The organism is Xanthomonas dyei (assembly GCF_002939865.1).
GTDB classification, from domain to species: domain Bacteria; phylum Pseudomonadota; class Gammaproteobacteria; order Xanthomonadales; family Xanthomonadaceae; genus Xanthomonas; species Xanthomonas dyei.
Map to the genome: position 1 here is coordinate 1 of NZ_MDEE01000029.1, position 57,671 is coordinate 57,671.

49 protein-coding genes, 1 other RNA gene and 1 pseudogene (1 of these 51 running past the window's edge) are annotated in these 57,671 nt (G+C 65.2%); 48 read left to right on the plus strand and 3 right to left on the minus strand.

Annotated elements, in window-relative coordinates:
* The first annotated feature begins 591 nt into the window (after nucleotides 1–591).
* The 37 genes from flgG (at nucleotide 592) to fliP (ending at nucleotide 38,435) form a co-directional block, all read left to right on the plus strand.
* Nucleotides 592–1,377 carry a flagellar basal-body rod protein FlgG gene (gene flgG, locus XdyCFBP7245_RS16765; RefSeq protein WP_104616670.1) on the plus strand — a complete coding sequence of 262 codons (786 nt, stop codon included), beginning with the start codon at nucleotides 592–594 and terminating at the stop codon, nucleotides 1,375–1,377.
* Between the two features lie 38 nt (nucleotides 1,378–1,415).
* A complete protein-coding gene (gene flgH, locus XdyCFBP7245_RS16770; protein ID WP_104616671.1) occupies nucleotides 1,416–2,108 on the plus strand; it encodes a flagellar basal body L-ring protein FlgH in 693 nt (230 codons plus the stop codon).
* 10 nt (nucleotides 2,109–2,118) lie between these two features.
* A complete protein-coding gene (locus XdyCFBP7245_RS16775; protein WP_104616672.1) occupies nucleotides 2,119–3,237 on the plus strand; it encodes a flagellar basal body P-ring protein FlgI in 1,119 nt (372 codons plus the stop codon).
* Nucleotide 3,238: 1 nt separating this feature from the next.
* Nucleotides 3,239–4,417: a flagellar assembly peptidoglycan hydrolase FlgJ gene (gene flgJ / locus XdyCFBP7245_RS16780; protein WP_104616673.1), complete on the plus strand. Its 1,179-nt coding sequence runs from the start codon at nucleotides 3,239–3,241 to the stop codon at nucleotides 4,415–4,417.
* Between the two features lie 11 nt (nucleotides 4,418–4,428).
* Nucleotides 4,429–6,303, plus strand: coding sequence for a flagellar hook-associated protein FlgK (flgK, locus tag XdyCFBP7245_RS16785; protein WP_104616674.1), 1,875 nt, complete (start codon nucleotides 4,429–4,431; stop codon nucleotides 6,301–6,303).
* Nucleotides 6,303–7,508: a flagellar hook-associated protein FlgL gene (gene flgL, locus XdyCFBP7245_RS16790; protein WP_104616675.1), complete on the plus strand. Its 1,206-nt coding sequence runs from the start codon at nucleotides 6,303–6,305 to the stop codon at nucleotides 7,506–7,508. Before flgK ends, flgL begins: the two co-directional genes overlap by 1 nt.
* 318 nt (nucleotides 7,509–7,826) lie before the next feature.
* On the plus strand, nucleotides 7,827–9,026 hold the full coding sequence (locus tag XdyCFBP7245_RS16795) for a flagellin (protein WP_104616676.1): 1,200 nt from the start codon (nucleotides 7,827–7,829) through the stop codon (nucleotides 9,024–9,026).
* Nucleotides 9,027–9,261: 235 nt separating this feature from the next.
* Nucleotides 9,262–10,587: a flagellar filament capping protein FliD gene (gene fliD / locus XdyCFBP7245_RS16800; RefSeq protein ID WP_104616677.1), complete on the plus strand. Its 1,326-nt coding sequence runs from the start codon at nucleotides 9,262–9,264 to the stop codon at nucleotides 10,585–10,587.
* A 150-nt stretch (nucleotides 10,588–10,737) separates the two neighbouring features.
* The gene (gene fliS, locus XdyCFBP7245_RS16805) at nucleotides 10,738–11,151 is read left to right on the plus strand and encodes a flagellar export chaperone FliS (RefSeq protein ID WP_104616678.1); all 414 of its coding nucleotides are present in this window, start codon (nucleotides 10,738–10,740) and stop codon (nucleotides 11,149–11,151) included.
* Nucleotides 11,152–11,159: 8 nt separating this feature from the next.
* Nucleotides 11,160–11,453, plus strand: coding sequence for a hypothetical protein (locus XdyCFBP7245_RS16810; RefSeq protein ID WP_104616679.1), 294 nt, complete (start codon nucleotides 11,160–11,162; stop codon nucleotides 11,451–11,453).
* Nucleotides 11,453–12,019, plus strand: a complete 567-nt coding sequence (locus XdyCFBP7245_RS16815; RefSeq protein ID WP_104616680.1) for a PilZ domain-containing protein — start codon at nucleotides 11,453–11,455, stop codon at nucleotides 12,017–12,019. The genes XdyCFBP7245_RS16810 and XdyCFBP7245_RS16815 overlap by 1 nt, the downstream gene beginning before the upstream one ends.
* A 70-nt stretch (nucleotides 12,020–12,089) precedes the next feature.
* Nucleotides 12,090–12,722 (plus strand): response regulator transcription factor, encoded by a 633-nt coding sequence (locus XdyCFBP7245_RS16820; protein WP_003482986.1) that lies wholly within the window; start codon nucleotides 12,090–12,092, stop codon nucleotides 12,720–12,722.
* Between the two features lie 253 nt (nucleotides 12,723–12,975).
* Nucleotides 12,976–14,379 carry an RNA polymerase factor sigma-54 gene (gene rpoN / locus XdyCFBP7245_RS16825; RefSeq protein WP_104616681.1) on the plus strand — a complete coding sequence of 468 codons (1,404 nt, stop codon included), beginning with the start codon at nucleotides 12,976–12,978 and terminating at the stop codon, nucleotides 14,377–14,379.
* A gap of 8 nt (nucleotides 14,380–14,387) precedes the next feature.
* Nucleotides 14,388–14,771 (plus strand): response regulator, encoded by a 384-nt coding sequence (locus XdyCFBP7245_RS16830; protein ID WP_005997154.1) that lies wholly within the window; start codon nucleotides 14,388–14,390, stop codon nucleotides 14,769–14,771.
* Complete coding sequence (locus XdyCFBP7245_RS16835) at nucleotides 14,764–16,248, plus strand: sigma-54 dependent transcriptional regulator (protein WP_055854474.1); 1,485 nt, start codon at nucleotides 14,764–14,766, stop codon at nucleotides 16,246–16,248. The genes XdyCFBP7245_RS16830 and XdyCFBP7245_RS16835 overlap by 8 nt, the downstream gene beginning before the upstream one ends.
* Before the next feature lie 117 nt (nucleotides 16,249–16,365).
* Nucleotides 16,366–17,475, plus strand: a complete 1,110-nt coding sequence (locus XdyCFBP7245_RS16840) for a DegT/DnrJ/EryC1/StrS family aminotransferase (protein WP_104616682.1) — start codon at nucleotides 16,366–16,368, stop codon at nucleotides 17,473–17,475.
* A 64-nt stretch (nucleotides 17,476–17,539) separates the two neighbouring features.
* Nucleotides 17,540–17,764 (plus strand): acyl carrier protein, encoded by a 225-nt coding sequence (locus XdyCFBP7245_RS16845; RefSeq protein WP_104616683.1) that lies wholly within the window; start codon nucleotides 17,540–17,542, stop codon nucleotides 17,762–17,764.
* Nucleotide 17,765: 1 nt separating this feature from the next.
* On the plus strand, nucleotides 17,766–18,806 hold the full coding sequence (locus XdyCFBP7245_RS16850) for a ketoacyl-ACP synthase III (RefSeq protein WP_104616684.1): 1,041 nt from the start codon (nucleotides 17,766–17,768) through the stop codon (nucleotides 18,804–18,806).
* Entirely contained in the window at nucleotides 18,803–19,576 is a 774-nt protein-coding gene (locus XdyCFBP7245_RS16855) for an SDR family NAD(P)-dependent oxidoreductase (protein ID WP_104616685.1), read from the plus strand. Before XdyCFBP7245_RS16850 ends, XdyCFBP7245_RS16855 begins: the two co-directional genes overlap by 4 nt.
* Nucleotides 19,573–20,325, plus strand: coding sequence for an SDR family NAD(P)-dependent oxidoreductase (locus XdyCFBP7245_RS16860; RefSeq protein WP_104616686.1), 753 nt, complete (start codon nucleotides 19,573–19,575; stop codon nucleotides 20,323–20,325). The genes XdyCFBP7245_RS16855 and XdyCFBP7245_RS16860 overlap by 4 nt, the downstream gene beginning before the upstream one ends.
* Entirely contained in the window at nucleotides 20,325–20,975 is a 651-nt protein-coding gene (locus tag XdyCFBP7245_RS16865; RefSeq protein ID WP_104616687.1) for an acetyltransferase, read from the plus strand. Before XdyCFBP7245_RS16860 ends, XdyCFBP7245_RS16865 begins: the two co-directional genes overlap by 1 nt.
* Before the next feature lie 3 nt (nucleotides 20,976–20,978).
* The gene (locus XdyCFBP7245_RS16870; RefSeq protein WP_104616688.1) at nucleotides 20,979–22,124 is read left to right on the plus strand and encodes an aromatic ring-hydroxylating oxygenase subunit alpha; all 1,146 of its coding nucleotides are present in this window, start codon (nucleotides 20,979–20,981) and stop codon (nucleotides 22,122–22,124) included.
* A complete protein-coding gene (locus XdyCFBP7245_RS16875; RefSeq protein WP_104616689.1) occupies nucleotides 22,114–22,737 on the plus strand; it encodes an LbetaH domain-containing protein in 624 nt (207 codons plus the stop codon). The genes XdyCFBP7245_RS16870 and XdyCFBP7245_RS16875 overlap by 11 nt, the downstream gene beginning before the upstream one ends.
* Complete coding sequence (locus XdyCFBP7245_RS16880; RefSeq protein WP_104616690.1) at nucleotides 22,734–24,257, plus strand: FkbM family methyltransferase; 1,524 nt, start codon at nucleotides 22,734–22,736, stop codon at nucleotides 24,255–24,257. Before XdyCFBP7245_RS16875 ends, XdyCFBP7245_RS16880 begins: the two co-directional genes overlap by 4 nt.
* A gap of 165 nt (nucleotides 24,258–24,422) precedes the next feature.
* Nucleotides 24,423–27,920: a glycosyltransferase gene (locus tag XdyCFBP7245_RS16885; RefSeq protein WP_104616707.1), complete on the plus strand. Its 3,498-nt coding sequence runs from the start codon at nucleotides 24,423–24,425 to the stop codon at nucleotides 27,918–27,920.
* Nucleotides 27,921–28,294: 374 nt separating this feature from the next.
* On the plus strand, nucleotides 28,295–28,666 hold the full coding sequence (gene fliE, locus XdyCFBP7245_RS16890; RefSeq protein WP_170068689.1) for a flagellar hook-basal body complex protein FliE: 372 nt from the start codon (nucleotides 28,295–28,297) through the stop codon (nucleotides 28,664–28,666).
* Between the two features lie 13 nt (nucleotides 28,667–28,679).
* Nucleotides 28,680–30,404: a flagellar basal-body MS-ring/collar protein FliF gene (gene fliF, locus XdyCFBP7245_RS16895; protein ID WP_104616691.1), complete on the plus strand. Its 1,725-nt coding sequence runs from the start codon at nucleotides 28,680–28,682 to the stop codon at nucleotides 30,402–30,404.
* A gap of 10 nt (nucleotides 30,405–30,414) precedes the next feature.
* Nucleotides 30,415–31,404, plus strand: a complete 990-nt coding sequence (gene fliG, locus XdyCFBP7245_RS16900; protein ID WP_055854507.1) for a flagellar motor switch protein FliG — start codon at nucleotides 30,415–30,417, stop codon at nucleotides 31,402–31,404.
* Nucleotides 31,401–32,021 carry a FliH/SctL family protein gene (locus XdyCFBP7245_RS16905; RefSeq protein ID WP_055854509.1) on the plus strand — a complete coding sequence of 207 codons (621 nt, stop codon included), beginning with the start codon at nucleotides 31,401–31,403 and terminating at the stop codon, nucleotides 32,019–32,021. Before fliG ends, XdyCFBP7245_RS16905 begins: the two co-directional genes overlap by 4 nt.
* Complete coding sequence (gene fliI, locus XdyCFBP7245_RS16910; protein WP_005997126.1) at nucleotides 32,018–33,394, plus strand: flagellar protein export ATPase FliI; 1,377 nt, start codon at nucleotides 32,018–32,020, stop codon at nucleotides 33,392–33,394. The genes XdyCFBP7245_RS16905 and fliI overlap by 4 nt, the downstream gene beginning before the upstream one ends.
* A 3-nt stretch (nucleotides 33,395–33,397) precedes the next feature.
* Nucleotides 33,398–33,853: a flagellar export protein FliJ gene (gene fliJ / locus XdyCFBP7245_RS16915; RefSeq protein WP_104616692.1), complete on the plus strand. Its 456-nt coding sequence runs from the start codon at nucleotides 33,398–33,400 to the stop codon at nucleotides 33,851–33,853.
* Nucleotides 33,850–35,121, plus strand: coding sequence for a flagellar hook-length control protein FliK (locus XdyCFBP7245_RS16920; RefSeq protein WP_104616693.1), 1,272 nt, complete (start codon nucleotides 33,850–33,852; stop codon nucleotides 35,119–35,121). Before fliJ ends, XdyCFBP7245_RS16920 begins: the two co-directional genes overlap by 4 nt.
* A 165-nt stretch (nucleotides 35,122–35,286) precedes the next feature.
* Nucleotides 35,287–35,829, plus strand: a complete 543-nt coding sequence (locus tag XdyCFBP7245_RS16925; protein ID WP_211287726.1) for a flagellar basal body-associated FliL family protein — start codon at nucleotides 35,287–35,289, stop codon at nucleotides 35,827–35,829.
* A 9-nt stretch (nucleotides 35,830–35,838) separates the two neighbouring features.
* Complete coding sequence (gene fliM / locus XdyCFBP7245_RS16930) at nucleotides 35,839–36,852, plus strand: flagellar motor switch protein FliM (protein WP_005996003.1); 1,014 nt, start codon at nucleotides 35,839–35,841, stop codon at nucleotides 36,850–36,852.
* A complete protein-coding gene (gene fliN / locus XdyCFBP7245_RS16935) occupies nucleotides 36,849–37,187 on the plus strand; it encodes a flagellar motor switch protein FliN (RefSeq protein ID WP_104616694.1) in 339 nt (112 codons plus the stop codon). Before fliM ends, fliN begins: the two co-directional genes overlap by 4 nt.
* Nucleotides 37,184–37,591 (plus strand): flagellar biosynthetic protein FliO, encoded by a 408-nt coding sequence (gene fliO / locus XdyCFBP7245_RS16940; RefSeq protein ID WP_104616695.1) that lies wholly within the window; start codon nucleotides 37,184–37,186, stop codon nucleotides 37,589–37,591. The genes fliN and fliO overlap by 4 nt, the downstream gene beginning before the upstream one ends.
* A gap of 1 nt (nucleotide 37,592) precedes the next feature.
* On the plus strand, nucleotides 37,593–38,435 hold the full coding sequence (gene fliP / locus XdyCFBP7245_RS16945) for a flagellar type III secretion system pore protein FliP (RefSeq protein ID WP_104616696.1): 843 nt from the start codon (nucleotides 37,593–37,595) through the stop codon (nucleotides 38,433–38,435).
* 751 nt (nucleotides 38,436–39,186) lie between these two features.
* On the opposite strand, the gene XdyCFBP7245_RS24205 is transcribed toward fliP, so the two are convergent.
* Nucleotides 39,187–39,345, minus strand: a complete 159-nt coding sequence (locus XdyCFBP7245_RS24205; protein ID WP_170068688.1) for a hypothetical protein — start codon at nucleotides 39,343–39,345, stop codon at nucleotides 39,187–39,189.
* A 67-nt stretch (nucleotides 39,346–39,412) separates the two neighbouring features.
* Between XdyCFBP7245_RS24205 and XdyCFBP7245_RS16950 the strand changes: the two genes are divergently transcribed.
* A complete protein-coding gene (locus XdyCFBP7245_RS16950; protein WP_005996207.1) occupies nucleotides 39,413–39,682 on the plus strand; it encodes a flagellar biosynthetic protein FliQ in 270 nt (89 codons plus the stop codon).
* A gap of 13 nt (nucleotides 39,683–39,695) precedes the next feature.
* Nucleotides 39,696–40,487, plus strand: a complete 792-nt coding sequence (gene fliR / locus XdyCFBP7245_RS16955; protein ID WP_104616697.1) for a flagellar biosynthetic protein FliR — start codon at nucleotides 39,696–39,698, stop codon at nucleotides 40,485–40,487.
* Nucleotides 40,488–40,491: 4 nt separating this feature from the next.
* Here the strand turns inward: fliR and XdyCFBP7245_RS16960 are convergent.
* Nucleotides 40,492–40,567: non-coding RNA, sX9 sRNA (locus XdyCFBP7245_RS16960), on the minus strand.
* A 154-nt stretch (nucleotides 40,568–40,721) separates the two neighbouring features.
* Between XdyCFBP7245_RS16960 and XdyCFBP7245_RS16965 the strand changes: the two genes are divergently transcribed.
* The 3 genes from XdyCFBP7245_RS16965 (at nucleotide 40,722) to XdyCFBP7245_RS16980 (ending at nucleotide 49,309) form a co-directional block, all read left to right on the plus strand.
* Nucleotides 40,722–43,688 carry a ligand-binding sensor domain-containing diguanylate cyclase gene (locus tag XdyCFBP7245_RS16965; RefSeq protein ID WP_244907836.1) on the plus strand — a complete coding sequence of 989 codons (2,967 nt, stop codon included), beginning with the start codon at nucleotides 40,722–40,724 and terminating at the stop codon, nucleotides 43,686–43,688.
* Nucleotides 43,689–44,206: 518 nt separating this feature from the next.
* Nucleotides 44,207–47,128 (plus strand): ligand-binding sensor domain-containing diguanylate cyclase, encoded by a 2,922-nt coding sequence (locus tag XdyCFBP7245_RS16975; RefSeq protein WP_104616698.1) that lies wholly within the window; start codon nucleotides 44,207–44,209, stop codon nucleotides 47,126–47,128.
* Nucleotides 47,129–47,221: 93 nt separating this feature from the next.
* Entirely contained in the window at nucleotides 47,222–49,309 is a 2,088-nt protein-coding gene (locus XdyCFBP7245_RS16980) for a putative bifunctional diguanylate cyclase/phosphodiesterase (RefSeq protein WP_104616699.1), read from the plus strand.
* Nucleotides 49,310–49,508: 199 nt separating this feature from the next.
* On the opposite strand, the pseudogene XdyCFBP7245_RS24540 reads toward XdyCFBP7245_RS16980, so the two are convergent.
* Nucleotides 49,509–49,742: pseudogene (locus tag XdyCFBP7245_RS24540) on the minus strand (hypothetical protein).
* Nucleotides 49,743–50,033: 291 nt separating this feature from the next.
* Between XdyCFBP7245_RS24540 and flhB the strand changes: the two are divergent.
* From flhB to cheY, 6 genes are all read left to right on the plus strand, one after another.
* On the plus strand, nucleotides 50,034–51,164 hold the full coding sequence (flhB, locus tag XdyCFBP7245_RS16985) for a flagellar biosynthesis protein FlhB (protein ID WP_104616700.1): 1,131 nt from the start codon (nucleotides 50,034–50,036) through the stop codon (nucleotides 51,162–51,164).
* Nucleotides 51,161–53,254 carry a flagellar biosynthesis protein FlhA gene (gene flhA, locus XdyCFBP7245_RS16990; protein ID WP_104616701.1) on the plus strand — a complete coding sequence of 698 codons (2,094 nt, stop codon included), beginning with the start codon at nucleotides 51,161–51,163 and terminating at the stop codon, nucleotides 53,252–53,254. Before flhB ends, flhA begins: the two co-directional genes overlap by 4 nt.
* Nucleotides 53,255–54,087: 833 nt before the next feature.
* On the plus strand, nucleotides 54,088–55,767 hold the full coding sequence (gene flhF / locus XdyCFBP7245_RS16995; RefSeq protein WP_104616702.1) for a flagellar biosynthesis GTPase FlhF: 1,680 nt from the start codon (nucleotides 54,088–54,090) through the stop codon (nucleotides 55,765–55,767).
* On the plus strand, nucleotides 55,754–56,638 hold the full coding sequence (locus XdyCFBP7245_RS17000; RefSeq protein ID WP_055854547.1) for a MinD/ParA family protein: 885 nt from the start codon (nucleotides 55,754–55,756) through the stop codon (nucleotides 56,636–56,638). The genes flhF and XdyCFBP7245_RS17000 overlap by 14 nt, the downstream gene beginning before the upstream one ends.
* A complete protein-coding gene (locus XdyCFBP7245_RS17005) occupies nucleotides 56,635–57,402 on the plus strand; it encodes an RNA polymerase sigma factor FliA (protein WP_005996242.1) in 768 nt (255 codons plus the stop codon). The genes XdyCFBP7245_RS17000 and XdyCFBP7245_RS17005 overlap by 4 nt, the downstream gene beginning before the upstream one ends.
* A 35-nt stretch (nucleotides 57,403–57,437) precedes the next feature.
* Nucleotides 57,438–57,671, plus strand: partial view of a chemotaxis response regulator CheY gene (gene cheY / locus XdyCFBP7245_RS17010; RefSeq protein ID WP_014507662.1) — the 5' portion only. Its footprint extends 159 nt past the window's final position; only the first 234 of its 393 coding nucleotides appear in the window; its start codon is at nucleotides 57,438–57,440; its stop codon lies off the right edge, out of view.

The following is a 57,671-nucleotide window of genomic DNA, read 5'->3' on the forward strand; positions in this document are numbered from 1 at the left end:
CAGCGGCCGGCACCTACCGATGAACACGCCCGAAGGAAACTGATCAAAGGTCGCGGATTGAGGTCCTGACCAACACAGTTGCTACATGGACGGATTCACGGCGTGTCCCATGCCTACACGCGTGCAAGCGCCCTCAGCAGACCGCCGCATGCGCGCAAATTGGCAGCGGTGATGGTTGGAGACCTTGTGACCGGATAGCTGTAGTAAGCGGGTTGGTCGATGCGCGGCGCCGTCTCCGGGAGCGGGACACGCCGTGAATCCGTCCGTGGAGGCTCGGTAGCGGCATCCATGCCGCTACACGGTCTCGCCCCCGGAGACGACACCGCGCTTCCACGGTTGGCCGCTGCTGATCGGCAAGCAATAACGGAAGGCATCAACGTTCACTGGCTTGCTGTCTGCACCCCGCTACATCCCTGCGGTTGTCCGGCCCCTCCAGCGCAACGATGCATCGTCTCCTGGCCGCCGCGTCTCGGCCTTGCGCCACGTGATCGACCGCACAGCCGGCAAGATTCCGACGCGGGTTTGGCACGGCACGTGCATGTACCCAGCCGTACCCGGAACACATCCCCGGGTCTAACGAGGAATCGGGTCATGAATCAGGCTTTGTGGGTCGCCAAAACCGGACTGGATGCGCAGCAGACGCGCATGTCGGTCATTTCCAACAACCTGGCCAATACCAATACCACCGGCTTCAAGCGCGACCGTGCCGCGTTCGAAGACCTGCTGTATCAACAGGTGCGTGCGCCAGGCGGTTCTACCTCCGCGCAGACGCAGCTGCCCACCGGCCTGCAGTTGGGTACCGGTGTGCGGGTGGTTTCTACCTTCAAAGGCTTCGACCAGGGCAGCCAGCAGCAGACCGGCCGCGCGCTCGACGTGATGGTCAACGGGCGCGGCTTCTTCGAGGTGCAGATGCCCGACGGCACCTCCGCCTACACCCGCGACGGCACTTTCCAGATCAATGCGCAGGGCGAAGTCGTCACCAACAGCGGCTACCCGCTGCAGCCCGGCATCCAGGTGCCGCAAGGCGCGCAGTCGCTGACCATCGGCAACGACGGCACCATCAGCGTGACCCTGGCCGGCCAGGCCGCGGCGCAGGAAATCGGTTCGTTGACGCTGACCGACTTCATCAACCCCTCGGGTCTGCAAGCCAAGGGCGAGAACCTGTTCGTCGAAACCACCGCCTCCGGCCCCGCGCAGAACGGCACCCCCGGCCTCAATGGCCTGGGCACCACCGTGCAGGGCGCGCTGGAAGGCAGCAACGTCAATACGGTGGAAGAGCTGGTGAGCATGATCGAGACGCAGCGCGCCTACGAAATGAATGCCAAGGCGATTTCCACCACCGACTCGATGCTCGGTTACTTGAACAACAACGTCTGATCGGCTTGCCGGTCGCTGCCCTCTCAGGAACTCACGCCATGTCCCGCCTGCCCTCTCTCTCCTCCCTGTGCTTCGCCATTGCCTGCAGCGCGCTGCTGGGTGGCTGCGTGGCAGCCGGCGACGTGCGGCCGTTCGCCGAGCTGGCGCCGATCGTGCCGGTGGTCGCGCCGGTGGCGCAGCCCACCGCCGGTGCGATCTACGCTGCCGGCCCGGGCCTGAACCTCTACGGCGACCGTCGCGCACGCGACGTTGGCGATCTGCTGACGGTGAATTTGGTGGAAAGCACCACCGCCTCGTCTACCGCCAACACCAGCATCAGCAAGAAGGACGCGACCACCATGGCCGCACCGACATTGCTGGGTGCACCGCTCACCGTCGGTGGCTTGAACGTGCTGCAGAACTCGCTGAGCGGCGATCGCAGCTTCGATGGCAAGGGCAATACCGCGCAGAGCAACCGCATGCAGGGCAGCGTGACCGTCACCGTGATGCAGCGCCTGCCCAACGGCAATCTGGTGATCCAGGGGCAGAAGAATCTGCGCCTGACCCAGGGCGACGAACTGGTGCAGGTGCAAGGCATCGTGCGCGCCGCCGACATCGCCCCGGACAACACCGTGCCCTCGAGCAAGGTGGCCGATGCCCGCATCGCTTACGGCGGCCGCGGCGCGATCGCGCAGTCCAACGCGATGGGCTGGCTGAGCCGCTTCTTCAATTCCCGTCTGTCGCCCTACTGAGCCTGCGACCATGAATCTGTCTTCCCTGCCCTTCCGTCTGCTCGCTGCCGCCGTCGCGCTCTGCGCGATTGCCGCACCGGCATCGGCCGAACGCATCAAGGATCTCGCCCAGGTCGGCGGCGTGCGCGGCAACGCGCTGGTCGGCTACGGCCTGGTGGTCGGCCTGGACGGCAGCGGCGACCGCACCAGCCAGGCGCCCTTCACCGTGCAGAGCCTGAAAAACCTGCTCGGGGAGCTGGGCGTCAATGTTCCGGCGAACGTCAACCCGCAGCTGAAAAACGTCGCGGCGGTGGCGATCCACGCCGAGCTGCCGCCGTTCGCCAAGCCGGGCCAGCCGATCGACATCACCGTCTCCTCGATCGCCAACGCGGTGTCGCTGCGTGGCGGCTCGCTGCTGATGGCACCGCTCAAAGGCGCCGACGGCCAAGTCTATGCGATGGCCCAGGGCAACCTGGTGGTCGGCGGTTTCGGCGCGCAGGGCAAGGATGGCTCGCGGGTATCGGTCAATATTCCCAGCGTCGGCCGCATTCCCAACGGCGCCACCGTCGAGCGCGCCCTGCCGGACGTGTTTGCCGGCAGCGGCGAGATCACCCTCAACCTGCATCAGAACGATTTCACCACCGTCTCGCGCATGGTCGCGGCGATCGACAGCAGCTTCGGCGCCGGCACCGCGCGTGCGGTCGATGGCGTGACCGTGGCGGTGCGCTCGCCCACCGACCCGGGCGCGCGTATCGGCCTGCTGGCGCGACTGGAAAACGTCGAACTCTCGCCGGGCGATGCACCGGCCAAGATCGTGGTCAATGCACGCACCGGCACCGTGGTGATCGGCCAGCTGGTGCGGGTGATGCCGGCCGCCATTGCGCATGGCTCGCTCACCGTGACCATCAGCGAAAACACCAACGTCAGTCAGCCGGGCGCCTTCAGTGGCGGCCGCACGACGGTGACGCCGCAGTCCACGATCACGGCCACCTCCGAAGGCAGCCGCATGTTCAAGTTCGAAGGCGGCACCACGCTCGATCAGATCGTTCGCGCGGTCAACGAAGTGGGCGCGGCTCCCGGCGACCTGGTCGCCATTCTCGAAGCCCTGAAGCAGGCTGGCGCGCTGACGGCGGAGCTAGAGGTCATCTGACATGCGTATCGCAGCCTTGCCCATTGATCTCAACCCGAGCACCAAGGCCGATCCGGCAAAGATCGACAAGGTCTCACGTCAGCTCGAAGGCCAGTTCGCGCAGATGCTGGTCAAGAGCATGCGCGATGCCAGCTCCGGCGACCCGATGTTTCCTGGCGAAAACCAGATGTTCCGCGAGATGTACGACCAACAGATGGCCAAGGCGCTGACCGAAGGCAAGGGACTGGGCCTGTCGGCGATGATCTCCAAGCAGTTGAGCGGCGACACCGGCGGCCCGGCGTTGAACACCTCGCTGACCACCGCCAACGCGGCCAAGGCGTATGCGCTGGTGGCCGGCAAGCGCGATGCATCGCTGCCGTTGCCGGCACGCGATGGCGCCGTCGGCAGCGTCGGTGCCGGCACCGGCACGACCGGCGGACTCAACGCAGGCGGCCTGGGCGGTATCGGCATGAGCCAGGTGCTGGATCTGATCGCCGGGCGCAGCGGCGGCAGCGATGCCGGCAGCGACGACGCAGCCGCGCTGAGCTGGCCGTCGGCCAACGACCGCTGGGCCGATGTGGCCGCCAGCGATGCCGCCGATGCCAATGCCGCCGTCAACGCGAGCGCGGCCAGCACTGCTGCGTCCAGCCTGGGCGAGCGCACGCCGGAAGGCTTTGTCGCCAAGATCTGGACGCACGCACAGAAAGCCGCGCGCGAACTGGGCGTGGACCCGCGTGCGCTGGTCGCACAGGCCGCGCTGGAAACCGGCTGGGGACGGCGTGGCATCGGCAACGGTGGCGATTCCAACAACCTGTTCGGCATCAAGGCCACCGGCTGGAGCGGCAACAAGGTCACCACCGGCACCCATGAATACGTCAACGGCGTCAAAACCACCGAAACCGCCGATTTTCGGGCCTATGGTTCGGCCGAGGAAAGCTTTGCCGACTACGTGCGCCTGCTGAAGAACAACAGCCGCTACCAGGGCGCATTGCAGGCCGGCACCGATATCCGCGGTTTTGCACGCGGCTTGCAACAGGCTGGTTATGCCACCGATCCGGGCTACGCAGCCAAGATCGCGGCGATCGCCAACGGCCCGACCATCGACCGTGCGGTCGCCGCCATCGGCAACGCAGCGGCAGATCTGTCCAACCGTTACGCCAGCACCGCCGAGCCTGCCGGGCTTGGCACCATCCGTCGTTGAGGTAAACGCCCATGTCCATCATGTCCACCGGGACCAGCGCGCTGATCGCCTTCCAACGGGCGTTGTCGACCGTTAGCCATAACGTCGCCAACATCAATACCGAAGGCTACAGCCGCCAACGCGTGGAATTTGCAACGCGCACGCCTACCGACATGGGCTACGCGTTCGTGGGCAATGGCGCCAAGATCACCGATGTGGGCCGGGTGGCGGACCAGCTGGCCATCTCGCGCCTGCTCGACAGCGGCGGCGAACTCTCGCGCCTGCAGCAGCTGTCGTCGCTGTCCAACCGCGTGGACTCGCTGTATTCCAACACCGCCACCAACGTGGCCGGACTGTGGTCGAACTTCTTCGATTCCACCAGCGCGGTGTCGTCCAATGCCTCCTCCACCGCCGAGCGCCAGAGCATGCTCGACAGCGGCAACTCGCTGGCGACGCGTTTCAAGCAGCTCAACGGGCAGATGGACAGCCTGAGCAACGAGGTCAACAGCGGATTGACGTCCTCGGTGGACGAAGTCAACCGTTTGACGCAGCAGATCGCCAAGCTCAACGGCACCATCGGCAATAGCGCGGCCAACGCTGCGCCGGACATGCTCGATCAGCGCGATGCGCTGGTGAGCAAACTGGTGGGCTACACCGGCGGCACCGCGGTGATCCAGGATGGCGGCTTCATGAATGTCTTCACCGCCGGCGGCCAGGCGCTGGTGGTGGGGACGACCTCGTCCAAGCTCACCACCGTCGCCGACCCGTACCAGCCGACCAAGCTACAGGTGGCGATGCAGACCCAGGGGCAGAACGTCAGCCTCAGCGCCAATTCGTTGGGCGGCCAGATCGGCGGCCTGTTGGAATTCCGCAGCAGCGTGCTGGAGCCGACCCAGGCCGAACTGGGCCGCCTTGCGGTGGGCATGGCCAGCACCTTCAACGCCGGTCACGCCCAGGGTATGGACTTGTACGGCGCGATGGGCGGCAACTTCTTCAATATCGGCTCGCCCACCACTGCGGCCAACCCGAGCAATACCGGCACCGCCTCGCTGACCGCCAGTTTAAGCAATATGTCGGCCGTGGACGGGCAGAACGTCACGCTCAGCTTCGACGGCACCGTATGGAAAGCCACCAGCGCCAGCACTGGTGCGGCCGTGCCGATGACCGGCACCGGCACCGCGGCCAACCCGCTGGTGCTCAATGGCGTCAGCATGGTGGTCGGCGGCACCCCGGCCAGCGGCGACAAATTCCTGCTGCAGCCAACGTCCGGGCTGGCCGGCACCGTGTCGGTGGCCATCACCGACCCGTCGCGGATTGCCGCGGCCACCCCGGTCAAGGCCACCGCCACCGTCGCCAACCTGGGCTCCGGCAAGATCAGCGACGTCAAGGTCGCCAATGCGCAGAACCCGGGGCTGCTGACCCCGTCGTCGGTGGAGTTCATCGATGCCAACCAATACACCATCGATGGTACCGGTCCGTTCGCCTACACCGCCGGCCAGACCATCAGCGCCAACGGCTGGAGCTTCACGCTGGATGGCGCGCCCAAGGCCGGCGATACATTCGGCGTGGGCCCGATGGGCGCCGGCTCCAGCGACAACGGCAATGCCAAGTTGCTGGCCAAGATCGACGATGCCAAAGCGCTCAGCGGCGGTACGGTCACGCTCAACGGCGCGCTGTCGGGACTGACCACCTCGGTCGGCTCGGCCGCGCGTGCGGCCGATTACGCCGCCGACGCGCAGAAGGTCATCAACGACCAGGCGCAGGCCAGCCGCGATTCGATTTCCGGCGTCAACCTCGATGAGGAAGCCGCCAACATGCTCAAGCTGCAGCAGGCCTATCAGGCGGCCGCACAGATGATCTCCACCGCCGACACCATCTTCCAAGCCATCCTGGGCGCCGTACGCTGATGACCGACCGTATTTCCACCAGCATGATGTACAGCCAGTCGGTCGCCTCGATGGGCGCCAAGCAGGCGCGGCTGAACCAGCTCGAATCGCAGCTGTCCAGCGGGCAGCGCCTGGTCACCGCCAAGGACGATCCGGTCGCCGCCGGCACTGCCGTGGGTCTGGATCGCGCGCTGGCCGCGATCACGCGCTTCGGCGAAAACGCCAACAACGTGCAGAACCGTCTAGGCCTGCAGGAAAACGCGCTCTCGCAAGCTGGCGACAAAATGGCGCGCGTCACCGAATTGGCGGTACAGGCCAACAACTCCTCGCTCAGCCCGGACGACCGCAAGGCGATCGCCTCGGAACTGAGCGCACTACGCGACAGCATGGTGAGCCTGGCCAACAGCACCGATGGTACCGGGCGCTATCTGTTCGGCGGCACCGCCGATGGCAGCGCGCCGTTTATCAAGAGCAATGGCGGCGTCGTCTATAACGGCGACCAGACCCAGAAGCAGGTCGAAGTGGCGCCGGACACCTTTGTCAGCGACACCCTGCCCGGCAGCGAAATCTTCATGCGCATCCGCACCGGCGACGGCACCGTGGACGCGCACCCTTCCAACGCCAATACCGGCACCGGGCTGCTGCTGGATTTCAGCCGCGATGCCAGTACCGGCAGCTGGAATGGCGGCAGCTACAGCGTGCAGTTCACCGCCGCCGACACCTATGAGGTGCGCGACAGCACCAACGCAGTGGTCAGCACCGGCACCTATAAGAATGGCGAAGACATCACCGCAGCCGGCGTGCGCATGCGCATCAGCGGCGCACCGGCGGTCGGCGACAGTTTTCAGATCGGCGCCTCCACCACCAAGGACGTGTTCTCCACCATCGACGATCTGGTCGGCGCGCTCACTTCCGACACGCTGACGCAGCCGCAGAAGGCGGCGATGATCAATACGCTGCAGACCTCCATGCGCAACATCGCACAGGCCTCGACGAAGATGATCGATGCGCGCGCCTCCGGCGGCGCGCAGTTGTCTGCCATCGACAACGCCAACTCCTTGCTCGAATCCAACGAAGTCACGCTCAAGACCACCCTGTCGTCGATCCGCGATCTGGACTACGCCTCGGCGATCGGGCAGTACCAACTCGAGAAGGCCTCCCTGCAGGCCGCTCAGACCATTTTTCAGCAGATGCAGTCGTCGTCCTTGTTCAACCTGATCCGCTGATTTGCAGCAGAAAACCTGCGTTTTCCTCGCTCCTGTGCGTGCGCGCTTGTGCAGGCGGACGGAGTTTATTTTTCGAACAGTTATACCAACGCTAAAGATTTACGGGGTGCTGCCGAATCAACCAAACCCCTTGATACACAACGCTTACGTATTTCGTCCCGCAGCTGAAAAGCAGTAAAAAAATACTGAATTTCGCTAAAGGTTCCCGACGCAACGCCGTTATTCATCTCAGCAGCGGCAACGGCCAACTTGATGGCCCCCCTGCGGAGGCTCCGGGCAAGTCCCCCTTGCCGGAAAAATCGCTTAGGAGAAATCAAAATGGCACAGGTAATCAACACCAACGTAATGTCGCTGAACGCTCAGCGTAACCTCAACACCAACAGCTCCAGCTTGGCGCTGAGCATCCAGCAGCTTTCGTCGGGCAAGCGGATCACCAGCTTTTCCGTCGACGCAGCCGGCGGCGCAATCGCCGAGCGCTTCACCACCCAGATCCGCGGCCTGGACGTTGCCTCGCGCAACGCCAACGACGGCATCTCCCTGTCCCAGACCGCCGAAGGCGCGATGCAGGAAATCGGCAACAACCTGCAGCGTATCCGCGAGCTGTCGGTGCAGTCGGCCAATGCAACCAATTCGTCCACCGACCGCGAGGCGCTGAACTCCGAAGTCAAGCAGCTGACCAGTGAAATCGACCGCGTCGCCAATCAGACCAGTTTCAATGGCACCAAGCTGCTGGATGGTTCGTTCTCCGGCGCGCTGTTCCAGGTCGGTGCCGATGCCGGCCAGACCATCGGCATCAACAGCATCGCCGACGCCAACATCGATTCGCTGGGCAAGGCCAGCTTCGCTGCCGCCGTCTCCGGCGCTGGCGTCACCGGCACCGCCACCGCGTCTGGTTCGGTCAGCGGCATCAGCCTGTCGTTCAACGACGCCAGCGGCGCCGCCAAGAGCGTCACCATCGCCGACGTCAAGGTCGCTTCCGGCGACACCGCTGCCGATGTGAACAAGAAGGTCGCTGCGGCCATCAACGACAAGCTGGACCAGACCGGCATGTACGCCTCGATCAAGAGCGACGGCTCGGTGCAGATCGAATCGCTGAAGGCTGGCCAGGACTTCACCTCGCTGTCGGCTGGTACTTCCAGCGCCACCGGCATCACCGTCGGCGCCGGCATCACCACCGCCTCGGCCGCTTCCGGCTCCACCGCTTCGACCCTGAGCAGCCTGGATATCTCCACGTTCTCCGGCGCGCAGAAGGCCCTGGAAATCGTCGACAAGGCATTGACCACAGTCAACTCCTCGCGCGCCGACATGGGTGCAGTGCAGAACCGCTTCACTTCCACCATCGCCAACCTGAGCGCGACTTCAGAGAACCTGTCGGCATCACGCAGCCGCATTGCCGATACGGACTACGCCAAGACCACCGCCGAGCTGACCCGTACGCAGATCCTGCAGCAGGCCGGTACCGCGATGCTGGCCCAGGCCAAGTCGGTTCCGCAGAACGTGCTGAGCCTGCTGCAGTAACTTGCCGCAATCACCAGCAGCGTTTTGCAGCAAGTCAAAGGCCCCTCTTCGGAGGGGCTTTTTTGTGGGCGCGGGTTTTTTGACGCCGGTCGATTGGCGCGGCGGGCACGGAAGTTGCATCGGCTTGGTGGTCAGCAAGACGTGTCGGCGCCGCTAAAGTCCTCCCGGATGCGGCCGATACCCGTCTCGTAATCTCATGCATCCGCTGTCCGGATGCCCAGACGAGGAATGCAACATGGCATCGTTGATCAGTACTTCTGCTTCAGGTTTGGATATCCCCACCGTGGTGTCCACCCTGGTATCCCGTCAGAAGGATCCGGAGCAGGCGCGCATCAACAAGGCCGGCACCGCAGCGACCACGCAGCTATCGGCCATCAGCCAGATCAAGAGCAGCATGACCACGCTCAAGTCTGCGCTGGACAAGGTCGTCAGCAGCGCCGATACCAACGCCTACAAGGCCACGGTGCCGACCGATGCCGGCTTCACCGCCACCACCACCAGCTCCGCCGCGCCCGGCAACTATTCGGTGGAAGTGGTCTCGCTGGCCACCTCGCAGAAACTGGCCTCCGGCGCGTTCACCGCAGACGCCACGGTCGGCAGCGGCACATTGACGATCGGCTATGGCGACAACAGCGTCACCGTCGATATCAGTGGCACCGACAAGCTCACCGATATCGCGGCAGCCATCAACAAGGCCGCCGGCGGCAAGGGCGTCACCGCCAGCGTGGTGACCGCCAACGATGGCCAGCATCTGGTGCTCAACGCGGTCGACTCCGGCACCAAGGGCGCGCTGACCGTCAGTGCCAGCGACCCGAGCCTGAGCAACCTCACCTACAGCGCCGGTGTTACCGGCGGCATGACTCAGTCGGTGGCCGCCGCCGACGCACTGGTGCGCGTGGACGGCTTCGAACGGACCTCCAGTTCCAACACCATCAGCGACATCGTGCCGGGCGTGGTGCTCAACCTGACCAAGGCCGCCGAAGGCACCAAGTTCAACCTGGGCATCGCCGCCGACACCAGCGGTCTGAAGGGCAATCTCACCGCCTTCGCCGCGGCCTATAACACGGCCAATACCTTGCTGGCCAAAAGCAGCGCCTATGACGCCACCACCAAGACCGCCTCGGCACTGACAGGCGACTCGCTGGTGCGTGGCCTGCAGCAGCAGTTGCGCGGCCAGGTCAGCGGCAACGTCAACGAGCTCAAGGCGCTGGGCCTGAGTATCGACAAGGATGGGGTGATGAGCTTCGACGCCGCCAAGTTCGACACCGCCATCGCCTCCGACGGTGGTGCTGCCGCCGAGGTGCTCGGCAAGGACAGCAAGTTCGGCTCCGGCATGACCAAGCTGCTGGACAGCAACATCAATGCCAACAACGGCACGCTGACACTGCGCTCGGACAGCTTGAACAAGACCATCAAGGGCTATGAGGCCGACCTGGACGACCTGGACGCGCGCATGACCAAGCTGACCGATCGTTACACCGCGCAGTTCACCGCGATGGAAACCATGATCAGCAAGCTACAGGGCAGCACCAGCTCGCTCAGCAGCCTGCTCACAGGCTGATTTCCGTGATGCCGATCCTCAAGTCCCGCAAGGGTCTTGCCGATACAAGAAGGGCCTATCGTGATTTAAGCCTTGCCTACTGGCAGGAGCGTCGTCGCAGGAGCACAGCGCTCCGGGACCAGCGAAGGTCAGCCCATTGAGGAGTCATCCATGTACGGTTCCAATCGCCAATATGCCGAGCAATACCGCAAGGTCGGCGTGTCCACCAGCGTGACCGAAGCCGACCCGCACAAGCTGGTGTCGCTGTTGTTCGCAGGTGCCTGCCAGCGCATCCGTCTGGCCCAGGCCTGCCTGGTGCAGGGCGACCAGGCGCGCAAGGGCAAGGCCATTGGCGAAGCCTGCGCGATCGTCGGTCATCTGAACGGCTCGCTCGATCACGAAGCCGGCGGCGAGATCGCTGGTAACCTGTCGGCCCTGTACGACTACGTCATGCAGCGCCTGACCGCCGCCAACCTGCACAACGACGAGACCGCGTTGACCGAAGCGCTGGATTTGCTCAGCGAAATCGATTCGGCGTGGAACTCCATCCCCCTCGAACAACGCGGCCTCGCTGCGGTTTCCTGAGTCCAGCCATGCATAGCGCGCAAAGCCTTCAAACCGAAATCGCCGACCTCCGCCTTGCCATGGCGCAAGAGGATTTCGAGGCGATGCCGTTCCTGCTCGACAACCACGATCTGCACCTGCGCGAGTATGCGCAGCACGTGGATCTGAGCCAGGACCGCGACGCGTTGCAGACCTTGCACACCATGCAGCAAGATTTGATGCGGATGATGCTCGACCGTCGCCGCAAGCTGCTGGATCTGATCCGCGCCCAGCGCACCTCCTCGTCGGCCAGCCGTGCCTACGCCCGGGTCGGACGGATCTGATGACCGCACTCGGCACACGCGCGCCATCCGCCGATGCCGAGCTGTTTGCCGACACGCTCAGTTGCCAATTGCGTCTGCCGGCCGGTTTCCGCGCCGGTGCCGACGCTGGCTCGCACAGCGCCGCAGAAACGCTGCTGCGCAGCCTGGGTCAGGTCGAAGACCTGCGTAGCGAAGAAACCAGCGAAGACCGTGGCGAACTGCCGCTGCTGGTGCAACGCATGGATGCCAAGCTCGATCTGATGCTCGCGCTGATCGGTCGCCTGGTCCGCCCGGGCGACAGTGGCCTGATCCAGAATATGGTGCATTGGTCGGTCCGCGGCATCCGCCTCAATTGCGCAACCAGCTACGCACCCGGCACAACCGGCAACGTCTGCCTGCAGCCCTCCGACTGGCTTCCTGAATTGGTACAGCTTCCTGCCGAGGTACTGGCAAGCGCCAGCGATGGTCACGATCAGTGGCTGTGGCTACGGTTCGCGCCACTCTCACCGGGGTTGCAGGAGGCTCTGGAACGTCATCTGTTTCGTTTGCATCGCCGTCAGATCGCCGACGCCCGCCGCCAGCGCTGATCCCGATGGTTGGCGCCAGGCGCCGGGTCGGCTAAGGTGCCCTATACCGAAAAAAGGTCTCTTCTGCGCCGTGCGAGTCATCATCGTCGACGATCACACCCTTGTCCGCGCAGGCCTGTCCAGGCTGCTGCAAACCTTCGCCGGCATCGATGTCGTCGGCGAGGCCAGCAACGCGCAACAAGCCCTGGATATGACATCCCTGCACCGCCCGGATCTGGTGCTGATGGACCTGTCCCTGCCCGGCCGTAGCGGCCTGGATGCCATGACCGACGTGCTGCGCGCCGCGCCGCGCACGCATGTGGTGATGATGTCGATGCACGACGACCCGGTGCACGTGCGCGATGCGCTCGATCGTGGCGCGGTCGGTTTCGTGGTCAAGGACGCCGCGCCGCTGGAGCTGGAACTGGCGCTACGCGCCGCCGCTGCCGGCCAGGTGTTCTTGAGCCCGCAGATCTCGTCCAAGATGATCGCGCCGATGCTGGGCCGCGAAAAACCGGTCGGTATTGCCGCGCTGTCACCGCGTCAGCGCGAGATCCTGCGCGAGATCGGCCGTGGACAGAGCAACAAGGAAATCGCCGCCGACCTGGGCATCAGCGTCAAGACGGTCGAAACCCATCGCGCGCGCATGATGGAGTCGCTGGGCTGCCGTCGCGCCAACGATCTGGTCTTGCTCGCCGCCAAGCATCACAACGAACTGGTCTGAGCGATCGCAGCCGCACTCGCCGTATCGGTTATTCGAAACACCCGGCGCGGCCCGCACAGGGCCGCCGCGATGAAAACAGTGACGGAATTCCGGCGGGCACGCTTGAGCTCGCCCATCATGTCGGGGAGTTCCCGACAGACTGTCAGGAAAATCATCAGTCACCTCACCTGACTCCCTGATTAGAAACCCGTCGCTTTGTCCTGCAAGATGCGTTCCATCGCTGCTGCATGCAGCGCCCTTCGGAAGCGCTTCCATGAAGACGACCATTTCCGCCCAGCTTGGCCAGCAACTGCACCTCACCCCGCAGCTGCTGCAGTCGATCCGTCTGTTGCAATTGGACGGCATGCAGTTGGAACTGGAAATCCGTCGTGCCCTGGAAACCAATCCGTTGCTGGAGTTGGAAGAGCTGGCCGATAATGGGGACGAGGCCACCACCAACGACGATGGCGCCGACGATATCGCTGCGTTCGACGAGCTGCCGGAAAGCACGATGTGGGACGTGCAGAGCAGCAGTTGGAACGATGGCGACGACGACCGCATGCAGCGCGTGGCCGCCGGCGAGTCCACCGATCCGCATGTGCGCATCCTGCGCGACCTGGCGCTGGACCTGGACGAGGCCGCTTTGGGGGCCGCCGCGTTCTGGTTGGAGCAGACCGACGATGCCGGGTATCTGACCGAGGCGCTGTCGACGCTGCAGCAGCTCGGCGCCACGCGCCTGGGGATGACCGTCGAGGCAGTGGAAGCGATCCGTCAGCGCCTGTTGCACGGCGACCCGGCCGGGCTAGCCGCCTGCGACCTGCGCGAGTGCCTGCAAGCCCAGTTGAACGCCCTGCCCGGCCGCGTCCCGGCTCGTCATCTGGCCGCGCGCATCCTGTCCGGCGATCTGGATCTGCTGGCCAGCCACGACTACGCGCTGCTGGCGCGTGCGCACGATGCCGAAGTGGACGACGCGCGCGAAGCGGTGCGGCTGATCCTGTCGCTGCAACCGCGCCCGGGCGACGACCTGCTGCAGGAAAGCAACGCCAGTGTGATTCCGGATGTGCTCGCCTGGCATGCCGATGGTAGCTGGCGCGTGGCGTTGAATCCGGCCACCACGCACCGCGTCAGCATCAACCCGGTCCACGAACGCGCATTGGCCGAGGCCGGCGATGCCGCGCAGCCGCTGCGCGACATGCTGCAGGAAGCGCGCTGGCTGACCCGCGGGCTGTCGATGCGCTACGAAACCCTGCTGCGCGCCACGCGTGCGATCGTCGAACGCCAGGCCGCCTTCCTGGCGCGTGGCGAAGAAGCGATGGCACCGCTGACGCTGAAGGAAATCGCCGACGAGATCGGCATGCACGAATCGACGATTTCGCGCATTACCACCGGCAAATACCTGCAAACCCCGCGTGGCACCTTCGAACTCAAACATTTCTTCGCCGTGCGGCTGGAAGGCGCCAGCGTCTCCGGCCAAGCGGTCAAGGCCATGGTGCGCCGTTTGATCGAGAGCGAGCCGGCGGGCCGCCCGCTGGCCGACGAAGCCATTGCCGGCCTGTTGTCGCGTCAGGGCGTTAATATTGCGCGAAGGACCGTGGCCAAGTACCGCGAACAACTCGACATCGCCCCGGCCCGCGAGCGCCGCCGTAACAACAAACCGCTGCTTGCGCGAGCGGGATAAGGACTACTATGAGCAAACTCACCGTGCTGCTGGTCGACGACCACGAGGGCTTCATCAACGCTGCGATGCGTCATTTTCGCAAAGTGGAGTGGCTCAACATCGTGGGCAGTGCCGCCAATGGACTGGAAGCGATCGAGCGCTCTGAGTCGCTGCGCCCCAATGTCGTGCTGATGGATCTGGCCATGCCCGAGATGGGCGGCCTGCAGGCCACGCGTCTGATCAAGACGCAGGACGATCCGCCGTATATTGTCATCGCGAGCCACTTCGACGATGCCGAGCATCGTGAACACGCTCTTCGCGCGGGTGCTGACAATTTTGTCAGCAAGCTGTCCTATATCCAGGAAGTCATGCCAATCCTGGAGGGCCTGACGGAAGGAGCCAGGAATGAGTGAGTCCCGCATTCTGCTAATCGACAGTGACGCCGTGCGCGCCGAGCGCACCGTGTCGCTGCTCGAGTTCATGGACTTCAATCCCCGCTGGGTTACCGACGGCGCCGACATCAATCCTGGCCGTCACCGCCACGATGAGTGGATGGCGGTGATGGTGGGCTCGGCGCAGGACGCCGCGCAGGCCGATAAATTCTTCGACTGGCTGGCCGATGCCAAGCTGCCGCCGCCGGTGCTGTTGATGGAAGGCAGCCCGATCACGTTTGCGCAGACCCACGGTCTGCACGAAGCCAATGTCTGGGCATTGGACACGCCGCTGCGCCACGCACAGCTGGAAGCCCTGCTGCGCCGCGCAAGCCTCAAGCGTCTGGATGCCGAGCATCAGGCCGGCGTGCAGCAGGACACCGGTCCGACCGGCAACAGCGAGGCGGTGACTCGCCTGCGCCGCTTGATCGACCAAGTGGCCGCGTTCGACACCACCGTGCTGGTGTTGGGCGAATCCGGTACCGGCAAGGAAGTGGTCGCCCGCGCCATCCATCAGCATTCGCCGCGCCGCGACGGGCCGTTTGTCGCAATCAATTGCGGCGCGATCCCGCCGGACCTGCTCGAAAGCGAACTCTTCGGTCATGAAAAAGGCGCCTTCACCGGCGCACTGACCACACGCAAGGGCCGCTTCGAAATGGCCGAGGGCGGCACCCTGCTGCTGGATGAAATCGGCGACATGAGCTTGCCGATGCAGGTGAAGTTGTTGCGCGTGCTGCAGGAGCGCAGTTTCGAGCGCGTTGGCGGTGGCCAGACCATCCGCTGCAACGTGCGCGTGATCGCCGCCACCCACCGCAACCTGGAAACGCGCATCAGCGACGGGCAGTTCCGTGAGGATCTGTTCTATCGCCTCAACGTGTTCCCGATCGAAATGCCGGCGTTGCGCGAGCGCGTCGACGATCTGGCCATCCTGGTGCAGACGATTGCCGGCCAGCTGGCGCGTACCGGTCGCGGCGAAGTGCGCTTTGCCGATGAAGCCTTGCAGGCGCTGCGCAGCTACGACTGGCCGGGCAATGTGCGCGAACTGACCAACCTGGTGGAGCGCCTGGCGGTGCTGCATCCCGGTGGCCTGGTGCGCGTGCAGGACCTGCCGGCGCGCTATCGCGGCGATTTTGCATCGTCCATTCCGGTCGAGCTGCCGCCGGAACCAGCCTTTGTGGCGGCGCCCACTGACGCTGGCGCACTGCCGAGCAACGTGGTGACGCTGCAGCCCAAGACGGCCGATGCCGAACCGGCCGCTGCCGCCAGCCTGCCCGACGACGGCATCGATCTGCGTGGCCACATGGCCACCATCGAGCTGGCCTTGATCAACGAAGCCCTGGAACGCACCCAGGGCGTGGTTGCGCATGCGGCCCAGTTGCTCGGCCTGCGCCGCACCACGCTGGTGGAGAAGCTGCGCAAGTACGGCATCGACCGCGAGCAGACCGAGCTGGCGAACTGAGCGGGCCACGGCTCCGCCAGCGCCCGCTGGCATAGCGCTTGCTTCAACAGGATCACTCCGTCCGCAGCCACCGGTTGCGGCGGAATCCCGACATTCACCCGTCCCAGCGAGGCATTGATGCCCATCCCCGTCACCAGTCCGCTGCTGCCGCCGCTGGAAGACTTTCTGCCGTATCTGGAACGGATCTGGACCAGTCGCATCCTCAGCAACGGCGGCGAGATGCACCGTGCGCTCGAGCAGGCGCTGTGCGACTACCTGGGCGTGCCGCATCTGGCCCTGTTGACCAACGGCACCACCGCGTTGATCACCGCCTTGCAGGCGCTGCGCATCACCGGCGAAGTCATCACCACGCCCTACTCCTTCGTGGCCACGGCGCACTCGTTGCTATGGAAGAGCATCACCCCGGTGTTCGTGGATATCGACCCGGTGACGCTGAACCTGGACCCGTCCAAGATCGAGGCGGCCATCACCCCGCAGACCACCGCGATCATGCCGGTGCACTGCTATGGCACCGCGTGCGATACCACTGCGATCACGCGCATCGCCGACATCTACAACCTCAAGGTGATCTACGACGCGGCGCATGCGTTCGGCGTGCGCGATGCCGGCGGCTCGATCCTGCGTCATGGCGACCTGAGCGTGTTGAGCTTTCATGCCACCAAGGTGTTCAACACCTTTGAAGGCGGCGCCATCGTGTGCCCGGACGAACGAACCTATCAACGCATCGGGCATCTGAAAAACTTCGGCTTCGTCGACGAAACCACGGTGGTCGCACCCGGCATCAACGGCAAGATGAATGAGATCAGCGCCGCGTTTGGCCTGTTGCAGCTCAAACACATCGATGAGGCCATTGCGCAACGCGGCGCGATCGACGCGCAGTACCGGCAGCGGCTGAGCGCAGTGCGCGGCATCCGCTGCGTGGCATCGCCGCAGCATTCCAGCGCCAATCACGCGTATTTCCCGATTCTGGTGCAGGACGACTACCCGCTGTCGCGCGATGCGTTGTATCAGTTGATGCGCGAACACGGCATCCTGGTGCGGCGTTACTTCTATCCGTTGATCAGCGACTTCCCGATGTATCGCGCCCTGCCCTCGTCGGCGCCGGCGTGGTTGCCGGTGGCGCGCTCGGTGGCCGCACAGGTGCTGTGCCTGCCGATCTTTCCCGGCCTGCACAGCGATCAGGTCGACACCATCGCCGACCTGATCGCCGGCGCACAGGCAACATGATCGCAACACGCTGCACCTGCATTTCAGACTCCCATCTCTTCAACCGGCAACCAGGCGAGATCGCATGACCCAGGCAACATTTATCGAGAACTTCCTCTCCGCCACCGACTTCCAGGAACCGGTGGAGGTCACGCTGGACACCGTGCTGCTGGAATTGCCGGAGTGGGATTCGCTGGCCGCGCTGGGTGTGATCGTCATGTTCGACATGGAATACGGCAAGACCATCACCGGCGAACATCTCACCGCCGCCGTCACCGTGGGCGATCTCTACACACTGACCGAGGCGTAACATGCCGACCTCCACGCTGCACAACGTCCGCTTTGCCGGCATGGCGACCTGCGTGCCGAAGCGGGTCGTGTCCAACCTCACCGACTGCCGGCCGCAGATCCGTTCCGAGCGCGAGCGCCTGGTGCGCAACATCGGCATCGAGACGCGGCGCATGTCCCAGCCCTGGCAGTGTTTTTCGGACCTGGCCTTCGATGCGACTGAGGTGCTGCTGGACAAGCTGCAGTGGAAGCGCGAGGAGATCGATGCACTGATCGTCGTGACGCAGTCGCCGGATTATCCAATTCCGGCCACCGCAATCATCCTGCAGGACCGGCTGGGGCTCTCGCACGCCACGGTCGCCTTCGACGTCAACCTGGGCTGCTCGGCCTACCCGTTCGGCATCAACCTGCTCGGCTCGATGATCGCCGCCGGCGGCGTCAAGAAGGGTTTACTGCTGGTCGGCGACCGCAGCGCCAATCTGGAAGACCCAATCTTCTCCGACTCCGGCACCGCCACCGCGCTGGAGTTCAGTGCCGACGCGCCGCCGATGTATTTCGACCTCAACAGCGATGGCAGCGGCTACAAGGCCATCATCCTGCCGGTGGGTGGTCAACGCGAGCCTGTCGCGATACAGCACCTGCTTCCTTATCGCGAAAACGAGAAGGATCGCTGGCACCAAGCCACCGATCTGCAACTCGATGGCACCGCCGTGCTCAGCTTCTCGACCCAGCGCGTCCCTCCCGCAGTTGAAAAATTGATCACGTATGCCGGTGTTTCTAAAGATGAGATCGATTATTTCGTGTTCCATCAAGCCAACCGGATGATCAACGAGACCATTCGCAAGAAGCTCGGCCTGCCGGTGGAAAAAGTCCCCTCGACACTGCGCGACTTCGGCAACACCAGCGGTGCCTCGCTGCCGGTGACGATGACCGCGCGCATCAATAAGGAACTCGAATCTGGCCCAAAGCGTGTCCTTCTTTCAGGCTTCGGGATCGGCTTGTCTTGGGGTACCTGCCTGATTGATATCGAAGGCGCGATGTTTCCGGAGTTGATCGAGTCGTGAATAACGCCCTCGATCCGAACGACCCGTTCTCGTTGCAGGGCAAACGCATCCTGGTCACCGGTGCATCGTCAGGCATCGGACGACAGATCGCGCTGAGTTGCGCGCAGATCGGCGCACAACTGGTCATCAGCGGCCGCGACGAAGGCCGCCTGGCCGAGACCTTCGCCACACTTGAAGGCACAGGGCATGAGCAGGTGATCGCCAACCTGGACAAGCAGGAGGACATCGACCATCTCGTGGCGTCGGTCGGTGTCCTGGATGGCGTCGCACACGCGGCCGGTATCGCCCGGCTAGCACCATTCCGGATGATCAACCGCGCGCAACTGGACGAAACCTTCGCCAGTAATGTCTATGCACCGCTGCTACTGACGCGCGGCCTGCTGGCGAAAAAGCGCATCAACGCCAAAGGCTCGATCCTGTTTATCTCGGCGGTGGGTTCGCACGTCGGCCCGGTGGCCACTGCCGCCTACTCCGCCAGCAAGGCGGCCCTGCTCGGCGCAATGCGCACTCTGGCACTGGAAGTGGCCAAGCACGGTATCCGCGCCAACTGCATCGCCCCCGGCTACGTGCGCACGCCAATGCTCGACGGCCTCAACCAGAGCGGTGGCAACATCGACGAGCACGCCAAACAGACACCGCTGGGACTGGGCGAACCGGAAGACGTGGCTTACGCGGCGGTGTTTTATCTCTCCGACGCAAGTCGCTGGGTTACCCGCAACTACTTTGTCGTAGATGGTGGCCTGACCGTGCCGATGGACATCTACGCATGAGCAATCCGACTCGCAACGCCTTTTCCCTGACGGGCAAGACCATCCTGGTTACCGGCGCATCATCCGGCCTTGGCCAGGAAATCGCACTGACCTGCGCACGGCGCGGCGCGCGCTTGGTGATCAGCGGTCGCGATCCCGAGCGTCTCCAGCAAACCCATGCGCAACTGGCAGGCGACGGGCATGTGCAGGTGCAGGCCGACCTGACTGTGTCGGAGGATCGGGAGCGCCTGGTGCAAGCCAGCCAGCGCATCGACGGCGTAGTGCACTGCTTCGGCGGGCAGATGCTGTCGCCGATCCGCCAGCTGAAGGAAGAACTAATGACGCGCATGTACCAGGTGCATTTCCTTGCGCCGGTCATGCTGACGCAGCGTCTGCTGCAAGCCAATGCCATTCATGCGCAAGGCTCCCTGGTGTTCATGCTGTCCACCTCCGCGCATATTGGTACACGCGGCGTGGGACCGTACTCGGCAATGAAGTCTGGCCTGCTGGGCATTATCCGGTGCTTAGCTTTGGAACAGGCGAGGCACCGCGTGAGAGTCAACGGTATTTCGCCATCGGTCGTGCCTACTCCGCGCCTTTGGGGTGAGGACAACGAGCTCAACGAACCGCTGAATCAACAACGCGCGCGCCATCCACTGGGTCTGGGCACACCGCAAGATGTCGCCAACGCCGCGGTCTACCTGCTGTCCGACGCCAGTCGCTGGGTCACCGGCACCAGCCTGGTCATGGACGGCGGGGCGGTGCTCTGATGGAACGCGTCCTCATCATCGGCGCCAGCGGCTGGGGCCGCGAAGTCCTGGAGCAAATGCGTAACGATGCCGGGCATGGCAAGGACTGGCTGATCGGCGGGTTCCTGGACAGCCGTACCGATATCCTAGACAGCTACGGCGTCGACACACCGATCATCGGCGATCCGATGAGCTACCTGCCACAGCCCGACGATGTATTCGTCTGTGCGATGGGCAATCCCTACGACCGCCACCGCTACGCTCTGCCGATCCTCGAAAAAGGCGGGCGGTTCATTCCAATCTGTACCGACGTCCGCCTGGGGAGGCGGGTGCAGTTCGGCCAGGGCTGCTTCTTTGGCCTGATGGTCCATTCCGGGCCGGACGTGCGTATCGGCGACTTTGTCACCATCCATGCCCAGAGCATGCTCGGGCACGACGTCCACATCGGTGACTACGTGCACGTTGGCGCAATGGCATTCATGGGCGGCGGCGTACAGATTGGCGACTTCGTCACCGTGCACCCGCGCGCCACCCTGATGCCAGGCGTCAAGGTCGGTGACGGCGCCGTCATCGGAGCCGGCGCGGTGGTCCTGAAGGACGTACCGGCCGGCGCCACGGTGTTCGGCAATCCGGCCAAAATTGTTTTCCACAAAAACATACCGACAGACTGATCCATGCGCTCCCGAATGCATCCCAAGTATTACCTGTCGCAGGAAATTTTTGAGCGCGAGCAGCGCAAGATCTTCCGTCGGGTTTGGTTGTTTGCAGGGCTCAAGACACTGCTGCGGGAAAACAACTGCTTCATCACCCGTAAGATCGCGGGGATTCCTGTCGTGATCCAGAACTTCCACGGCCAAATCCGTGCGTTCGAGAACGTCTGCCTTCACCGCAGTGCACTGATTCAAACCGGTGCTATCGGTTGCCGGCCTTTGGTATGCCCCTACCACGCCTGGAGTTACGACGAACAAGGCCGGGTAAAGAACATCCCGGACTGCGACGCGATCTATCGCCTGGACAATAGTGAAAAGGACAACTTGAAGCTGCGCGAATTCTCACTGCGCGGCATCGGCAACCTGCTGTTCGTCAACCTCGACCCCAACCCAATGCCAATCGAGGAGCAGTTTTCGGCAGACTTCATCGCCTTGCTGGAAAGTAGTTCCAACGCCTATGACACCGAGGTCATGGTGACCACATGGCGTGGCCGGTACAACTGGAAACTCGCTTACGAAAATCTTCGGGATGCCAATCATCCGCGCTTCGTCCACCCGAAGACGTTAGCCAAGAGTGTCAGCTTCGTTGCCGAGGTAAACGAAGAACAAGCCAAAGAGTCGATGGACGCTTTGCAAGACAGCTCGCCCGCCGCCTTGAGGCGCGAAATGCGCCGCTTCAGTTTCGGCGGCCCGGACGCACCCATACCCGACCTTAAGCACTTCGGCTGGCACGACAAAGTGGAACGCTGGGGAGAGCAGGATGCCTACTTCAACTGGTTGGCCTTCCCGAACATGCATATCGCCAGTTCAAACGGCGGCTATTCTTTCACCCTGGAACACCATATCCCCGTTGCGCCGGACACGACCGATTTGGAAATCTATTGGTTTAGCGCGCGCAGGAAACAGCCTTACGGTTCTTCCAGCCAGGTACTGCTGACACAGATGCACGGCAGCAAGGTAGTGGTGGGCGAAGACGTGGACATCATGGAGCGGGTGCAGGCGGCATTGCACACAGACGCGCCTCTCCCCACCCAGGGTGCCTATGAATCCATGAATCGCTTGGTCGAACGCTGGTACACGAGCCTGATGGAAACCGAAAATGAAATCTAGGTGGATCATCGGCCACAGCACATACCTCGACCTGGCCTTTCACGCCTGGAAGCAGGCGCGTCAAGACGAGACGGTCATCAGGATCGACGTGCCACAAGACTCGGAACACGAATTCGATCTTGGCGTGCTGGATGGACTGAATCCGACCGACGGGGCCATGTTCGTGGCGTTCGACGAACGCTTCGGCAACTTCAAGCGCTTAGAACTGGTGCAGGCAGCGATGGAACGTGGCTTCAAGCTGGAGCCCTTCATCCATTCCAGCGCAGCCGTCGGCTCTGACACGGTCATCGGGCTCAACGCATTCGTGGGAGTCAATGCTGTCGTCGGGCACGGGTGCAGGATCGACTACAACACCGTCATCCATGCCGGCACGCACCTCGGACCGGCATGCCGCGTCAAATCTTCATGCTGGGTAGAGAATGGTGTGCAAATCGGCGCCGGCGTCGAGATCGGCAGCAATAGCATTGTGCGGACCGGCGCCATCGTGTACGGGGGCGTCAAGGTGGGACGAAGCTGCGAACTTGGCTGGCCGCGCGTCTACAGCGAGGACGTGCCTGCCAAGACCTATTTCGACGCCCGCTACGACGCTCCCATTCATACCTACGAGAGATGACGTTCATGAACTCAAGAAATGAGCAGCTTCGCCAACGGATTCTACGTATTGCGGAGCAGGAGCGCCCTGCACTCGATGAGGTCATTGCGCGCCTACCCGCAATTGCCAACCGCCCTGTATTTCTCGTCGCTCCCGAGTCCTACGCAGGCATGGTGCATGGTCCCAGGGTCGTTGCCGACCTGCATCATGTTGTTGCCGCAATTGATGACCAAAGCATCCACCTGGACCGCATTCATGGCGCGCCGCGCTGGAGCAGTCAGGAGTTTCTTGCCAAGGCGGGGCAGTATCCCGATGCGATCGCTATCGATTTCTCTTGCAGCTCGCGCGGACGAACGTTTGCAAATGACCTCTGCACCAGTGCGGGCATTGAGCAACTAAGCGTTGCGCCTTGCTTGGATCCGCTGATCCCACGTTTCGAGCAGCGCCCCCTCTTTCTGCTCCAACCGCGCTCGGACATCGGCAACATTTATGGCCCACAGATCGTCCAGCGCCTCAGCCATGTCATTGGCGCCGTTGATGACCAGCCAAGCGACAACGACACCGTTCATGGGGTGCCGCGTTGGAGTTCTCGTCAGTTCATCGAGCAAGCGGCCCAGCATCCCCAGGCATTGGCCATCGATTTTTCTTACAGCCCGGGAGGATCGGGCTTGGCCCGCAAGCTCTGCGAGCAAGCAGGCATTGAAAGGGTAGACGCCTGCCTGGCGGTTGCGCACTGTGGGCTGCCCGCCGTATACGAGCCTGCCCAGGTATACCGTCAGCGCACGCTTCTGCGCCTTGATGAGTTTCTGCACCTTGCAGAGCGACTGGACGACGATTTGAGCGTTTTTACGCTCTACAGCAACCTGTTGTTCCGCCTGACCTACGATTCCAGCCTCCTGCTGGACTGCTGGGCTACGCCGATCAACGAATACTTTTCAGAATACGCCGATACCAGCACATTCCAGCTGGGCACGCGTGAACATTTCTGCGATGGCGGTGCCTTCCAGGGCCCCATCGTCGATAAGTTTCTAAAAGCATCCCGTTATCGCTACGAAAGCATCACCGCTTTCGAACCCGACAACATCAACTTCCAGAAATTGGAGGGCATCGCGCGCGCCCTCCCCCTTCCCCCGCACAATTTCAGGACCATCAAAAAAGCGATCTCCAACGAACATACGACACTACGCTTCGAGGAGACCGGCACGGTTTCCAGCCATGTCTCGCCGGATGGCGGAATTTCCGTGGCTACTACGCGCCTGGACGACGAGTTGGAAAAGCTGACGCTACTGAAGTTGGACATCGAAGGGTTTGAAGCCAGGGCACTCGAAGGCGCATCTCACCTCATCCGTACCCAGCGCCCCCGCATGGCTATTTGTGTCTACCACTATGCCCAGGATTTACTGGATATCGTGGAACAACTGGACAAATTGGTGGAGGGCTATCACTTCCGTCTACGCCAGCACTCTCCCGGCCATTACTACGACCTAGTTTTGTATGCATCGCCCGTCGCCGGTGCCGCACCGCCGCCGTGGGCGGAGTGAGGTCAGGAAAATTCGCGACTCGGAAAAGATAGAGCAATGGAAGCCGGCCGCCGCGTTGCACTCCCTGTTTTCGAATCTACCCGACGAAATGCTACGAGTCCCAATTCTGCAACCCTCGAACACGGTCCGCCCTGCATGACCTCCACCACCCTCGTCAGCATCGTCATGCCGACCTACAAACCTGCGTACTTCACGCAGGCGCTGGATAGCGTGCTGGCGCAGACCTACACGGCGTTGGAGCTGGTGATCTGCGACGACAACGGAGATGGCGCGATTGCGGCGTTGCTGGAACCCAGGCTGGCAGACGCACCCTTCCCGATCCGCTATCACCGCAATCCGTCGCGGCTAGGCGAACTCGGCAGCACTCTCGAGGGCATCGCGCTGGCACAGGGCGAGTACGTCAAATTCCTGCACGACGACGATGTGCTGGAGCCGGACTGTATTGAGCAGCTGGTGGCGGCGATCGAGCGCAATCCAGGCACGGCGATGGCATCGTCGCGTCGGTTGCGCATCGACGACGACGGTGCGCCGTTGCCGGACATCCTGGCCACCTGCTTTCCGTTTGCCGACGATGCGTTGATCGACGGACCGGAGCTGGTGTCGTTCCTGGCAGACCACACCATCAACTTCATCGGCGAGCCGAGTTGCGTGCTGTGTCGGCGCGCCGATCTGCTGGCTATGGGCACTGACTTGATGTCGTTGAACGGTAAGCCGATCCATTGGGTCGGCGACCTGGCGATCTACGTCAAGCTGCTGCGCCACGGCAACCTGGCACTACTGTCCAGGCCGCTCACGCACTTTCGGGTGTCCAATGCGCAGTTCAGCCAGGCAGGTCGTAATCAGCCCGGCATCGGCGACCAGGGCCACGAGGATCTGCGCCAGGGCATCCGCCAGCTGGGTTGGCGGCGCGAGACCAGCGACAACCGGCAGGTGCGGGTTGCGCCGCTCAGCCCACACAAGGCGCGGGTGTTCAAGTCGGTGGACCTGGTCAATGCGTTGATGCAAAGCGCCGGCATGGCCGAGCGGGTGTCGCCGGCCACCTGGCTGGGCGTGCGCCATCCCAGCGATGTGCAGCGCGCGTTGATCGATGCCCGCCTGCTGGCGCATGCCGGCGGGCCACGCATTGCGGTGATGCTGATCGACCGCGATGGCGATGCCGCCGCAGTGGCCGCAACCCAGGCCAGTATCGATGCGGTGGCCTGCTATCGAAATCAGCAGACCTGGTTGGTCGGCAGCGCACCGCACCAGCTGGCCGAGCACGGCGAGCGTGCGGTACTGATTGACGACGCGGGTCTGGTGGCCGCACTCAACCAGGCCATTGCAAGGCAACAGGAGGTCGATTGGGTGGTGCTGGTGGATGCCGGCAGTGTCTTTACGACCAGCGGCCTGACGATGTTGGCGCTGGGCATGATCGGGCTGCCCGAGCAGTGTCAGGCCGTCTATGCGGACGAAGTGGTCGCGCTGGACACCGCGCAGCTTGGGCTGGCGTTGCGGCCGGCGCTGTATCTGGATGCGCTGTTGAGCGCGCCGTCCACGCTGTCGCGGCACTGGCTGTTCCGCCGCAGCAGTCTGGTGGCCGACGGCGGTTTTCCGGCGGACCTTGGGCAGGCCTTCGAACTCGGCTATCAGCTTGGTCTGGTCGAGCGTTACGGCCTGGCCTGCGTGCAGCACATCGCCGAACCCTTGTTGGTGGCCGCGGCCCAGACCCGGCACACCGATGCGGACGAGCAACATGCCATTGCCCGCCATCTGGCCGCGCGCGGGTATGCGGACGCGCGCGTGCACAGTGCCGGCCCTGGTCGGCATGCGGTGGATTACCAACATACCCAGCAGCCGCTGGTCAGCATCCTGGTGCTGGTCGATGGCCGTTTGCCGCAGGTGCAGCGCTGCCTGGAAAGCATCCTGGCCAACACGACCTACCCGCATTACGAAGTGCTGCTGCTGGATCGCGCCAGCAGCTCCCCGGATCTGCGCGATTGGCTGGCCGGCATCGAAGCGCTGGGCATGCAGCAGATCCGCGTGCTGCGCTTTGCCGCGGAGCCTGCGCGTGAAGCGGTCTGCAACGCGGCCGCCGAGCATGCTCGTGGGGACGTGCTGCTGTGGCTGTCGGCCGGCGCTGCGGTGATGAAGGCCGATTGGCTGGAGCAACTGCTCAACCACGCACTCCGCCCGGAAGTGGGCGCGGTGGCGGGCAAGTTGCTGCGCGGCGACGGCACCGTGCATCACGCCGGCCTGCTGCTGGGCTTGGGGGCACCGGTGGCGCGCGCGTTCGAAGGCAGTGCGTTCGACGAATCCGGCTATCTGCAGCGCCTGCAGCTGGATCAGAACTACACCGCCTTGAGCGGCGAGTGCCTGATGCTGCCGCGCCAGCTATTTATCGACGCAGGCGGCTTTGCGCTGGAGCCGGCACTGGCGCAGTGGAGCGATGTCGACCTGTGCCTGCGCCTGCACCAGGCCGGGTACTTGAATGTGTTTGCCGCGCGCGCGCAGCTGTTGATCGACCCACCGGAGCAGATGCCTACCACTGCGCTGGACGAAGAGGCGATGTACGCGCGCTGGCTGCCGGTGATGGCCAACGACCCCGCCTACAACCCGGGGTTTTCGCTGGACCCCGGCGCCGGCTTTGCGCTGGCCGACCCGCGCGCCAGCTGGCGGCCGTTGCAGTCGTGGCGGCCGCTACCGAGCGTGATCGCACTACCGGCCGATATCGAAGGCTGCGGACACTACCGGGTGATCCAACCGCTGCGCGCCCTGCGCGAGGCCGGGCTGGCCGAGGGCGTGTTGTTCAACGGCTATCTGGAGATCAGCGAGCTGGCGCGTCAGGATCCTGACGTAGTCATCCTGCAACGTCAGGTCGGCGAAGCGCGGCTGGAGGCGATGCGGCGCATGAAGGCGTTGTCGCGTGCGTTCAAGGTCTACGAGCTGGATGACTACCTACCCAACCTGCCGCTGAAAAACACCCATCGCGCGCAGATGCCCAAGGATATTCTCAAGACCGTGCGGCGCGGGCTGGGCCTGGTGGACCGGTTTGTGGTGTCCACGCCTGCACTGGCCGAAGCGTTTGCCGGGCTGCACAGCGATATCCGCGTAGCCGAAAACCGCCTGCCGCCGCATTGGTGGGCGGCGTTGCCGGAACGCAACGTCCGCCACGGCGGCAAGCCGCGGATCGGTTGGGCCGGCGGCGCCAGTCATACGGGCGACCTGGAACTGATCGCAGACGTGGTGCGCGAACTGGCCGACGAGGTCGAATGGGTGTTCATGGGAATGTACCCGTACGCGCTGCGCCAGCACGTGCACCAGTTCCAGCCCGGCGTGCCGATCGATCACTACCCGGCCGCGCTGGCCGCACTGGATCTGGATCTGGCGCTAGCACCGGTGGAGCAAAACCTGTTCAACGAGTGCAAAAGCAATCTGCGACTCTTGGAATATGGCGCCTGCGGTTATCCGGTGATCGCCAGCGACGTGCGTTGCTACCAAGGCAACCTGCCGGTGACGCTGGTGAAAAACCGCTACCGCGACTGGATCGGCGCCATCCGCGAGCACTTGGCCGACCCGGACGCGGCGCGCGCCAAGGGTGCGGCCTTGCGTGAGGTGGTGCGGCGTGACTGGATGTTGAGCGGCAGCAATCTGGAGCGTTGGCGGGAGGCGTGGTTGCCGGATTAGCGCGGGGACGCTGCTTCAGCGTTCTCCCGCTTGAGTTAGAACGGATGCGTGGCTGTGTGTGAATTGACGGTGGTGCCCTCATCCGGCGCTGCGCGCCACCTTCTCCCGCTAGCGGGAGAAGGGAAAGCCTGGCTGCTGGTCGGTTGCACTGCAACTGGTTGGCTGCACGCAACTGGTCGGTTGCACTGCAACCGGTCGCCCACCGACTCCCTTCCCTCGCTTGCGGGGGAAGGTGCCTGAAGGGCGGATGGGGGCGATATCGCTGCAACGTTCCCGCCGACAGGCGCGACAGGAATGCCCCCGTGCCGGAATCCCGGCGCGATTTCGGCACGCCGCTTGCATTGGTGTGGATGCCTCCCTGGCTGACCGCACCCATGAGCGACTCCGTTACCTCGATTCTTTCGCAGATCCGCAGCTACCAGACTCAGATGGGCCAAGGCCAGATGGGTGCGGTGGGCGATGCGGCGCGCGGCAATCAGATCCAGGGACTGGCTGGCGCACAGGGAACGCCGGCAACCCAGGCGCCCAGCTTCAGCGAGACCTTGCGCGGCGCCATCGGCGGCGTCAACGAGGCCCAGCAGAAATCCGGCGCGCTGGCCAAAGCATTCGAAATGGGCGACCCCAGTGCCGATCTGGCACGGGTCATGGTCGCCTCCCAGCAATCCCAGGTGGCCTTCCGCGCCACCGTGGAAGTCCGCAACCGTCTCGTCCAGGCTTATCAGGACGTCATGAACATGCCGCTGTAAAGGTTGACGACACATGGCTCTCGCGATCACCAAAGAAAACATGAACCAGAACGCCGAAAAGGCGGGCCAGTGGTTCGACCGTGTCCGCAGCCTGCAGATCACCCGCAAGCTGACCATGATGGCGATGATCGCCCTGGCGGTGGGTGCCGGCCTGGCAGTGTTCTTCTGGTCGCAGAAGCCGGGCTATCAGTCGCTGTACACCGGCCTGGACGAAAAGGGCAACGCCGAGGCGGCCGACCTGCTGCGCACCGCGCAGATCCCGTTCAAGATCGACCAGGGCACCGGCGCCATCTCGGTGCCGCAGGACCGTCTGTACGACGCGCGCCTGAAGCTGGCCGGCTCCGGCCTGACCGGCAACGAGACCGGCGGCGGTTTCGAGCTGATGGAAAAGGACCCGGGCTTCGGCGTCAGCCAGTTCGTGGAAAACGCCCGCTACCAGCACGCGCTGGAAACCGAACTCTCGCGCACCATCAGCACCCTGCGCCCGGTGCGCGAGGCGCGGGTGCATCTGGCCATTCCCAAGCCCAGCGCCTTCACCCGTCAGCGTGACGTCGCCAGCGCCTCGGTGGTGCTGGAGCTGCGCGGCGGCCAGGGCCTGGAGCGCAACCAGGTGGATGCCATCGTCAATCTGGTGGCGTCCAGCATCCCGGACATGACGCCCGAGCGGGTGACCGTGGTCGACCAGAGCGGCCGCATGCTGTCCATCGCCGACCCCAACAGCGACGCCGCCCAGCACGCCGCGCAGTTCGAGCAGGTGCGTCGCCAGGAAAGCTCCTATAACCAGCGCATCCGCGAATTGCTGGAACCGATGACAGGGCCGGGCCGGGTCAACCCGGAAGTCAGCGTGGATATGGACTTCTCGGTGGTCGAAGAAGCCCGCGAACTCTATAACGGCGAGCCGGCCAAGCTGCGCAGCGAGCAGGTCAGCGACAGCAGCACCAGCGCCACCGGCCCGCAGGGTCCTCCGGGCGCCACCAGCAACAGCCCCGGCCAGCCGCCGGCTCCGGCGGTCGCCGGTGCGCCGGGCACCCCGGCCGCCGCAAACGGCCAGGCCGCAGCGCCGGCCGCGCCGACCGAAAGTTCCAAGAGCGCCACCCGCAATTACGAATTGGACCGAACCTTGCAACACACCCGTCAGCCGGCCGGCCGCATCAAGCGGGTGTCGGTGGCGGTGCTGCTGGACAACGTCCCGCGCCCCGGTGCCAAGGGCAAGATGGTCGAGCAGCCGCTCACCGCCGCCGAGCTCACCCGCATCGAGGGCCTGGTCAAGCAGGCGGTGGGGTTCGATGCGGCACGTGGCGACACGGTGTCGGTGATGAATGCCCCGTTTGTGCGGGAAGCGGTTGCGGGCGAGGAAGGCCCCAAGTGGTGGGAAGACCCGCGCGCGCAGAACGGTCTGCGCCTGCTGGTCGGTGCGGTGGTGGTGCTGGCGCTGCTGTTCGGCGTGGTGCGCCCCACCCTGCGTCAACTCACCGGCGTGACCGCGGTCAAGGAAAAACACCGCAAGGGCGGCAACGATGGCACTCCGCAGAACGCCGACGTGCGGATGGTCAACGAAGACGACGACCTGATGCCCGGCCTGGAAGAAGACACCGCGCAGATCGGTCAGGAAAAGAAGATCCCGATCGCCCTGCCGGACGCCTACGAAGAGCGCATGCGTGTCGCGCGCGAAGCAGTCAAAGCCGATTCAAAACGTGTCGCACAAGTCGTGAAGGGATGGGTCGCCAGTGAAGCCTGAAACACAACCGATGACTGGAGTGCAGCGCGCCGCGGTGCTGTTGCTGTCGCTGGGTGAAAGCGATGCAGCCGAAGTGCTCAAGCACATGGACCCCAAGGAAGTGCAGAAGATCGGCATCGCCATGGCCACCATGACCGGCATTTCGCGCGATCAGGTCGAGAAGGTGATGGACGACTTCAACGGCGAACTGGCCGGCAAGACCTCGCTGGGCGTGGGCGCCGACGACTACATCCGCAACGTGCTGATCCAGGCGCTGGGCGCCGACAAGGCCGGCGGCCTGATCGACCGCATCCTGCTGGGCCGCAACACCACCGGCCTGGATACCCTGAAGTGGATGGACCCGCGCGCGGTCGCCGACCTGGTGCGCAACGAACACCCGCAGATCATCGCCATCGTGATGGCGCATCTGGATAGCGACCAGGCCGCAGAGGCGCTGAAGCTGCTGCCCGAGCGCACCCGCGCCGATGTGCTGCTGCGCATCGCCACCCTGGACGGCATCCCGCCCAACGCGCTGAGCGAGCTCAACGACATCATGGAGCGCCAATTTGCCGGCAATCAGAACCTGAAGTCGTCGAATGTGGGCGGCATCAAGGTGGCGGCCAACATCCTCAACTTCCTGGACACCGGCCCGGAGCAAGGCGTGCTGGGCGAGATCGGCAAGATCGACGCCGACCTGGCCAGCAAGATCCAGGACCTGATGTTCGTGTTCGACAACCTGGTGGATCTGGACGACCGCGGCCTGCAGACGCTGCTGCGCGAAGTCTCCGGCGAGCGCCTGGGCCTGGCCCTGCGCGGCGCCGACACCAAGGTGCGCGAAAAGATCACCCGCAACATGTCCCAGCGCGCTGCCGAGATCCTGATCGAAGACATGGAAGCGCGTGGCCCGGTGCGCCTGGCCGACGTGGAAGCGGCGCAGAAGGAAATCCTCACCATCGTCCGCCGCCTGGCTGACGAAGGCGCCATCAGCCTCGGCGGCGCCGGTGCGGAGGCCATGGTATGAACGACGTGGTCACCCGCTGGCTGGCCCCCGACCTGCACATGGCCCTGGCCGCGCCGGAACCGGAGTTCGACGAACCGGCCGTGTACGAGCCGGTGCTGCGCCCGCCGACCCTGGAAGAAATCCAGGCCATCGAAGACGCCGCCCAGCAGGAAGGCTTTGCCCGCGGCCATGCCGAAGGCTTTGCCCAGGGCCAGTCCGAGGTGCGCCGTTTGACCGCGCAGATCGACGGCATCCTGGACAACTTCACCCGCCCGCTGGCGCGACTGGAAAACGAAGTGGTCGGCGCGCTCGGCGAGCTGGCCGTGCGCATCGCCGGTCAGCTGGTCGGGCGTGCCTACCAGGTCGAACCGCAACTGCTGGCCGACCTGGTCGGCGAGGCCGTGGATGCGGTCGGCGGCGCCGGCCGCGAGGTCGAAGTGCGCCTGCACCCGGACGACATCACCGCGCTGCTGCCGCATCTGGCGCCCAGCAGCACCACCCGCGTGGCCCCGGACATGAGCCTGAGCCGCGGCGACCTGCGCGTGCACGCCGAAAGCGTACGCGTGGACGGCACCCTGGAAGCGCGCCTGCGGGCCGCGCTGGAGACAGTCATGCGCAAATCCGGAGCGGGCCTGTGAGCGCCCTGTTCGGCGCCACCCCGGCCGATTGGCTGGATGCACGCAATCTGCGCCTGGCCACCCGCCTGGGCACCCTCGGCCTGGAACCAACCGCCGGCCGCACGTTGATCCGCGAAGGCATCCTGCGCCGCGCCGTCGGCCTGACCCTGGAAGCCACCGGCTGCGAAGCGCCGATGGGCGCCACCTGCAAGGTCGAAGTCGATGGCGGCTGGGTGGATGCCGAAGTGGTCGGCTTTGCCGGCGAACGTACCTATCTGATGCCCAGCGCCGAACTGCACGGCCTGCTGCCCAACGCCCGCGTGGTGCCTTCGCGGCGCCGCGGCGGCGTGGAAGTGGGCGAAGGCCTGCTCGGCCGCGTCATCGACAGCGATGGCACCCCGCTGGACGGCAAAGGCCCGATCCGCGGCGAAGGCAGCGTCAGCATGGCCGGCATGTCGATCAACCCGCTGGCGCGCGAGCCCATCACCACCTCGCTGGATGTGGGCGTGCGCGCCATCAACGCCATGCTACCGATCGGCCGTGGTCAGCGCGTGGGCCTGTTCGCCGGCTCCGGTGTCGGTAAATCGACGCTGCTGGGCATGATGACCCGCTTCACCTCGGCCGACGTCATCGTGGTCGGCCTGATCGGCGAACGTGGCCGCGAAGTGCGCGATTTCGTCGAAACCACCCTGGGCGAAGAAGGTCTGCGCCGCGCCGTGGTCGTGGCCGCCCCGGCCGACCGCCCGCCGCTGGCGCGCCTGCATGGCGCCTACCGCGCCACGGCGATTGCCGAATGGTTCCGCGACCAGGGCTTGAACGTGTTGTTGCTGATGGATTCGCTGACCCGCTTCGCCCAGGCGCAGCGCGAGATCGGCCTGTCGGTCGGCGAGCCGCCCACCACCCGCGGCTACCCGCCGTCGGTGTTCGCCAAATTGCCGGCGCTGGTGGAACGTGCCGGCAACGGCGCCAAGGGTCGCGGCTCGATCACCGCCTTCTACACCGTGCTGACCGAAGGCGACGACCCGCAGGACCCGATCGCCGACGCCGCCCGCGCCATTCTGGACGGCCATATCCTGCTCTCGCGTCGGGTTGCCGACAGCGGCCTGTACCCGGCCATCGACCTGGAATCGTCGGTCAGCCGCGTAGTGCAGGACATCGCCGACGAACCCTGGCGCCTGCGTATCCGCAAGCTCAAGCGCCTGCTCTCTGCCTACACCGCCAACCGCGACCTGATCGCCATCGGCGCCTACCAGCGCGGCAGCGACCCGGCCACCGACGAAGCATTGGCGCGCTGGCCGGAGATCGTCGAATTCCTTGGCCAGGACGTCCACAAGGCATCGCTGCTGAGCGACAGCCTGTCCGCGCTGCAGCAGCTGGTGGAACCCGAGAATTAATCCATGATGCAGTCCAAGCGAATCGATCCCCTGCTACGGCGGGCACAGGAACAGGAAGACAGGGTCGCCCGCGATCTGGCCGAGCGCCAGCGCACCCTGGAGACCCACCAGTCGCGCCTGGAAGAACTGCGCCGCTACGCCGAGGAATACGCCAACAGCCAGATGGCCGGCACCAGTGCGGTGGCGCTGAGCAACCGCCGCGCCTTCCTGGACCGGCTCGACAGCGCCGTGCTGCAACAGGCCCAGACCGTGGAAAGCAATATCGCCAAGGTCGAATCCGAGCGCACCCGACTGCTGCTGGCCAGCCGCGAAAAGCAGGTGCTGGAGCAACTGGCCGCCAGCTACCGCGCCCAGGAAAACAAGGTGATCGAACGTCGCGACCAGCGCGAGATGGACGATCTGGGCGCACGCCGCTCGCGCCTGGCGCGGGCCGAAGATACTCACGGAGACTCCGTATGAATCCCCTGTCCGCGTTTGCCGCCGGCCTTGGCGCGCTTGCCAGCACCGGCAAGAAGTCCAGCTACAGCGACCCGTCGTCCGAGCAAGACCCTGCGCAGGACCAGTTTGCGCGCATGCTCAATCCGGCCAACACGCCCAATCACGCCCCGCAGCAGGCGCCCGAGCGCGTGCCGGCCAAGCAGCCCGCGGCCAAATCCAGCCAGCCCGACAACAACGGCGCCGACGACGAGCAAGGCGATGACGCGCCGAGCGATGCGACCAAGCGCCCGCATGCCCAGGACGGCGATGCCAAGTCTGCCCAGCCCGCCAAGGAACCGGCGGCCAAGGACAGCAATGCCGCCACCGCAACCGACAAGAGCGCAACCGCCAGCAAGGACAGCAAGGACGCCCCCACCGAGGCCGCCACGGCCACCGAGGCCGGCTGGCCGCCCGCGGGGCTGGGCGGTTTTGGCATGAACCTGCTGGCCCAGGCGGTCCCGGGCGGCGATGTGCTCGCCGCCGCTGCCGCAGCGCTGGCCACCAGTGTGGCCAATGCGGCCGGCGCCACGCCGACCGCGACCGCACTGCCGACCGACGCCACCACAGCGACGGCTGCCGCAACCGCCACGAGCGCCCTGCCCGCCCTGGGCGCACTCGCGCCGGCTGCCGCCGCAGGCGCCAAGCCCACCTCGACCACCGCGGTGAGCGGCGACGCGCAGGCCGCTGCGTTGATGAGCATGGCGGTCAAGGCATTGGAGCCGGCCGACGACACCGCAGCAACGGACGCGCCGGATGCCCCGGCGTTCGTGTTGCCGACCGCCGCGCCCACGCTCACCCGGCTGCAGGACCCGGCGCCGATCTTCGCCGCCTCGCCCACCCCGACCCCGGAGATGGGCAGCGACACCTTCGACGATGCCATCGGCGCCCGCCTGAGCTGGCTGGCCGACCAGAAGATCGGCCACGCGCACATCAAGGTCACCCCGAACGAGATGGGCCCGGTCGAGGTGCGCCTGCATCTGGACGGCGACAAGGTCAACGCCAGCTTCACCGCTGCCAACGCCGATACCCGTCAGGCCCTGGAACAGAGTCTGCCGCGGCTGCGCGAAATGCTCGGCCAAAACGGTTTCCAGCTGGGCCAGGCCGATGTCAGCCAGCAACAACAGAATCAGACCGGCAACCGCAACGGCGGTGGGCGCGATGGCAACGGCCTCACCCTGGACGACAGCCCGCCCGTCGGAATTCCGTCGGTGGTGTTACGCCAGCGTGGATTGCTGGACGCCTACGCCTGAGCCGCCGCGCCGGGGCAGCCCGGCGCCACGCAAAAACGCAGGTCGCGCTGACGTTGCGAACACCCTTTCCCCCGCGCAGCGCAACGCTCGCGGGGGTTTTTGCGCGCGCGTGCAGGCTGTGCCAGGAAACCGTCGCGGTTTTGGCATGCCAATTGCATCCATGGGATGAGCCTTCCCCTGGAGCAGAACGTGGCAGCGGCCAAGAAACCTGAAAAGACCGAAGAGAAAGAAGAAAAGAAGAAAGGCGGCAAGAAGCCTCTTCTGCTGATCGCCATCGGCGTGGTCGTGCTGGCCGCGGCCGGCGGCGGCGCGTGGTTCTTTCTCGGCCACAAGGGCGATGAAAAAGGCGGCAAGCATGACGCGCCCAAGGTGGCCGAAGTGCCCAAACCGGCGCAGTACTTCCCGATGGACCCGGCGATCGTGGTGAATCTGGCCGACCCCGGCGACGGCCCGCAGTACCTGCAGGTCGAAGTGCAGCTGGTCACCCGCGACCCCGAAGAACTCAAGCTCATCACCGAAAACGCGCCGGCCATCCGCGCACACCTGTTGATGCTGCTGTCGCAGACCAAGGCCGCCGATGTGGCCGATCTGCCCGGCAAGCAGAAGCTGCAGAAGGCCGCGCTGACCGAAGCGCAAAAGGTCATGACCAGCGAAACCGGCAAGAAGTGCGTCGAAGAATTGCTGTTCACCAGTTTCGTTACCCAGTAAGGCCTGCCCATGAGCGTCAGTGATCTGCTTTCCCAGGACGAGATCGATGCCCTGCTGCATGGCGTGGATTCCGGAGCGGTCAATACCGAGCCGGAGCCGTTGCCAGGCGAGGCGCGGCAATACGATCTGTCCAGCCAGGACCGCATCATCCGTGGGCGCATGCCGACCCTGGAGATGGTCAACGAGCGCTTTGCACGGCTGTGGCGCATCGGCCTGTTCAACCTGATCCGGCGCTCGGCCGACCTGTCGGTGCGCGGCATCGATCTGGTCAAGTTCAACGAGTACATGCACTCGCTGTACGTGCCGACCAACCTCAACCTGATCCGCTTCAAACCGCTGCGCGGCACCGGCCTGATCGTGTTCGAACCCACGCTGGTGTTCACCGTGGTGGATAACTTCTTCGGTGGCGATGGCCGCTTCCACACCCGGATCGAAGGCCGCGAATTCACCGCCACCGAGATGCGCGTGATCCAGCTGATGCTCAAGCAGACCTTTGCCGATCTGAAGGAAGCCTGGGCGCCGGTGATGGAGGTGGACTTCGAGTACATCAACTCCGAGATCAACCCGCACTTCGCCAACATCGTCACCCCGCGCGAGTACGTGGTGGTGTGCCGCTTCCATGTGGAGCTGGAAGGCGGCGGTGGCGAGATCCACATCACCCTGCCGTATTCGATGCTGGAACCGATCCGCGAGCTGCTCGATGCTGGTATCCAGAGCGATCGCAACGACCGCGACGACTCCTGGAACGTGATGCTGCGCGAGCAGCTCAACACTGCCGAGGTAACGCTGTCGAGCGTGCTGGCCAGCAAGCGCATGAGCCTGCGCCAGCTCACCGGTTTGAAGGTCGGCGACATCCTGCCGATCGATCTGCCCGCACAGGTACCGCTGTGCGTGGAAGAAATCCCCATGTTCACCGGCGAATTCGGGGTCTCCAACGGCAACAACGCCGTGAAGATCACCGCCGTCCGCCCGCCCGGCGTGCAAGCCCCGCGTGCCGTTCCATCCCAGGACCCCAGCAAATGATGAACTCCGACATCCTCGACGCCGCGCCCGCCACGTTCGACAACCTGCAGGCCGAGCACGACAACAACGCCACCGACCTCAATCTGGACGTCATCCTGGACGTGCCGGTGACGCTGTCGCTGGAAGTGGGCCGCGCCCGCATCCCGATCCGCAACCTGCTGCAGCTCAACCAGGGCTCGGTGGTGGAACTGGAACGCGGCGCCGGCGAACCGCTGGACGTGTACGTCAACGGCACCTTGATCGCGCATGGCGAAGTGGTGGTGATCAACGACCGCTTCGGCATCCGCCTGACCGACGTGGTCAGCCCCAGCGAACGGATCCGGAGGCTGCGGTGATCGGCCTGCTGGCTGCCGCCGCGCCCGTCGCGGCCAAGGCCACCCAGGTCGGCGCGCACGCGCCGTCCTCGCCCAGCCTGTTTGGCGCGGTCTTTGCATTGCTGTTGGTGCTCGCGCTGATCGTCGGCCTGGGCTGGTTGCTCAAGCGCCTGCCTGGCAGCGGTTTCCGCAACAGCGAGGGCTTGCGCGTGGTGACCAGCCTGGCGGTAGGCGCCAAGGAACGCGTGGTGGTGGTGGAGGTGAACGGCCAGCAGCTGCTGCTGGGTGTCACCGCCGGCGGCATCAGCACCTTGCACACCTTGCCCGAACCGCTGCCTCCCACGCCTGCACCCACCCTGCCCAATTTCAAGCAACTCCCCAATTTCGCCCAGCTGCTCGCTCAGAAGCTGCGCAAGGACCCGTGACATGTTCAGTTGTTGGAATCGCTGGGGGCGCAGCCTGCGCCTGATCCTGATCCTGCTGGTGATGAGCTGCCCGCTGCTGGCCGCCGCCACACCAGCCGCGTTGCCGTCGGTGGCCCAGGCCGCCGCGCCCGCTGCCGCACCGGCGGTGCCGCCCGGCTCCAATCAGCTGCCGAACCTGCCGAACGTCAGCGTCGGCCGCATCGGCGACCAGCCGGTGAGCCTGCCGCTGCAAACCTTGCTGCTGATGACGGCGATCACCCTGCTGCCGTCGATGCTGCTGGTGCTCACTGCCTTTACCCGCATCACCATCGTGCTGGGCCTGCTACGACAGGCATTGGGCACCGGACAAACCCCGTCCAATCAGGTGCTGCTGGGCCTGGCGATGTTCCTGACCGCCTTGGTGATGATGCCGGTGTGGCAAAAGATGTGGGGCGCCGGTCTGCAGCCGTACCTCAACAACCAGATCGATTTTTCCGCCGCCTGGACCCTGACCACCCAGCCGTTGCGCGCGTTCATGCTGGCGCAGATCCGTGAGACCGATCTGATGACCTTCGCGGGCATGGCCGGCGACGGCAAGTACGCCGGCCCGGACGCGGTGCCGTTCCCGGTGTTGGTGGCGTCGTTTGTGACCAGCGAGCTGAAGACCGCATTCGAGATCGGTTTTTTAATCTTCATCCCGTTCGTGATCATCGATCTGGTGGTGGCGAGCGTGTTGATGTCGATGGGCATGATGATGCTGTCGCCGATGTTGATCTCTGCGCCGTTCAAGATTCTGTTGTTCGTGCTGGTGGATGGGTGGGTGTTGGTGGTGGGGACGCTGGCTGCGAGCTTTAATGCATCGTAGGGGCGCGCGCGCATTGCGCGCGCGTTAACACTTCCCCCAGCTGACTGAGTTTTTTTTAAACGTCGGCACAGCACAGCTGTATCACTCAAGCATCTGCGCCGCTTTCCGCTTTCCGCTTTCCGCTTTCCGCCTTTGTGCTTTGTCTTTGTATTTCGCTCTGGCTTCCAGCTTCTCCGGGGCCCCATACCGCAGCGGCAGGCCATTCGGGGCAAACCCCGCAGGGGCGGCGCGCATGGATGCGCGACGTTTTTCAAAGGGACATGGACGTCCCTTTGAAAAATTCCCGGATGGCCTGCGGACCTGGAGCGCGTAGCGCGGAAGGCGCGAGGACGGGGTGTGCTTTCTTTTGGTTACTTTTCTTTGCACAAGCAAAGAAAAGTGACTCGCGCCCGTAGGGCGTGAAAGCCCCTGACTTCACCTTCGAGCTTCATAGCAAGTGCGAAGTGCAGCCGCAGCCGCAGCCGCAGGCACAAGCAACTGCAGAGCTTTCGGCCCCCTTCGGGGGTCGAGTTACTTTCTTTGCTTGTGCAAAGAAAGTAACCAAAGAAACACACCCCCGTCCTCGCGCCCCTCCGCGCCAAGGCGCTCCGGGTAAGCAAGCCAGGTAGAAATTTTTGTAAGGGACGTCCATGTCCCTTACAAAAACGTCGCGCATCCATGCGCGCCGCCCTGCGGGTTGTATCTACCCGGCTTGCCGCTGCGGTATGGGGGATGGGAAGCCAACGGCAAAAGGCGAAGGCGAAGGCGAAGCTCAAAACCATAGCCAAAACCAAGCCAAGCCAACCCAAACCAACGTCCACAGCGACAGCGACAGCGACAGCGACAGCGACAGCGACAGCGACAGCGACAGCGACAGCGACAGCGACAGCGACAGACAGTGCAACACGAGGTAAGTCAGATCGCCGCTCACCTACCAATCCCAAATTCCAAATCCCCACTCCCCACCCTTTGGCACCGCACTTGCATCAGCACTCCCCATGAGCCCTGAAATCGCCCTGACTGAATTACGTGGTGGCCTGGTCACCGTCCTGTGGATTGCCGGACCGATGTTGTTGGCGGTATTGATCGTCGGTGTGGTCATTGGCGTGGTGCAGGCCGCCACCCAATTGAATGAGCCCACCATCGGCTTCGTCGCCAAGGCGGTGGCGTTGACCGCGACCCTGTTTGCCACCGGCAGCATGCTGCTGGGGCATCTGGTGGAGTTCACCATTGCGCTGTTCCAGCGCATTCCGCATTTGATCGGCTAGCGGACCAGACCGGATGGATTCCGCTACCCAGATGGTGATCGACGGCCAACGCGCGTTTGCGATGGTCGGGGCGATCATGTGGACCATGCTGCGCACAGGAGCCTTGCTCACGGCCATGCCGTTGATCGGCACGCGTGCGGTGCCCGCGCGGGTGCGGGTGATGCTGGCCGGGACCTTGTCGATGGTGCTGGCGCCGATCCTGCCGCCGGTGCCGGAGTGGGATGGTTTTACGGCGCAGGCAGTGCTGAGCATTGCGCGTGAGCTGGCCGTGGGCGCCAGCATGGGCTTCATGTTGAAGCTGATCTTCGAGGCCGGTGCGCTGGCCGGCGAGTTGGTGTCGCAGTCCACCGGCCTGTCGTTTGCGCAGATGTCCGACCCGATGCGCGGGGTGACCTCCGGCGTGATCGCGCAGTGGTTCTACATCGGTTTCGGCTTGCTGTTCTTTGCGGCCAACGGGCACCTGGCGGTGACTTCGCTGTTGGTGGACAGCTACAAGGCGCTGCCGATCGGCACGGCCATTCCCGATGCCCGCGCGTTCGCGGAGGTGGCGCCCACCTTGTTCCTGCAGATCATGCGCGGCGGGCTGACCCTGGCCTTGCCGATGATGGTGGCGATGCTGGCGGTCAACCTGGCGTTCGGTGCGTTGGCCAAGGCGGCGCCGGCATTGAACCCGATGCAACTTGGCTTGCCGTTGACGGTCTTACTGGGGCTGTTCCTGCTGTCCAGCTTCGCAAGCGAGTTCGCGCCACCGGTGCAGCGCATGTTCGATACCGCTTTCGATTCCGCCAGAGAACTGACGGGCTAAGAGCGGCCAACAACACATAGCGAGCAGTCGTCAGGTGGGTGTGGACGGCGCGAAGGAACCGGAGTGGACGAACGGTGCATGCCGCACAGGGCACCGGCCGCGCCCGCCTGGTGGCTGCACAGTCATGTTGTGAGCTGTTCTAACCGTACGGCCGCTCAAGTTTTGCACCCGGGCGCCGTCAACGCTAAGGACGATTAGCCCGTTCAATCGCACGACCTCTTTCCACGGAAGCCGATGTCCAACGTGTCTGCGCTGTTCGTTCCACCTGGTTCGCACGGCAAGGCGTTGCGTCGTCTGGCAGCGCTGTGCCTGCTCGGGTGGCTGATCACCGGCAGCGCATGGGCGCAAACCTATAGCTTTCGCGATTACGCCCAGGCCGATGGCCTGCAGGGCATGACCGTCAACAGCTTGCTCGAGGACCGACAAGGGGTGGTCTGGGTCGGCACCGAACTGGCATTGCACCGCTTCGAGCGCCAACAATTCATCCCCGTCGGCCAGGAAAGCGGCCTGGACGCGCGCTATATCCGCGCATTGACGCTAGATGCGCGCGGGCGCCTGTGGGTAGCCAGCGCCAACGGCGTGTTCGTGCGCAACGGCACCACCTTCAGCCCGGTGTTGCAGAACGGCAACCCCATCCGCGCCGACAGCGGCAATGTGATCGCCCCCTACGCAGGTGGCGTGGTGGTGGTCAGCGAAAATCAGCTGTTGCACCTGACGCCGGTCCAACAAGGCGGCTGGAGCGTCCGTGCGCTGCCGTTGCGTCTGGACGACGGCACCACCCTGCCCGCCGGTAAAGCCTTGCTGGCCGATGGCACTGCGCTGTGGGCCAGTTGCGGACAACGGGTCTGCCGCATCGATGCCAACGGGCGCATCGCCCAGCTAGGCGATGCCGACGGTGTGCCGGAGCGGCAATGGCGCGCGGTGTTTCGCGACCATCGCGGCGAGCTGTGGCTGCGTGGCGGCGGCATGGTGATGTCGCGCGCGGCAGGCGAGCGGGCATTTCGCAACCATGCACCTCCAGCCGGCACCAGGTTCGACACCTTGTCTGGCGCAACCACCTTGTCGGAGGATGCGCAGGGCCGCCTGATTACCCGCTCCGACCGCGGCATGGTGCGCTGGGAAGGCGATCACTGGCGCTATTTCGGGCACGACCAGGGGCTGTCGATCAGCCCGATGGTGGGCCCGTTGATGATGCAAAGCACCGGGCAGCTATGGATCGGCACGCGCGGGCTGGGGGTGCAGCGCTGGCTGGGCTACGGCAACATCGAACATTGGGACGAAAGCCAGGGCCTGGCCGAATCGCCGACCTGGGCCATCCAGCGGCTGCCAAGTGGTGAGCTGCTGGTGGGCGGCGATGCCGGCTCCAATGTGCTGGATCCGCACACCGGGCGCATGCAGCCGTGGACACTCGCCAACGGCGAGCCCTTGCTGCAATCGATCTCCATCGCGCTGTCGCCGAAGGATGGCGCGGCCTGGGTGGCGCGCTCGTCAGGCGCTCTCGCCCGTCGCGACCCGCAGACGGGCAAGACCTTCGACATGCTGGAGCTTGGCCTGCCCACCAACAAGCTGTTGTTCGACGCGGGCGGTGTGCTGTGGGTCACCACGCCGCGCGGCCTGTACTCCATCCCGCCCGAGCTGCCGCTGCAGGCCAGACGCGAGGAAGCCGTGCCGGCAGCGTTCGTGGGCGATATCGAACTGGATGGTCGGGGCCGCCTCTGGGCCAGTACGCGCGAAGGGCTGTATCGCCAGGAAAAAAATGGCCGTTGGTTGCCGGTGGAGGTGCACGGCAACCTGCCCAGCCACGATTACTTCCTGCTGGATTTTTCCGCCGACGGCCAGCTCTGGCTGTCCTTGCGCGATACCGGGCTGTGGCACGGCGCGGTGCAGGACGATGCGGTGGTCACGCTGACCGCAGTGAGCGACACGCTGGTGTCGCGCGTGATGCCTTTCATCCTGCGTCACGACAGCAAGGGACGTTTATGGCTGGGCAGCAGCCAGGGCCTGGATCTGCTGGACCACGGACACTGGTCGCGCGCCACGCGCAGCGAGGGCCTGCTGTGGGACGACGTGTCTGCCAATGCGCTGTTCGAGGACGACGATGGCAGCGTCTGGCTCGGCAGCAGCCGCGGGCTGACCCATCTGATCGATCCGTTGCGCGTGTTCGCTTCGCCGCCGCTACGGGTGGAAGTGCTGCGCGCGCAGCGTGGCGGGCAGACCCTTGCGGCCGGTGCGCAGGTGCCCTGGTCGCAGGTTCCGCTGGACGTGGATCTGAGCACGCCCGGTGCCGAAGGCGGCCCGGACCGCATCAGCTTCCGCTACCGCGTGGAAGGCCATCAGGCCAGCTGGACCAGCACCTCGCTCAGCCACATCACCTATCCGCTGCTGCCGCCTGGCCGCTACGCACTGGAAGTGCAGGCCGTAGACGCGGGCCAGCGCAGTGCTAGCCCGATCACGCGGTTCGCCTTTGCGCTCAGTCCGCCCTGGTGGCGCGGTATTCCCGCCTTCATTGCGTATGTGCTGCTGGCGATCGCCGCGGTGATCGTGCTGTTGCGCTGGCGCACGGCCAAACTGCTGCGACGCAAGCGCGAGCTGGAGCAGTTGGTTGCCGAGCGCACTGCCGAGCTGGAACAGGACAAGCGCGACCTGGAATCGGCACGTGCCGAACTGGCCCTCAAGGCCACCCACGACGAACTCACCGGCCTGCTCAACCGCTCCGGCATCCTCGCCGCGTTGCGCGACATGCTGTTGCGGGCCGATGCGACGGCACGGCCGCTGGCGGTGGTGTTGATCGATCTGGATCACTTCAAACTGGTCAACGATCAGCACGGGCATCTTGCCGGCGATGCGGTGTTGGCCGGGGTCGGTCGTCGGATGGATGCGCTGGTACGCGGCGACGACCGTATCGGCCGCTACGGCGGCGAAGAATTGCTGGCGCTGCTACCGGGGCTGACGCACGAAGCCACGCATCGTCTGGACGCACTGCATCGCGGGCTCTGCGGCGATTACCCCATCGATGGCGGTTGGCTGCACGTCACCTGCTCGATCGGTGTGGCCTGGTTTATTCCCGGCGAAACCCTCGAGCAATTGCTGGCGCGCGCCGATGCCGCGCTGTACAGCGCCAAAGGCAGCGGCCGCAATCGCATCTATTACGATGCCGGCCACCTCGCTAGGCCTGCGGCAGCCGGCAGTATGGGCAATTGATTGCTGCGATCGGGCCCCCCTGATCGCGCGTCATCGCAGCTAGGTGCAGCGAGGTCGGATGCGGCAAAGCGCCCGCATCAATCGCATGCGCACCGCTGCGACGACATGCAACGGCCGCGGGTAATGGAGATATTGGTCGACGGACTGATTGGATCGAACATGCAGGTTGACCGTGATCTCGGCCGATCTACCGCATGCATGCGCATCGGTCGTGTTCGCTCGATGACGCCAAACATCGACGGCCGCGTCCTGCACAGTGGCAAGCATGCGTCATGCCATCATCAAACACATTGATAGCGCGCAAGCGCGGTGATTAGATGCACACATCCGTTCAGCGCAGCAGTCGCGCCTGCCTGGCAGCTGCGCAACGACACTGGCGTTGGTCCTAAAGTAAAGCGCGTGAACAGCCGTTAGTCGTTATATCGCGGCCTGCTATGGGGGGCTGCCAATGGCAAGCGTGAGACACCGCGCGAAGGGCGCGGACCGCACGCACCGATGCGTGGGAGATTGCAACGCTCGTGGGGTTCTTGCACCGCCAAGGGAGGTCGTCGGGCCGAGGCGCATCGTTTGCTGCGATGCTGCTGCTGGCGTTGCTGTCGTTTGCCGATCTGGCCGGCGCACAGAGCGCCAGCATCCGCCGCTATGCCCACGACCAGGGCCTGCTCGGTCTTGCCGGCACCTGCCTGTTGCAGACCCGCAGCACCTTGATGTGGGTGTGCACCGAGAGCGGCCTGTATCGCTACAACGGCCGCATCTTTCAGCAGGTGATGCTGGACGGCCTGCGCAACGAACCGATTACATCGATCAGCGAAGCGCCCGATGGGCGTCTGTGGGTTGCCGGCTTCCAGGCGTTGTTCGTCGGCGACGAGCACGGCTTTCGCAAACTCGCGCGCGACGAAGCCGAGCACCTGCAGGAAGGCCTGCTGCTTGCCAGTCCTGCATGGGGCACGGTGATCGCCAATGGCGGCGAACTGGAAGTGCTGCGCGCGCGCAGAAATGGCCGTTGGCATAGCGAATATCTGATGGATACCGCAACGCGCGTGCGGGTGCCCGAGCTGTCCAAGGTGCTGAGCCTGTCGGTGGAAGGCGACACGCTGTGGGTCGGCTGCGGACGCAAGCTGTGCGCCATCGATGCGCAGCGCAAGGTGCAGGTCTACGGGCCCGATGAGGGCGTGCCGGACGATCGCTGGTACAGCGTGTTGCGCGACCACGACGGTGGGTTGTGGGCGCGTGGCGCCGGCACCCTGCTCTACCGCGCGCCAGGTGCGAGCCGATTCGGTGTGCGGCCGTTGCCGTTGCTCGACGGCACCACGGTCGGGCAACAGGCGCCGTTGGTGATGGACCGCGAAGGGCGTGTACTGGTGCGCCGCAACGACGGTCTGGCGCGCTGGGAAAATGGCGCATGGCGCAGCTTCGGCACCGAGAACGGGCTGCCGCCCGGCAGCAGCGACGCGATCGTGGTGGACCGCGATGGCGACGTCTGGATGACCGTCGACGGCGAAGGCCTGGTGCGCTGGGCAGGCTACGAATGGATCGAAAACTGGGACGCGTCGCAAGGCATGCCGGCCGCACCTACCTGGTCCATCGCACGCGATGCGCAGAACGCGCTGCTGGTGGGTAACGAGCACGGCGTTGGGCGTCAGGCCCGACCCGGCGAGCGGTTTGTGCCGGCGCTGCCGCAGGCGGGCATCCAGATCGTCGGCATGGCGCGCAGCGCGGACGGCAGCCTGTGGACGCTCAATTCTGCAGGGTTCGTGCGCCGCAACTGGCCCGATGGCCGCAGCGATCAGATCGCCAAGCTTCCGCGTACCGGGCGACGCCTGCTGATCGATCGCCAGGGCCGAGTGTGGATTCTCACCCTCGGCGGCATGTTCGTGATCGAGCGCCCGCTGGACGGCGGCACCTTGCAGCCTGTCGCCGACATGCCGGCAATCGCCTACACCGATATCCAGCAGACCGCCGACGGCACCCTGTGGGTATCCAGTGCCAACGGGCTGTTCCGGCTGCAGGACGAGCGCTGGTCCAAGGTGCAGGTGAAGGTCAACGGCGGCGACTCCGATCCGTGGATCAGCAAGTTCCACATCAGCGACAGCGGCGAAGTGTGGCTGGCGTTTTATCGCCCCGGTCTCTGGCACGGCATGTTGCTTGCCGCTGGTCTGGACCTGCAGGCGATCAACGACGAAGCGCTGCGCGATGCGGGCGTCTACCTGATGCGCAGCGACAGCCTGGGCCGGGTGTGGGTGGGCCATGCACGCGGCGTGGAGGTCTATAACGGCGAGCGCTGGGCGCATCTGTCGCAGTCGCAGGGCCTGATCTGGGACGACGTGTCCGAAGCCGCATTCTTTGAAGACCCCGACGGCTCGGTATGGATCGGCACCGCGCGCGGCGTCAGCCACCTGGCGGATCCGGCGCGCCTGTTCGACGAGCGCCAGCCCAGCGTGCGCATCGACAGCGTCAGCCGCGGCGGTGTGCCGATACACGCCGGGCAACTGCTGGGCTGGAGCGACACGCCGCTGCACATCGAGCTGTCGACGATGGAGGTCTACGACGACCCCAGCCGGCTGACCGTGCGGTATCGCGTGCTCGGCCTGCACAACGAATGGATCGAGAGCGACGATCTGTCGATCGACCAACCACCGCTGCCGTCGGGGCATTTCCGCCTGCAGGTGCAGCTGCTGGATCGCTATCGGCGCACCACATCGCCGGTGGTGGATCTGGCATTTGCAGTCGCGCCGTTGTGGTGGCGCAGCCCGCCGGCGATTGCGCTGTACGTGCTGATCGGCGGCGGCTTGCTGATCGGCTTGTGGAGCTGGCGGCACCGCCATCTGGTCGCGCGCGAGCGCATGCTGGCCGAGCTGGTGGCCGAACGCACCTATCAGCTGGAACACGAAAAACGCGATCTGGAAAGCGCTCGCGCAGCGCTGGCATTGAAGGCCAGCCACGATGCGCTTACCGGTTTGCTCAACCGCTCCGGCATTCTCGATGCGATGACCGAAGAGCTGCAGGCCTGCGCGCATGCCGAGCACCCGTTGGCGGTGGTGCTGATTGACCTGGATCACTTCAAGCAGGTCAACGACGAGCACGGCCATCTGGCCGGCGACGCGGTGCTGGCCAAGGTGGGCGCACGTCTCACCGCCTGCCTGCGCGATTCGGACAAGGTGGGGCGCTACGGTGGCGAAGAACTGCTGTTGCTGCTGCCCGGCATGACCCGTCAGAGCCAGCACCGGCTGCGCGCCATCCACGAAGCGATCAGCCTGCCGCTGTACGACGTCGGTGCCGCGCGGCCACTGCAGGTGACCTGCTCGATCGGCGTGGCGTGGTTCCGCATCGGCGACACCGCCGCCACGCTGCTGGCGCGCGCGGACGAGGCCTTGTATCGGGCCAAGGGCCACGGCCGCAATCGCATCGAACCGGAAGAACCTGAAAGTTCGGTGGCCTGATCCACCGCGTTGCGGGCTTGCAGGCTCAAGAACACGCGCACCGGGTCGCTAGCTCCTTGAGCAAGCGCGTCTTTCGACGTCGGAACTGGATGGGTGGTCGCAACTTATAACCTTGGCATGGTGCTGTTGTCGCTGGTGGTGGCCGTGTTGGCCTCCTACACCGCGCTGCATCTGGCCGCCCGCATGACCGCCAGCCGTGGCGGCATCGCCGCCGCATGGCTGGTGGGCGGCGCCATCTCGATGGGGATCGGCATCTGGTCGATGCACTTCGTCGGCATGCTGGCCTTCCGGCTGCCGATTCGGCTGGGCTACGACGCGGCGCTGACCGCCTACTCGATGCTGGCGGCCATCCTGGCCTCGGCGCTGGCGCTGTGGCTGACCTCGCAACCGCAACTGCCCTGGCTGCGGCTGGGCCTGGGCGCGGTGCTGATGGGGCTGGGGATCGCGCTGATGCACTACGTCGGCATGGGCGCGCTGCGCATGTCGCCCGCCATCACCTATGACCCGGCGCTGTTCGCGCTGTCGGTGGCGATCGCCGTCGGTGCGTCTGCCGCCGCGCTGTGGATCGCGTTCCGGTTGCGTCACGATGGCCGCCGCTACAGCCTGCGCCTGATCGCCGCCTTGATCATGGGCGTGGCGATCGTCGGCATGCATTACACCGGCATGGCCGCCGCGCAATTCGCACCCGGAAGCATCTGCGGCGCGGCCGCCGGAACGCACCTGCCGTTGTCGTGGCTGACCGCGGTGGTGGTGGCGGTCACGTTGGGCCTGCTGATCCTGGCGCTGGTGGTGTCCGTGCTGTCGCGCCGCCATCAGCAGCACACCGACGTGCTGGCGCAATCGCTGGCGCAGGCCAACGCCGATCTGGCGCTGGCCGCCCTGCACGATCCGCTCACCCGCCTGCCCAACCGGGTGCTGCTGCACGAGCACGTGCTGCAGAACATCGAGCGCGCGCAACGCGATGGGCAGCGCTTTGCGGTGATGCTGATCAATCTGGACGGCTTCAAGGTGGTCAACGACGGTTACGGCCATCGGGTCGGCGATCAATTGCTGGTGGTGGTGGCCGAACGCCTGAGCGCGCACCGGCGCGCGCACGGCAGCCTGGCGCGGCTGGGCGCGGATGAGTTCGTGCTGGTGGCCGATATCGCCGACCCGGAAGACGCTGCGGCCATGGCCGGGCATCTGGTGCAGGCGTTGGCGGTGCCGTTTTTGGTCGGCGATCAAGAGCTGCGCCTGAGCAGCAGCATCGGGATTGCGCTATATCCGGAAGATGCCGGCAGCGAGCACCAGTTGATGACGCACGCCGATGCGGCGATGGGCCACGCCAAGCAGGCCGGGCGCAACCGCTACCGCTTCTTCGAGCGCGCCATGACCGACACCACCCGCGAGCGCCTGCAACTACTGCAGGATCTGCCGCGCGCGCTGGAATCGGGCCAGTTCGTGCTGCACTACCAGCCCAAATACTGCGCCGACGACGGTCGCCCGATCGGCGCCGAGGCGCTGATCCGCTGGCAGCATCCAGAACGCGGCCTGGTGCCGCCGGACAGCTTCATTCCGCTGGCCGAACGCAGCGGCATGATCGGCCCGCTCGGCAGCTGGGTGCTGCAGCAGGCGTGCCGGCAGATGCGCGCGTGGCGCGACGCCGGCCACGGCGACTGGCGGGTGGCGGTGAACCTGTCGGCCACTCAGCTGGCCTCGCCCAGCCTGCTCGATGAAGTGGCCACCACGCTGGCCGAGCATGCGATCGCCCCTGGTCAACTCACCCTGGAAATCACCGAAACCATGGCCATGCGCGATGCCGACGCCTGCCTGCGCACCCTCGGCCAGCTCAATGCACTGGGCGTGCGCATTGCCATCGACGATTTTGGCACCGGTTATTCCAACCTGCTCTATCTGCGCAAGCTGCCCGCGCACGAGCTCAAGATCGATCGCAGCTTCGTGCAGGCCATGGACAGCGGCGCCGAAGACATCGCTATTGTAGCCGCGGTCGTGGCGCTGGCGCACACCATGCGCTTGCAGGTGGTGGCCGAAGGCGTGGAAACCGCCGCACAGCGCAACACCCTGGAACGGCTGGGCTGCGATCAACTGCAGGGCTATTTGCTCGGCCGTCCGATGGAGGCCGACCGCTTCATCGCGCTGGTCGTCGCCCAGCGCGACGGCCCGCGCCGCCTGGCCAGCTGAGCAACAAACGACGTCGAACGACTCCCGGCCCAGCCTTCATGCTCAACGACTCCCAGCAGGCCGAGCACCGGCCTGGACGTGGAGCGGCTGACAGCGCGTAGCGAGCGTCTGCCGGGCAGTGAGCGCAGTGGCGTTGTCGGCCGCATCCTGCGGTCACAGGCCCAGGCCAAGCGCCGAGTAGGTCGAGTGCGCGGTGCCCTCACCGCTCGCGGGACACGCCGTGAGCCCGTCCCTGGGGGCTCGATGGCGGCATCCATGCCGCCAACGGTCCCGCAAGCGGCGAGGACACCGCGCCAGACGGCCGGCGGGTGACTTTGACGAATAGAAGGCACTGCGCCAGACCGTTGCTGGTTGCTTGGTGAAAGCTCTGCACAGCGACTAGCGTGACTGGTCCTTGCCCGCTCACCGTCGCGGGACCCTTGGCGGCATGGATGCCACCAAGGAGCGTACATGGACGTACTTGCAGGGTGTCCTGCGATAGTGGGCAGGCAAGAACACTGCAGCCAAGTAGCAGATCAGCCGGCCTGCACTAGAGTGACGTCACCCAGTTTTGTTAGCCGCGCTTTTGTAGACCGACGGGCTGCCCTCGCCCCTCACCGTCGCCACAACCCTCCAGCAGCTCAACGTGGGGCCAGTGCTTTTTTCGATTCTCCAATCCCGATTCCCGCTCCGAAACTGGAACGCCGCTTGCATGAGACCAGGCTGATCCCCCACCGGCACCTCCATGTCCGAGTCCGACGACGGCGGCGAGCGTACAGAGCTTCCCACCGAAAAACGCCTGCGCGAAGCGCGTGAGCAGGGCAACATCCCGCAATCGCGGGAGTTGTCCACCGCAGCGGTGTTCGGCGCCGGCGTGTTCGGCCTGATGGCGTTGGCCGGCGGCATCGGCGATGGCGCGGCGGTGTGGATGAAGACCGCGCTCAGCCCCGACCCGAGGATGCGCGAGAACCCGATGGCGCTGTTCGGCCACTTCGGCGACCTGCTGATGCAGCTGCTGTGGGTGATGCTGCCGTTGATCGGCGTCTGCCTGCTGGCCGGGGTGGCCGGCCCGCTGCTGATGAGCGGCCTGCATTTTTCCAGCAAGGCCATCATGCCCGACCTCACCAAGCTCAATCCGGCCAACGGGATCAAGCGCATGTGGGGCAGCAACAGCCTGGCCGAGCTGGTCAAGTCGATCCTGCGCCTGCTGTTCGTCGGCCTGGCGGCCTGGCTGTGCATCTCCAAGAACCTGCACGGCCTGCGCTCGCTGGTGAACCAGCCGCTGGAACAGGCCATCGGCAACGGCCTGCACTTCACCAAGAGCCTGCTGCTCTACACCGCCGGCGCGCTGGTGCTGCTGGCCGCCATCGACGCGCCGTACCAGAAGTGGAACTGGATGCGGAAGCTCAAGATGACGCGCGAAGAGATCAAGCGCGAGATGAAAGAAAGCGAGGGCAGCCCGGAAGTGAAGGGCCGCATCCGCCAGATGCAGATGCAGATGTCGCAGCGCCAGATGATGGAAGCGGTGCCCAAGGCCGACGTGGTGCTGATGAACCCGACCCACTACGCGGTGGCGCTCAAGTATGAAGGCGGCAAGATGCGCGCCCCGATCGTGGTGGCCAAGGGCGTGGACGAAATGGCCTTCCGTATCCGCGAAGCCTGCGAACAACACCGGGTGGCGATCGTCACCGCCCCGCCTTTGGCACGCGCCTTGTATAGGGAAGCTCAAATCGGCAAGGAAATTCCCGTGAGACTCTATTCGGTCGTGGCCCAGGTGCTCTCCTACGTCTACCAGTTGCGTGGCTGGAACGGCGGCCCGATGCCGGAATTGCCCTCGCTGGACGTGGATGAGTTCGGCAAGGGAGCCAGCGCATGAGCGCCCAACCCAGCCCGCTCAATGCTCGCCGCGTCATGGAGTTGCTGCGCAACGGCCTGGGCGCCCCGCTGGCGCTGATGGCCATGCTGGCCATGCTGATGGTGCCGCTGGCCGCACCGGTGCTGGATGCGCTGTTCACCTTCAACATCGCCATCTCGCTGATGGTGCTGCTGGCGGTGATCTACGTGCAGCGCCCGCTGGAATTCACCATTTTCCCGATCGTGCTGCTGATGACCACGATGCTCCGGCTGGCGCTGAATGTCGCCTCCAGCCGCGTGATCCTGATCAACGGCCAGGACGGCCACGCCGCGGCCGGCAAGGTCATCGAGGCCTTCGGCCAGTTCGTGATCGGCGGCAACTACGCCGTGGGTATCGTGGTGTTCGCGATCCTGACCATCATCAACTTCGTGGTCATCACCAAGGGTGCCGGGCGCGTGTCGGAAGTGACCGCCCGCTTCATCCTGGACGCCATGCCCGGCAAGCAGATGGCCATCGACGCCGACCTCAACGCCGGTTTGCTGACGCGCGAGGAAGCCAAGGCCCGCCGCGAAGAGGTCCGCGAAGAAGCCGACTTCTACGGCGCAATGGACGGTGCCAACAAGTTCATCCGCGGCGACGCCATCGCCGCCATCATGATTTTGTTCATCAACCTCATCGGCGGCATGGCGGTGGGCATGTTCCAGCACGGAATGAGCTTTGTGGATGCCGCGTCCACCTACACCCTGCTGTCGATCGGCGACGGTCTGGTGGCGCAGCTACCGGCCCTGCTGGTGTCGTCTTCGGTCGCCTTGCTGGTGACCCGCGCCTCGCGTGCGCAGGACATGCGCGGCGCCATGATCAGCCAGGTGTTCGGCCAGCACCGCGCACTGGCGGTGGCCGCCGCCATCCTGGGCCTGGTCGGCCTGGTGCCGGGCATGCCGAACGTCGCGTTTTTGACGCTGGGCCTGATCCTGGGCGTGATCGCCTGGAAAATGTACAAGCGCAGCCTGGTGGTCGCCCCGACCGGCGACCCAGCCAGCGACCCCAAGGCCGCCGCCGCGGCGACCGCCGCGCAGGCCAGCGCCGAACTGAGCTGGGACGAACTGCGCCCGATCGACCCGCTGGGCCTGGAAGTGGGCTACCGGCTGATCCCGCTGGTGGACAAGCACCAGGGCGGCGAACTGATGGCGCGCATCAAGGGCGTGCGCCGCAAGCTCACCCAGGACATCGGCTTCCTGGTGCCGCCGGTGCATATCCGCGACAACCTGGAACTGTCGGCCAACGCCTATCGCCTGCTGGTGCATGGCGTGCCGGTAGCCACCGCCGAGATCTACCCCGACCGCGAGCTGGCGCTGGACCCGGGCGGTGCGCTCGGCCAGCTGGACGGCATTCCCGGCAAGGACCCGGCATTCGGCCTGGATGCCACCTGGATCCAGGCCCATCAGCGCTCCTACGCCGAATCGATGGGCTACACCGTGGTCGACCCGGCCACCGTGGTGGCCACGCATCTGTCGCACCTGATCCGCGAACACGCCCCGGAGCTGCTCGGCCACGAAGAAGTGCAGCAGTTGCTGGCCACCCTGGCCAAGACCGCGCCCAAGATGGTGGAAGACCTCACCCCGAAGGCGCTGCCGCTGTCGGTGGTGGTGCGCGTGCTGCAGAACCTGCTGATCGAGCGGATCCCGGTGCGCCAGTTGCGCAAGATCGTCGAAGCGCTGGTCGAGCACGCCCCGCAGAGCCAGGACCCGGCCACCCTCACCGCCGCGGTACGCACCTCGCTGGGCCGCTTCATCGTGCAGGAAATCGCCGGCATGTCTGCCGAACTGCCGGTATTCACGCTGGCCCCGCAGCTGGAGCGCGTGTTGCAGGAATCCACCCACGGTAACGGTGTGGCGCTGGAGCCCGGCCTGGCCGAGCGCCTGCACCAGAGCCTGGCCGATTGCGTCGGCAAACAGGAAGCCCGCAACGAACCGGCCGTGGTCCTGGTCCCCGGCACGGTCCGCGCCGCCCTGGCCCGCCTGGTCCGCCACAGCGTCCCCAGCCTGTCGGTGCTGGCGTATAGCGAAGTGCCGGAAGACAAACGCCTGAAGTTGGTCGGCACGATCAGCTGAGCCGAACGCACATCGTCGTCGCCCCCCTTCCGTAGGAGCGCACCCGGGCGCGACAGCGTTACCGGGACAGCCCCATCGCGCCCAGGTGCGCTCCTACGACGTACTGTGTCATCCGACAACGTGGGTGAGCTTTGATCCAGACGGGTTAACCGCTGGGATACGAGATCCCAAGAAGACAGCACAGCTCGGACTGGACAACGTCGCCGACACCGCTTGTGTAGGAGCGCACCCGGGCGCGACGACTTCACCGGGACAGCCCATCGCGCCCAGGTGCGCTCCTACGAATGTCTCAGCGCTCCGGTAGAGCCCGACAGCCTCTATCGCGTTCTCCAGCAATCACAGCAGGCCGGCCACCAACCGCCAACGCCACGCGCCGGAAATCCGCCACTCGGCAAAACCCCCAATCGATTGCATGACACCGACTCCGGGAAGCATGACGCGCGCGACGGTGTCGCGGTGCGCGCAGGCGTTCAATGCACTCCCAGACACCCGATCTGCCCCGCCGTCCAGCCCATGGGCACAGTCGAACCGGTGACAACGCCGCCAAACATCCAAATCGGTACAAGTACTTAGCGCCGCGCACCCGGCTCAGCATCAGCGCCCAGCCGCCCTCGCCCGCACCCACACCCCCTCGCCAAAAACCCAGCACCGCCGTTTTGGCACGCCGCGTGCATTAGCTCTGGCGAGACCGCAGACAGCACCACCGCTGCGGGGCGGATGGCAGGACTTGGAACAACCGAACGGGACAGGCAACTCATGACGCTGGCAACACACCCACATTCATCGCGCACCCGTCCGGCGTCCGGCGGGTCCCGTTCCTGGAGGCACGTGGCATGAAGATCAAACGCTTTGTCGCCCCGGACATGCGCACCGCATTCCGCATGGTGCGTGAAGAGCACGGCCCAGATGCAGTGATCCTGTCCAACCGTCGTACCGCTGAAGGCATCGAGATCGTCGCCGCCAGCAACTACGACGAAGAACTCGTGCAGCGTGCGCTGGAAACCGCACGCTCCGATGCGCCGATCACCCACACCGCTCCGCTGCAGCAGGCGCCCGTGCAGCAGGCTCCGGTGCAGGCCGCTGCTCGCCCCGCCGCACCGGTGCACGCCCCGCTCAAGCCGGCCGCCGAGACCGGCATGAGCCACCGCCAGCGCGTTGCCAGCGCCGCCGAAGACATGATCGCCGCCATGGCGCTGCGTCAGCCGGTCAGCGTGCCGCGCCAAGCCCCGGTGGCCGCTCCGATCCGCAGCGTAGCGCCGATGCCGGCCGTGCAGGATGTCGCCGCCCCGGTTGCGCAGCGTCAGGAACACGCGCTGTCGGCCGTGCCGGAACAGCTGTTCGCCGACTTTTTGACTACCGCCCCGGTGCAGCGCCCCGCCGTGCAGGCCGCTCCGGTGCAGGCGCCGACCCCGGTCGTTGCCGCAGCCCTCGCCGCCCCGGCTTACGCCGCACATGGGCAGGACGACGATGCATTCGCCGACGAAGCCGACTTCGACCTGGACGACGCGCTGCCGCAGATCCTGCCGCCGGCCGCGTTGCCGCCGATCGTCGTCGCCCCCGCCGCACTGGCCGCGGTGCCGGTGGCCGCCGCGCCGCTCCCGCAGAACGATGAAGAACTCAAGCAGCTGCGTGGCGAACTGGCGCTGATGCGCCAGATGATCGAGCGCGAAATGAACCGCCTCACCGACGAGCGCCTGCGTGGCTCCCCGGTGCGGGCGCAGGCGCTGGAGCTGATGGACGACTACGGCTTCGATGCCGGCCTGACCCGCGATGTCGCCATGCAGATCCCGGCCGACACCGAATTGCACCGCGGCCGCGGGCTGATGTTGGGCCTGCTGTCCAAGCGTCTGCCGGTGGCTCCGATCGACCCGCTGGAACGCGGCGGCGTGATCGCCTTGGTCGGCCCGACCGGTGCCGGCAAGACCACCACCATCGCCAAGCTGGCGCAGCGCTTCGCCGCCCAGCACGCCCCGCGCGACGTGGCCCTGGTCACCACCGACACCTTGCGCGTCGGTGGCCGCGAGCAGCTGCACAGCTACGGCCGCCAGCTCGGCATCGCCGTGCACGAGGCCGATAGCGCCGAAAGCCTGCTCGCGCTGCTGGATCGCCTGCGCGACTACAAGCTGGTGCTGATCGACACCGCCGGCATGGGCCAGCGCGACCGCGCCCTGGCTGCCCAGCTCAACTGGCTGCGCGCCGCCCAGCAGGTCACCTCGCTGCTGGTGCTGCCCGCCAACTCCCATTTTGCCGACCTCGACGAGGTCGTGCGCCGCTTCGCCCACGCCAAACCCCAAGGCGTGGTGCTGACCAAACTCGACGAGACCGGCCGCTTCGGCAGCGCCTTGTCGGTAGTGGTCGACCACCAACTGCCCATCACCTGGGTGACTGACGGACAGCGGGTCCCCGACGACCTGCACCGCGCCAATGCCGCCAGTCTCGTTCTTCGTCTTGAAGATTTACGGCGCGCTGCCGATAAGCCCTGTACTCCGGAGCACAACCATGCAGTCGCGTGAATACGCAAAGCTGACCAACGCCTTCCCCCTGACGGCGACCCGTCCCGAGCCCTTGGGCCCGGTGCGCACGATTGCCGTGACTGGTGGCAAGGGCGGCGTGGGCAAAACCAACATCTCCGCCAACCTGGCCGTGGCGCTTGCCGACATGGGCAAACGCACGCTGCTGCTGGACGCCGACCTTGGCCTGGCCAACCTGGATGTGGTCTTGGGCCTGTCGCCCAAGTTCACCCTGGCCGACCTGATCGCCGGCCGCTGCACGCTCGATGAAGTGATCATCGAAGGCCCGGGCGGCGTGTTGGTGGTGCCGGCCGCCTCCGGTCGCCGCCACATGGCGGAACTGGCTCCGGCCCAGCACATCGGCCTGGTCAATGTGTTCTCCGAACTGGAACGCGACCTGGACGTGATGGTCATCGACACCGCCGCCGGCATCACCGACAGCGTGCTGACCTTCTGCCAGGCCGCCCAGGACACCGTGGTGGTGGTCTGCGACGAGCCGGCCTCGATCACCGACGCCTACGCGCTGATCAAGGTGCTCTCGCGCGAACGCGGCGTGGACCGCCTGCAGATCATCGCCAACATGGTGCGCGACCCCAACGAAGGCCGCCTGCTGTACGACAAGCTCTCGCGCGTGTGCGAAAAGTTCCTCGGCGATGTGTCGCTCAACTATCTCGGCCACGTGCCGCAGGACGACTGGTTGCGCCTGTCGGTGCAGCGTCAGCAACCCGTCATCAAGGCGTATCCCGCCAGCCCGTCGGCGCAGGCCATTGCCGAAATCGCACGCCGTACCTCGCGCTGGCAGGCTCCCACCGTGCCGCGCGGCAACGTCGAGTTCTTTGTCGAACGCATCATCCAACGGGGAGTGGCCGCATGAGCACTGCTACCGCAACGACGGCCAGCGCGCAGTACCGCGCCGTGCAGCGCAATAACGCCAACGACGTGGTGACCCAGCACGCCGATCTGGTCCGCCGCATCGCCCACCATCTGGCGGCGCGTCTGCCGGCCAGCGTGGAAGTGGACGACCTGATCCAGGCCGGCATGATCGGCCTGATCGAAGCCTCGCGCAGTTACGACTCCGACCAGGGCGCCTCGTTCGAAACCTACGCCTCGATCCGTATCCGCGGCTCGATGATCGACGAAATTCGCAGAGGCGACTGGGTGCCGCGTTCGGTGCACCGCCGTGCCCGCGACGCCGCCGCCGCCGTGCGCAAGATCGAGCAGAACACCGGCCGTGCCGCCGCCGCCACCGAAGTGGCCGCCGCGATGGAAATGCCGCTGCCCGATTACCTGCGCCTGATGGAAGACGCCGCACGCGGCCAGGTGCTGAGCCTGGAATCGCGCATCGAAGATCACGGCGAGCTGGACACCACCGCCAAGGGTGGCCCCAACCCGCAGCAGATGATGGAGCGTGGCGAATTCGGCCGCGAGCTGGGTAAGGCCATCGGCCAGTTGCCCGAGCGCGAGCAGCTGGTGCTGTCGCTGTACTACGAACAGGAATTGAACCTGAAGGAAATCGGCGCTGTGCTCGGTGTCAGCGAGTCGCGCGTCTGCCAGATCCATGGCCAGGCCGTGGTGCGTTTGCGCGGCCGCCTCAAAGTCTTCGAACTGGCCGATGCCGGTGTCGAAATTGACGACTAATTTTTTCGCGTATTTTTTCGTGTTAGGAGCTTGATGTGAATAAGAACATGCGGATCCTGATCGTGGACGACTTCTCGACGATGCGACGTATCGTCAAGAATCTGTTGGCAGATCTCGGCTTCACCAATACCGCAGAGGCCGAAGACGGCAACAGCGCGCTGGCTGCATTGCGCGCGGGCCCGTTCGATTTCGTGGTGACGGACTGGAACATGCCCGGCATGACCGGCATCGACCTGCTGCGCAACATCCGCGCCGACGCCAAGCTCAAG

Coding starts and splice junctions, on each gene's coding strand:
- flgG (WP_104616670.1), top strand. CDS start 592: ATGAATCAGGCTTTGTGGGTCGCCAAAACCGGACTGGATGCGCAGCAG.
- flgH (WP_104616671.1), top strand. CDS start 1,416: ATGTCCCGCCTGCCCTCTCTCTCCTCCCTGTGCTTCGCCATTGCCTGC.
- XdyCFBP7245_RS16775 (WP_104616672.1), top strand. CDS start 2,119: ATGAATCTGTCTTCCCTGCCCTTCCGTCTGCTCGCTGCCGCCGTCGCG.
- flgJ (WP_104616673.1), top strand. CDS start 3,239: ATGCGTATCGCAGCCTTGCCCATTGATCTCAACCCGAGCACCAAGGCC.
- flgK (WP_104616674.1), top strand. CDS start 4,429: ATGTCCATCATGTCCACCGGGACCAGCGCGCTGATCGCCTTCCAACGG.
- flgL (WP_104616675.1), top strand. CDS start 6,303: ATGACCGACCGTATTTCCACCAGCATGATGTACAGCCAGTCGGTCGCC.
- XdyCFBP7245_RS16795 (WP_104616676.1), top strand. CDS start 7,827: ATGGCACAGGTAATCAACACCAACGTAATGTCGCTGAACGCTCAGCGT.
- fliD (WP_104616677.1), top strand. CDS start 9,262: ATGGCATCGTTGATCAGTACTTCTGCTTCAGGTTTGGATATCCCCACC.
- fliS (WP_104616678.1), top strand. CDS start 10,738: ATGTACGGTTCCAATCGCCAATATGCCGAGCAATACCGCAAGGTCGGC.
- XdyCFBP7245_RS16810 (WP_104616679.1), top strand. CDS start 11,160: ATGCATAGCGCGCAAAGCCTTCAAACCGAAATCGCCGACCTCCGCCTT.
- XdyCFBP7245_RS16815 (WP_104616680.1), top strand. CDS start 11,453: ATGACCGCACTCGGCACACGCGCGCCATCCGCCGATGCCGAGCTGTTT.
- rpoN (WP_104616681.1), top strand. CDS start 12,976: ATGAAGACGACCATTTCCGCCCAGCTTGGCCAGCAACTGCACCTCACC.
- XdyCFBP7245_RS16830 (WP_005997154.1), top strand. CDS start 14,388: ATGAGCAAACTCACCGTGCTGCTGGTCGACGACCACGAGGGCTTCATC.
- XdyCFBP7245_RS16835 (WP_055854474.1), top strand. CDS start 14,764: ATGAGTGAGTCCCGCATTCTGCTAATCGACAGTGACGCCGTGCGCGCC.
- XdyCFBP7245_RS16840 (WP_104616682.1), top strand. CDS start 16,366: ATGCCCATCCCCGTCACCAGTCCGCTGCTGCCGCCGCTGGAAGACTTT.
- XdyCFBP7245_RS16845 (WP_104616683.1), top strand. CDS start 17,540: ATGACCCAGGCAACATTTATCGAGAACTTCCTCTCCGCCACCGACTTC.
- XdyCFBP7245_RS16850 (WP_104616684.1), top strand. CDS start 17,766: ATGCCGACCTCCACGCTGCACAACGTCCGCTTTGCCGGCATGGCGACC.
- XdyCFBP7245_RS16860 (WP_104616686.1), top strand. CDS start 19,573: ATGAGCAATCCGACTCGCAACGCCTTTTCCCTGACGGGCAAGACCATC.
- XdyCFBP7245_RS16865 (WP_104616687.1), top strand. CDS start 20,325: ATGGAACGCGTCCTCATCATCGGCGCCAGCGGCTGGGGCCGCGAAGTC.
- XdyCFBP7245_RS16870 (WP_104616688.1), top strand. CDS start 20,979: ATGCGCTCCCGAATGCATCCCAAGTATTACCTGTCGCAGGAAATTTTT.
- XdyCFBP7245_RS16875 (WP_104616689.1), top strand. CDS start 22,114: ATGAAATCTAGGTGGATCATCGGCCACAGCACATACCTCGACCTGGCC.
- XdyCFBP7245_RS16880 (WP_104616690.1), top strand. CDS start 22,734: ATGACGTTCATGAACTCAAGAAATGAGCAGCTTCGCCAACGGATTCTA.
- XdyCFBP7245_RS16885 (WP_104616707.1), top strand. CDS start 24,423: ATGCCGACCTACAAACCTGCGTACTTCACGCAGGCGCTGGATAGCGTG.
- fliE (WP_170068689.1), top strand. CDS start 28,295: ATGAGCGACTCCGTTACCTCGATTCTTTCGCAGATCCGCAGCTACCAG.
- fliF (WP_104616691.1), top strand. CDS start 28,680: ATGGCTCTCGCGATCACCAAAGAAAACATGAACCAGAACGCCGAAAAG.
- fliG (WP_055854507.1), top strand. CDS start 30,415: ATGACTGGAGTGCAGCGCGCCGCGGTGCTGTTGCTGTCGCTGGGTGAA.
- XdyCFBP7245_RS16905 (WP_055854509.1), top strand. CDS start 31,401: ATGAACGACGTGGTCACCCGCTGGCTGGCCCCCGACCTGCACATGGCC.
- fliJ (WP_104616692.1), top strand. CDS start 33,398: ATGATGCAGTCCAAGCGAATCGATCCCCTGCTACGGCGGGCACAGGAA.
- XdyCFBP7245_RS16920 (WP_104616693.1), top strand. CDS start 33,850: ATGAATCCCCTGTCCGCGTTTGCCGCCGGCCTTGGCGCGCTTGCCAGC.
- XdyCFBP7245_RS16925 (WP_211287726.1), top strand. CDS start 35,287: ATGAGCCTTCCCCTGGAGCAGAACGTGGCAGCGGCCAAGAAACCTGAA.
- fliM (WP_005996003.1), top strand. CDS start 35,839: ATGAGCGTCAGTGATCTGCTTTCCCAGGACGAGATCGATGCCCTGCTG.
- fliN (WP_104616694.1), top strand. CDS start 36,849: ATGATGAACTCCGACATCCTCGACGCCGCGCCCGCCACGTTCGACAAC.
- fliP (WP_104616696.1), top strand. CDS start 37,593: ATGTTCAGTTGTTGGAATCGCTGGGGGCGCAGCCTGCGCCTGATCCTG.
- XdyCFBP7245_RS16950 (WP_005996207.1), top strand. CDS start 39,413: ATGAGCCCTGAAATCGCCCTGACTGAATTACGTGGTGGCCTGGTCACC.
- fliR (WP_104616697.1), top strand. CDS start 39,696: ATGGATTCCGCTACCCAGATGGTGATCGACGGCCAACGCGCGTTTGCG.
- XdyCFBP7245_RS16965 (WP_244907836.1), top strand. CDS start 40,722: ATGTCCAACGTGTCTGCGCTGTTCGTTCCACCTGGTTCGCACGGCAAG.
- flhB (WP_104616700.1), top strand. CDS start 50,034: ATGTCCGAGTCCGACGACGGCGGCGAGCGTACAGAGCTTCCCACCGAA.
- flhA (WP_104616701.1), top strand. CDS start 51,161: ATGAGCGCCCAACCCAGCCCGCTCAATGCTCGCCGCGTCATGGAGTTG.
- flhF (WP_104616702.1), top strand. CDS start 54,088: ATGAAGATCAAACGCTTTGTCGCCCCGGACATGCGCACCGCATTCCGC.
- XdyCFBP7245_RS17000 (WP_055854547.1), top strand. CDS start 55,754: ATGCAGTCGCGTGAATACGCAAAGCTGACCAACGCCTTCCCCCTGACG.
- XdyCFBP7245_RS17005 (WP_005996242.1), top strand. CDS start 56,635: ATGAGCACTGCTACCGCAACGACGGCCAGCGCGCAGTACCGCGCCGTG.